The organism is Bradyrhizobium sp. SZCCHNS3002 (assembly GCF_032377435.1).
In the GTDB taxonomy this organism is placed as follows: domain Bacteria; phylum Pseudomonadota; class Alphaproteobacteria; order Rhizobiales; family Xanthobacteraceae; genus Bradyrhizobium.
The window spans coordinates 1-55,905 of the sequence record NZ_JAUHHY010000025.1; the positions used below are offsets into that span (position 1 = coordinate 1).

Annotated in this window: 54 protein-coding genes and 1 tRNA gene (1 of these 55 only partly in view); 24 read left to right on the plus strand and 31 right to left on the minus strand. The window is 66.7% G+C overall.

Annotated elements, in window-relative coordinates:
• Positions 1-204: 204 nt before the first annotated feature.
• The 4 genes from QW845_RS32520 to rsmI form a co-directional block, all read right to left on the minus strand.
• A complete protein-coding gene (locus tag QW845_RS32520; RefSeq protein ID WP_315805600.1) occupies positions 205-1,020 on the minus strand; it encodes an exodeoxyribonuclease III in 816 nt (271 codons plus the stop codon).
• A gap of 115 nt (positions 1,021-1,135) precedes the next feature.
• A complete protein-coding gene (gshB, locus tag QW845_RS32525) occupies positions 1,136-2,077 on the minus strand; it encodes a glutathione synthase (protein WP_315805601.1) in 942 nt (313 codons plus the stop codon).
• Between the two features lie 33 nt (positions 2,078-2,110).
• Complete coding sequence (locus QW845_RS32530; RefSeq protein WP_315805602.1) at positions 2,111-2,521, minus strand: YraN family protein; 411 nt, start codon at positions 2,519-2,521, stop codon at positions 2,111-2,113.
• Complete coding sequence (gene rsmI, locus QW845_RS32535; protein ID WP_315805603.1) at positions 2,508-3,467, minus strand: 16S rRNA (cytidine(1402)-2'-O)-methyltransferase; 960 nt, start codon at positions 3,465-3,467, stop codon at positions 2,508-2,510. The genes QW845_RS32530 and rsmI overlap by 14 nt, the downstream gene beginning before the upstream one ends.
• A gap of 304 nt (positions 3,468-3,771) precedes the next feature.
• Between rsmI and QW845_RS32540 the strand changes: the two genes are divergently transcribed.
• Positions 3,772-4,980 carry a penicillin-binding protein activator gene (locus QW845_RS32540; RefSeq protein WP_315805604.1) on the plus strand — a complete coding sequence of 403 codons (1,209 nt, stop codon included), beginning with the start codon at positions 3,772-3,774 and terminating at the stop codon, positions 4,978-4,980.
• A gap of 13 nt (positions 4,981-4,993) precedes the next feature.
• Here the strand turns inward: QW845_RS32540 and hemW are convergent, their stop codons facing one another.
• Genes hemW through rph form a run of 3 tightly spaced genes read right to left on the minus strand, consistent with a single transcriptional unit; the run spans position 4,994 to position 7,492 of the window.
• Positions 4,994-6,151 carry a radical SAM family heme chaperone HemW gene (gene hemW, locus QW845_RS32545; protein WP_315805605.1) on the minus strand — a complete coding sequence of 386 codons (1,158 nt, stop codon included), beginning with the start codon at positions 6,149-6,151 and terminating at the stop codon, positions 4,994-4,996.
• Positions 6,138-6,782, minus strand: coding sequence for an RdgB/HAM1 family non-canonical purine NTP pyrophosphatase (gene rdgB / locus QW845_RS32550; protein WP_315805606.1), 645 nt, complete (start codon positions 6,780-6,782; stop codon positions 6,138-6,140). The genes hemW and rdgB overlap by 14 nt, the downstream gene beginning before the upstream one ends.
• Positions 6,779-7,492, minus strand: a complete 714-nt coding sequence (gene rph / locus QW845_RS32555) for a ribonuclease PH (RefSeq protein WP_315716822.1) — start codon at positions 7,490-7,492, stop codon at positions 6,779-6,781. The genes rdgB and rph overlap by 4 nt, the downstream gene beginning before the upstream one ends.
• A 174-nt stretch (positions 7,493-7,666) precedes the next feature.
• Between rph and hrcA the strand changes: the two genes are divergently transcribed.
• Together hrcA and grpE are read left to right on the plus strand one after the other, a co-directional pair.
• Positions 7,667-8,755 (plus strand): heat-inducible transcriptional repressor HrcA, encoded by a 1,089-nt coding sequence (hrcA, locus tag QW845_RS32560; RefSeq protein WP_315805607.1) that lies wholly within the window; start codon positions 7,667-7,669, stop codon positions 8,753-8,755.
• Positions 8,756-8,885: 130 nt separating this feature from the next.
• Positions 8,886-9,506: a nucleotide exchange factor GrpE gene (gene grpE / locus QW845_RS32565; RefSeq protein WP_315805608.1), complete on the plus strand. Its 621-nt coding sequence runs from the start codon at positions 8,886-8,888 to the stop codon at positions 9,504-9,506.
• A gap of 155 nt (positions 9,507-9,661) precedes the next feature.
• Here grpE and QW845_RS32570 read toward each other — a convergent pair whose 3' ends face one another.
• Positions 9,662-10,597: a hypothetical protein gene (locus QW845_RS32570; RefSeq protein ID WP_315805609.1), complete on the minus strand. Its 936-nt coding sequence runs from the start codon at positions 10,595-10,597 to the stop codon at positions 9,662-9,664.
• A gap of 210 nt (positions 10,598-10,807) precedes the next feature.
• On the minus strand, positions 10,808-12,316 hold the full coding sequence (locus QW845_RS32575; RefSeq protein WP_315805610.1) for a hypothetical protein: 1,509 nt from the start codon (positions 12,314-12,316) through the stop codon (positions 10,808-10,810).
• Positions 12,317-12,670: 354 nt separating this feature from the next.
• Between QW845_RS32575 and dnaK the strand changes: the two genes are divergently transcribed.
• From dnaK to QW845_RS32620, 9 genes are all read left to right on the plus strand, one after another.
• On the plus strand, positions 12,671-14,566 hold the full coding sequence (dnaK, locus tag QW845_RS32580; RefSeq protein WP_315805611.1) for a molecular chaperone DnaK: 1,896 nt from the start codon (positions 12,671-12,673) through the stop codon (positions 14,564-14,566).
• A gap of 145 nt (positions 14,567-14,711) precedes the next feature.
• On the plus strand, positions 14,712-15,842 hold the full coding sequence (gene dnaJ / locus QW845_RS32585; protein WP_315805612.1) for a molecular chaperone DnaJ: 1,131 nt from the start codon (positions 14,712-14,714) through the stop codon (positions 15,840-15,842).
• 242 nt (positions 15,843-16,084) lie between these two features.
• The gene (locus tag QW845_RS32590; RefSeq protein WP_315805613.1) at positions 16,085-16,687 is read left to right on the plus strand and encodes a class I SAM-dependent methyltransferase; all 603 of its coding nucleotides are present in this window, start codon (positions 16,085-16,087) and stop codon (positions 16,685-16,687) included.
• A gap of 45 nt (positions 16,688-16,732) precedes the next feature.
• A complete protein-coding gene (locus tag QW845_RS32595) occupies positions 16,733-17,311 on the plus strand; it encodes an NAD(P)H-dependent oxidoreductase (RefSeq protein WP_315805614.1) in 579 nt (192 codons plus the stop codon).
• A gap of 6 nt (positions 17,312-17,317) precedes the next feature.
• Complete coding sequence (pyrF, locus tag QW845_RS32600; RefSeq protein ID WP_315805615.1) at positions 17,318-18,049, plus strand: orotidine-5'-phosphate decarboxylase; 732 nt, start codon at positions 17,318-17,320, stop codon at positions 18,047-18,049.
• A gap of 33 nt (positions 18,050-18,082) precedes the next feature.
• Positions 18,083-18,385, plus strand: a complete 303-nt coding sequence (locus QW845_RS32605; RefSeq protein ID WP_172113622.1) for a DUF1330 domain-containing protein — start codon at positions 18,083-18,085, stop codon at positions 18,383-18,385.
• 95 nt (positions 18,386-18,480) lie between these two features.
• Positions 18,481-19,299 carry a 4-hydroxy-tetrahydrodipicolinate reductase gene (gene dapB / locus QW845_RS32610; RefSeq protein WP_315805616.1) on the plus strand — a complete coding sequence of 273 codons (819 nt, stop codon included), beginning with the start codon at positions 18,481-18,483 and terminating at the stop codon, positions 19,297-19,299.
• A gap of 24 nt (positions 19,300-19,323) precedes the next feature.
• Positions 19,324-19,947 (plus strand): 2,3-bisphosphoglycerate-dependent phosphoglycerate mutase, encoded by a 624-nt coding sequence (locus tag QW845_RS32615; protein ID WP_315805617.1) that lies wholly within the window; start codon positions 19,324-19,326, stop codon positions 19,945-19,947.
• A 965-nt stretch (positions 19,948-20,912) separates the two neighbouring features.
• On the plus strand, positions 20,913-21,677 hold the full coding sequence (locus QW845_RS32620; RefSeq protein ID WP_315805618.1) for a hypothetical protein: 765 nt from the start codon (positions 20,913-20,915) through the stop codon (positions 21,675-21,677).
• 244 nt (positions 21,678-21,921) lie between these two features.
• Here QW845_RS32620 and QW845_RS32625 read toward each other — a convergent pair whose 3' ends face one another.
• On the minus strand, positions 21,922-22,821 hold the full coding sequence (locus QW845_RS32625; protein WP_315805663.1) for a bifunctional helix-turn-helix domain-containing protein/methylated-DNA--[protein]-cysteine S-methyltransferase: 900 nt from the start codon (positions 22,819-22,821) through the stop codon (positions 21,922-21,924).
• Positions 22,822-23,305: 484 nt separating this feature from the next.
• Positions 23,306-23,839 carry a DUF2244 domain-containing protein gene (locus QW845_RS32630; protein ID WP_315805619.1) on the minus strand — a complete coding sequence of 178 codons (534 nt, stop codon included), beginning with the start codon at positions 23,837-23,839 and terminating at the stop codon, positions 23,306-23,308.
• A gap of 22 nt (positions 23,840-23,861) precedes the next feature.
• Here QW845_RS32630 and nth point away from each other — a divergent pair, with 22 nt between their 5' ends.
• From nth to QW845_RS32650, 4 genes are all read left to right on the plus strand, one after another.
• Entirely contained in the window at positions 23,862-24,671 is an 810-nt protein-coding gene (nth, locus tag QW845_RS32635) for an endonuclease III (RefSeq protein ID WP_315805620.1), read from the plus strand.
• A gap of 206 nt (positions 24,672-24,877) precedes the next feature.
• The gene (locus tag QW845_RS32640; protein WP_315805621.1) at positions 24,878-25,930 is read left to right on the plus strand and encodes a type III polyketide synthase; all 1,053 of its coding nucleotides are present in this window, start codon (positions 24,878-24,880) and stop codon (positions 25,928-25,930) included.
• Positions 25,927-26,433, plus strand: a complete 507-nt coding sequence (locus QW845_RS32645) for an isoprenylcysteine carboxyl methyltransferase family protein (RefSeq protein WP_315805622.1) — start codon at positions 25,927-25,929, stop codon at positions 26,431-26,433. The genes QW845_RS32640 and QW845_RS32645 overlap by 4 nt, the downstream gene beginning before the upstream one ends.
• Positions 26,430-28,049: a DHA2 family efflux MFS transporter permease subunit gene (locus QW845_RS32650; RefSeq protein ID WP_315805623.1), complete on the plus strand. Its 1,620-nt coding sequence runs from the start codon at positions 26,430-26,432 to the stop codon at positions 28,047-28,049. Before QW845_RS32645 ends, QW845_RS32650 begins: the two co-directional genes overlap by 4 nt.
• Here the strand turns inward: QW845_RS32650 and QW845_RS32655 are convergent.
• Entirely contained in the window at positions 27,987-28,739 is a 753-nt protein-coding gene (locus tag QW845_RS32655; RefSeq protein WP_315805624.1) for a sulfate transporter family protein, read from the minus strand. The two genes, QW845_RS32650 and QW845_RS32655, sit on opposite strands and share 63 nt — an antisense overlap.
• Positions 28,740-28,815: 76 nt before the next feature.
• On the minus strand, positions 28,816-31,512 hold the full coding sequence (locus QW845_RS32660; protein WP_315805625.1) for a heavy metal translocating P-type ATPase: 2,697 nt from the start codon (positions 31,510-31,512) through the stop codon (positions 28,816-28,818).
• A gap of 51 nt (positions 31,513-31,563) precedes the next feature.
• Here QW845_RS32660 and QW845_RS32665 point away from each other — a divergent pair, with 51 nt between their 5' ends.
• Positions 31,564-31,839, plus strand: coding sequence for a metal-sensitive transcriptional regulator (locus tag QW845_RS32665; RefSeq protein ID WP_315805626.1), 276 nt, complete (start codon positions 31,564-31,566; stop codon positions 31,837-31,839).
• Between the two features lie 12 nt (positions 31,840-31,851).
• On the opposite strand, the gene QW845_RS32670 is transcribed toward QW845_RS32665, so the two are convergent.
• Positions 31,852-32,829 (minus strand): YiiX/YebB-like N1pC/P60 family cysteine hydrolase, encoded by a 978-nt coding sequence (locus QW845_RS32670; protein WP_315805627.1) that lies wholly within the window; start codon positions 32,827-32,829, stop codon positions 31,852-31,854.
• A 193-nt stretch (positions 32,830-33,022) separates the two neighbouring features.
• Here QW845_RS32670 and QW845_RS32675 point away from each other — a divergent pair, with 193 nt between their 5' ends.
• Complete coding sequence (locus tag QW845_RS32675) at positions 33,023-34,435, plus strand: flavin monoamine oxidase family protein (protein WP_315805628.1); 1,413 nt, start codon at positions 33,023-33,025, stop codon at positions 34,433-34,435.
• A 139-nt stretch (positions 34,436-34,574) separates the two neighbouring features.
• On the opposite strand, the gene QW845_RS32680 is transcribed toward QW845_RS32675, so the two are convergent.
• The 7 genes from QW845_RS32680 to rpmI all read right to left on the minus strand — a co-directional run bounded on the left by QW845_RS32680 (position 34,575) and on the right by rpmI (position 41,260).
• Entirely contained in the window at positions 34,575-35,519 is a 945-nt protein-coding gene (locus tag QW845_RS32680) for an MBL fold metallo-hydrolase (RefSeq protein WP_315805629.1), read from the minus strand.
• Positions 35,520-35,552: 33 nt separating this feature from the next.
• Positions 35,553-36,329: a sulfite exporter TauE/SafE family protein gene (locus QW845_RS32685; protein ID WP_315805630.1), complete on the minus strand. Its 777-nt coding sequence runs from the start codon at positions 36,327-36,329 to the stop codon at positions 35,553-35,555.
• Positions 36,326-38,734, minus strand: a complete 2,409-nt coding sequence (gene pheT, locus QW845_RS32690; protein ID WP_315805631.1) for a phenylalanine--tRNA ligase subunit beta — start codon at positions 38,732-38,734, stop codon at positions 36,326-36,328. Before pheT ends, QW845_RS32685 begins: the two co-directional genes overlap by 4 nt.
• Positions 38,731-39,228, minus strand: a complete 498-nt coding sequence (locus QW845_RS32695) for an endonuclease domain-containing protein (protein WP_315805632.1) — start codon at positions 39,226-39,228, stop codon at positions 38,731-38,733. The genes pheT and QW845_RS32695 overlap by 4 nt, the downstream gene beginning before the upstream one ends.
• 155 nt (positions 39,229-39,383) lie before the next feature.
• A complete protein-coding gene (pheS, locus tag QW845_RS32700; protein WP_315805633.1) occupies positions 39,384-40,466 on the minus strand; it encodes a phenylalanine--tRNA ligase subunit alpha in 1,083 nt (360 codons plus the stop codon).
• A 156-nt stretch (positions 40,467-40,622) separates the two neighbouring features.
• Positions 40,623-40,982, minus strand: coding sequence for a 50S ribosomal protein L20 (rplT, locus tag QW845_RS32705; RefSeq protein WP_172113603.1), 360 nt, complete (start codon positions 40,980-40,982; stop codon positions 40,623-40,625).
• A gap of 77 nt (positions 40,983-41,059) precedes the next feature.
• A complete protein-coding gene (gene rpmI, locus QW845_RS32710; RefSeq protein WP_008539890.1) occupies positions 41,060-41,260 on the minus strand; it encodes a 50S ribosomal protein L35 in 201 nt (66 codons plus the stop codon).
• A 261-nt stretch (positions 41,261-41,521) separates the two neighbouring features.
• On the opposite strand from rpmI, the gene QW845_RS32715 reads away from it, so the two are divergent.
• Positions 41,522-41,902 carry a hypothetical protein gene (locus QW845_RS32715; protein ID WP_315805634.1) on the plus strand — a complete coding sequence of 127 codons (381 nt, stop codon included), beginning with the start codon at positions 41,522-41,524 and terminating at the stop codon, positions 41,900-41,902.
• 95 nt (positions 41,903-41,997) lie between these two features.
• On the opposite strand, the gene infC is transcribed toward QW845_RS32715, so the two are convergent.
• Positions 41,998-42,537: a translation initiation factor IF-3 gene (gene infC, locus QW845_RS32720; protein ID WP_315805664.1), complete on the minus strand. Its 540-nt coding sequence runs from the start codon at positions 42,535-42,537 to the stop codon at positions 41,998-42,000.
• A 327-nt stretch (positions 42,538-42,864) separates the two neighbouring features.
• On the opposite strand from infC, the gene QW845_RS32725 reads away from it, so the two are divergent.
• Positions 42,865-43,650, plus strand: a complete 786-nt coding sequence (locus QW845_RS32725; RefSeq protein WP_315805635.1) for an alpha/beta hydrolase — start codon at positions 42,865-42,867, stop codon at positions 43,648-43,650.
• An 11-nt stretch (positions 43,651-43,661) separates the two neighbouring features.
• Here the strand turns inward: QW845_RS32725 and queG are convergent, their stop codons facing one another.
• A complete protein-coding gene (gene queG / locus QW845_RS32730; RefSeq protein WP_315805665.1) occupies positions 43,662-44,846 on the minus strand; it encodes a tRNA epoxyqueuosine(34) reductase QueG in 1,185 nt (394 codons plus the stop codon).
• Positions 44,795-45,487, minus strand: coding sequence for a glutathione S-transferase family protein (locus QW845_RS32735; RefSeq protein ID WP_315805636.1), 693 nt, complete (start codon positions 45,485-45,487; stop codon positions 44,795-44,797). The genes queG and QW845_RS32735 overlap by 52 nt, the downstream gene beginning before the upstream one ends.
• A 356-nt stretch (positions 45,488-45,843) precedes the next feature.
• On the opposite strand from QW845_RS32735, the gene QW845_RS32740 reads away from it, so the two are divergent.
• Positions 45,844-46,650: an undecaprenyl-diphosphate phosphatase gene (locus QW845_RS32740; protein ID WP_315805637.1), complete on the plus strand. Its 807-nt coding sequence runs from the start codon at positions 45,844-45,846 to the stop codon at positions 46,648-46,650.
• Between the two features lie 123 nt (positions 46,651-46,773).
• Here the strand turns inward: QW845_RS32740 and QW845_RS32745 are convergent, their stop codons facing one another.
• Positions 46,774-47,742 carry a complex I NDUFA9 subunit family protein gene (locus tag QW845_RS32745; RefSeq protein WP_315805638.1) on the minus strand — a complete coding sequence of 323 codons (969 nt, stop codon included), beginning with the start codon at positions 47,740-47,742 and terminating at the stop codon, positions 46,774-46,776.
• Positions 47,743-47,966: 224 nt separating this feature from the next.
• Here QW845_RS32745 and QW845_RS32750 point away from each other — a divergent pair.
• Positions 47,967-48,053, plus strand: a tRNA-Leu gene (locus tag QW845_RS32750).
• Positions 48,054-49,401: 1,348 nt separating this feature from the next.
• Here QW845_RS32750 and QW845_RS32755 read toward each other — a convergent pair.
• From QW845_RS32755 to QW845_RS32780, 6 genes are all read right to left on the minus strand, one after another.
• On the minus strand, positions 49,402-49,812 hold the full coding sequence (locus QW845_RS32755; protein ID WP_315805639.1) for a hypothetical protein: 411 nt from the start codon (positions 49,810-49,812) through the stop codon (positions 49,402-49,404).
• Positions 49,813-49,942: 130 nt separating this feature from the next.
• Positions 49,943-50,863 (minus strand): NAD(P)-dependent oxidoreductase, encoded by a 921-nt coding sequence (locus QW845_RS32760; protein ID WP_315805666.1) that lies wholly within the window; start codon positions 50,861-50,863, stop codon positions 49,943-49,945.
• Between the two features lie 139 nt (positions 50,864-51,002).
• Positions 51,003-51,431: a hypothetical protein gene (locus QW845_RS32765; RefSeq protein WP_315805640.1), complete on the minus strand. Its 429-nt coding sequence runs from the start codon at positions 51,429-51,431 to the stop codon at positions 51,003-51,005.
• A gap of 127 nt (positions 51,432-51,558) precedes the next feature.
• The gene (locus tag QW845_RS32770; RefSeq protein WP_315805641.1) at positions 51,559-52,851 is read right to left on the minus strand and encodes a TRAP transporter large permease; all 1,293 of its coding nucleotides are present in this window, start codon (positions 52,849-52,851) and stop codon (positions 51,559-51,561) included.
• The gene (locus QW845_RS32775) at positions 52,842-53,387 is read right to left on the minus strand and encodes a TRAP transporter small permease (protein ID WP_315805642.1); all 546 of its coding nucleotides are present in this window, start codon (positions 53,385-53,387) and stop codon (positions 52,842-52,844) included. Before QW845_RS32775 ends, QW845_RS32770 begins: the two co-directional genes overlap by 10 nt.
• Before the next feature lie 73 nt (positions 53,388-53,460).
• Positions 53,461-54,432: a TRAP transporter substrate-binding protein gene (locus QW845_RS32780; RefSeq protein WP_315805643.1), complete on the minus strand. Its 972-nt coding sequence runs from the start codon at positions 54,430-54,432 to the stop codon at positions 53,461-53,463.
• A 461-nt stretch (positions 54,433-54,893) separates the two neighbouring features.
• On the opposite strand from QW845_RS32780, the gene QW845_RS32785 reads away from it, so the two are divergent.
• Complete coding sequence (locus QW845_RS32785) at positions 54,894-55,508, plus strand: ribonuclease D (RefSeq protein WP_315805644.1); 615 nt, start codon at positions 54,894-54,896, stop codon at positions 55,506-55,508.
• 159 nt (positions 55,509-55,667) lie between these two features.
• On the plus strand, positions 55,668-55,905 hold the 5' portion of the coding sequence (gene lptC, locus QW845_RS32790; protein ID WP_315805645.1) for an LPS export ABC transporter periplasmic protein LptC. Its footprint extends 464 nt past the window's final position; only the first 238 of its 702 coding nucleotides appear in the window; the start codon lies at positions 55,668-55,670; its stop codon lies off the right edge, out of view.

A 55,905-nucleotide genomic window follows, 5' to 3' on the forward strand; every position in this document is an offset into this window, starting at 1 on the left:
GGCCACCCCAACTTGCCAAAAACCCACAACAGTTGAGCCTCGCAATATGCGGAAGCTGAACCGGACAGCCGTGGGCTCGTCCCGGCCATCCACGTCGTCCGGCGTGCTAAGAACGGCGTGGATGCCCGGGACAAGCCCGGGCATGACGATGTGGGGACAGGCGAATGACAAACTCGGCACTGACGGGTCTGTCTGGTCGCGCCGTCAAACGTCCAGCGTCACCGTGACCGGCACGTGATCCGACGGCCGCTCCCAGCTGCGGGCGTCGCGCAGGATCCTGAAGTCGCTGACCCGGTCCTTCAAGGCGCGTGACACCCAGATGTGGTCGAGCCTTCGGCCGCGATCACCCACGGTCCAGTCGGCGGCGCGGTAGCTCCACCACGTGTAGACCTTCTCCGACATCGGGATGCGTTCGCGGGCGACGTCGACCCATTCGCCATGGGTCTGCGCCGCCAGCAGCTTCTCGCATTCGATCGGCGTGTGCGACACCACCTTCAGGAGCTGCTTGTGCGACCAGACGTCGTGCTCATGCGGCGCGACGTTGAGGTCGCCGACCAGGATATGCCGGTCGTCGCCGCGCGGATGCAGCGGCTCGCACGCCTTCAGTTCGTCGAGGAATTGCAGCTTGTGCTCGAATTTGGGATTGAGCGCGGGATCGGGAATGTCGCCGCCGGCCGGCACATAGAAATTATGCAGCACCAGCGGCTGCGCGAGCTGCGCCTTCTCGCCGAATGCCACGGTGATGTGGCGCGAGTCCACCTTGTCGCAGAAGGTGCGGACGTTGGTCTCCTCGAACGGCCATTTCGAGATCACGGCGACGCCGTGATAGCCCTTCTGCCCGTTCAGTGCGACGTGCTCATAGCCGAGCCGCTTGAAGCGCTTCAGCGGGAAAGCGTCGTCGATGCACTTGGTCTCCTGCAGGCACAGGACATCGGGCCTGACCTGCTTGATGAGCTTGGCGACAAGGTCGATGCGCAGGCGCACCGAGTTGATGTTCCAGGTGGTCAGGACGAGACGCATGAGAATGGCGTCATAGCATGAATTGCGCCGATGTCAGCGATTCCGCCTCGCCTCTGACGCATCGGACTGATCGCGTTGGTTGGCCTTATCCCCAGCGAAGTGGGACGGCGCTTGATCAGCGCCGTTTGCTCTCGATGACGTCCCATACGCGGGCCGCGATGTCGGGTCCGCCGAGCCGCGAGATCGCGCGGATGCCGGTCGGCGAGGTCACGTTGATCTCGGTGAGGTTGCCGTCGATGACGTCGATGCCGACCAGCAATAGCCCGCGCGCGCGCAACTCCGGACCCAGCGTATCGCAGATCTCGCGCTCGCGGGCGCTGAGATCGGTGGCCTGCGCGGCGCCGCCGCGCACCATGTTGGAGCGCAGATCGTCGGCCGCCGGCACGCGGTTGACGGCGCCGGCGAACTCGCCGTCGACCAGGATGATGCGCTTGTCGCCATGCTTCACCTCGGGGAGAAAGCGCTGGATCACCCAGGGCTCCTTGAACGTCACCGAGAACATGTCGAACAGCGAGCCGAAATTCATGTCCTGCGGCATGACGCGGAACACCGCCGCGCCGCCATGGCCATGCAGCGGCTTCATCACCACGGCGCCGTGCTGATCGCGGAAGGCGTTGATCTCGTCGAGGTCGCGCGAAATCAAAGTCGGCGGCATCAGTTGCGGGAAGTTCATCACGAACAGCTTTTCCGGCGCGTTGCGCACGCTCGCGGGATCATTGACCACCAGCGTCTTCGGATGGATGCGCTCGAGGAAATGCGTCGAGGTGATGTAGGCGAGATCGAACGGCGGATCCTGGCGCAGGAGCACGACGTCGAACGAGGTCAGCGCGGTCGGCTTCGGTTCGCCGAGCGTGAAGTGGTCGCCGACCTGGTCGCGCACCGTCAGCGCCTGCACCGGCGCATACAGCTCCTCGCCGCGCAGCGACAGCTTGTCCGGAGTGTAATAGCACAGGCCATGGCCGCGCCTCTGCGCTTCGAGGAGCATCGCGAAGGTGGAGTCGCCGCGGATGTTGATGCGCGCGATGGGGTCCATCTGGACGGCGACGTTCAGTTTCATGGGCAGGTCCCTGCTCTCTGCAATCAGTTCATGTCAGGTGCTGGCGTCGAACGCCGCTACCAGATGGCGCGGCAGGCTGCGCGGCGCAACCAGAATCGCGTCGAAGCGCAGCTCCAATTCGGCATGGTCGGGATGCGCCATCAGCCACGCCTGCGTGGCATTGATGATGCGCTGCTGCTGGCGCGGCGTCACCGCATAGGCGGCATCGTCGAGCGAGGCGCGCGCCTTGACCTCGACGAACGCCACGAGGCCGCGCTTGCGCGCGATGATGTCGATCTCGCCATGCGGCGTGCGGAAGCGCTTGGCGAGGATGCGATAGCCTTTGGCGATCAGCAGCGCTGCCGCGCGGGCCTCCGCCGATAGTCCGGTGCGAAAGGCGGCGACGCGCTCCGGCGCCGCCGTCTTGGCCGGCTTGTCGGCGGACGCGCGCTCAGTCTTCGCCATCGGCCGACCCTGACCGCGCGTCCTTCGCCAGCTCGAGCGCGCGCGCATAGACTTCGCGGCGCGGCCGGCCGGAGAGCTCGACCGCATGCATGACGGCATCCTTGACGCTCGATCGCTGCAGCAGATCCTTCAGTACGGCATCGAGCGCATCCGGCGTCAGCACCCCGGCGCCGCGCGGCGGCGGACCGATCACCAGCACGAATTCGCCGCGGGTTTCGAGATCGCCAGCCGCTGCAGCGAGATCGCCGATGGCGCCGCGCAGCACCTCCTCATGCAGCTTGGTCAGCTCGCGGCAGATCGCGGCCTGGCGTCCCGCCATGGCCTCGGCGAGATCGGCCAGCGTCTCCTGAACCCGGCTGCCGGCCTCGAACAGCACCAGCGTCGCGTCGATGCGCGCGAGCTCGGCCAGCCGCGCGCGTCGCGCCTGCTGCCTGGCCGGCAGGAATCCCTCGAAGAAGAAGCGGTCGGTCGGCAGCGCCGCGACGCTGAGCGCCGCGAGCACTGCGGACGGGCCCGGCAGCGCGGTGACGTCATGCCCGGCCGCGCACGCCTCGCGCACCAGCTTGTAGCCGGGGTCCGAGATCAGCGGCGTGCCGGCGTCGGATACCAGCGCGATGGCCGTGCCTTCGGCGAGGCGCTGCAGAATCCTGGGCCTGACGGCTTCGGCATTGTGCTCGTGATAGGCTGCGAGTTCCGCGGCCAGGCCATAACGCTCGGTCAGGCGTCGCGTGATTCGGGTATCCTCGCACAAGATGAGATCGGCGCCGGCCAGGGTTTCCAGCGCGCGCAGCGTGATGTCGCCGAGATTGCCGATCGGCGTCGCCACCAGATGCAATCCAGGCCGGGCCTTGGGCGCCGCAACGATCTGCCCCGCCACCAGATAGGTCGACGTGGTGGAAGATTTGCCGTCGTCCGGCGACGTCTTGGGGATTGCCTTCGCGCCCATCGAGGTAATTTAAAGGGCCTGCCGCGGGATTGCCACAGGGGAACAGCCGCGCGGCGATTTGAAGTTCCGGGATCGGCATCGCCGCGTCGCCATTCATCGCCGATTCAAGTCCGAAACGGCACATCGATGGGGGTGTGGACGAGCAGGGGATAGGCCGTGCAAAACGTCGAATTGATCGGCGGTGTGGCGCTGACAGCCTTTTGTTTTGCTTAACTATTCGTCGACAATATGAGTGAATCGGCACGGCCTTGCGGACGTGCGTTTGGGGAACTTCTGGCCGGTCTCGGCCGAACGAAGAGATGCCATGGTGGGCCCGCGTCATCCCAACTCTCTCGGTCCGGGACCCCATGGGGTCGCCCGGCGAACGGCGCTGGGCCTGATCGTCGGCGCGCCGCTGCTGTCGGCGTGCTCCAACGTGCAGCAGGGCTTCAATCCGTTCGAGCAGCCGACGGCGCCGGCCGGACCGCCGCAGCAGCCGGCGGTGGCCGGCAACGGCCAGGTCAAGGTCGGGCTGATTCTGCCGCTGTCGGCGTCGGGCAATGCCGGCGTCGCCGCGCAATCGATGAAGAACGCGGCCGAGATGGCGCTGGCCGAGTTTCAGAACCCCAACATCCAGCTCCTGATCAAGGATGACGCCGGCAGCCCGCAAGGCGCGCAGCAGGGCGCGCAACAGGCCTGCGATGAAGGCGCCGAGATCATCCTCGGCCCGCTGTTCGCCGGCTCGGTGCCGGCGACGGCCCAGGTGGCGCGCACGCGCAACATCTCGGTCATCGCCTTCTCGACGGATTCGAGCGTGGCGGGGCGCGGCGTCTATCTGCTCAGCTTCCTGCCGGAGTCCGATGCGAGCCGCATCGTCGAATATTCCGCCGGCGTCGGCAAACGCTCGTTCGCGGCGCTGCTGCCCGACAATGCCTATGGCACCGTCGTCGAGGGGGCGTTCAAGACTGCCGTCAGCCGCCGCGGCGGACGCATCGTGGCATTCGAGAAATATTCCGGCGACCGCACCGGGCCGGCGCGCACGGTGGCGCAGGCGCTCGGCGGCGCCGATGCGCTGCTGCTGGCCGACGACGGCGAATCGGTCGCGGCGACGGCCGATGCGCTGACCGCTGCCGGCGCCAATCTGCGCAACATCCAGCTGCTCGGCACCGGGCTGTGGGACAATCCGCGCGTCTATGCCAGCGCCAGCCTGCAGGGCGGCCTCTATGCCGCGCCGGATCCGTCCGGCTTCCGCGCTTTCGCCGGACGCTACCGGACGCGATTCGGCGGCGATCCCGTACGCACCGCGACCCTCGCCTATGATGCGGTGGCGCTCGTGGCCGCGCTGGCGCGCACCCAGGGCAACCAGCGTTTCGCGCCCGACGTCCTGACCAATGCGTCCGGCTTCGCGGGCATAGATGGCCTGTTCCGGTTCCGCAGCGACGGCACCAATGAGCGCGGGCTTGCGGTGATGCGCGTCGGTTCGGGGGGCGGACAGACCGTCGCCGGCGCGCCGAAAAGCTTCAGCGCGACGTGAGTCGCAGCACGTCTCAGGCGGCGAGGTCGGCGACGACCGCGTCGAGCACCGGAAAGCCGTCCTGGGTCACGCGCAGCCGCCCGTCCGGCTCGACCGCAATCGCGCCCTCCTCGCGCAGCAGCGCGATGCGGCGCGGATCCAGCGCCCGTCCGGAGATCGCGGCATAGCGGCGGGGATCGATGCCCTCTCGGAGGCGCAGCCCCATCAGCAGGAATTCGTCGGCGCGCTCCTCGCGATTGAGCTCGTCGTCGGTCATCACACCGTGACCGTTGGACTCGACCCGCATCAGCCAGGCCTCGGGCCGCTTGTCGGTTGCGGTCGCGTGCCTGATGCCGCCGATGTCGAGACGGCCATGGGCGCCGGGACCGATGCCGGCATATTCCTGGCCACGCCAATAGAGCAGGTTGTGCCGGCACTCCGCGCCCGGGCGGGCATGATTGGAGATCTCGTAGGCCGGCAGTCCGTGACGGCCACAGATCTCCTGCGTGACGTCGTACAAGGTGCGCGCCAGGCCTTCATCCGGCGTCTTCAGCTTGCCCGCGGCATGCAGGCCGAAGAATGGCGTGCCTTCCTCGATGGTCAGTTGATACAGCGACAAATGCTCGGCTGCCTCGCCGATCGCGCGCGTCAGCTCCTCGGTCCACATCGCCGGCGTCTGGTCGGGCCGGGCATAGATCAGATCGAACGAATAGCGCTCGAAGGCATTGCGCGCGATCGCCACCGCCTTCATCGCCTCCTCGGCCGTGTGCAGTCGGCCCAGCATCTTGAGCGACGCATCGTCCATCGCCTGGACGCCGAGCGAGACGCGGTTGACGCCGGCGGCGCGATAGCCGGCAAAGCGCGTCGCCTCGACGCTGGTCGGATTGGCTTCGAGCGACACCTCGACGTCAGCGGCGACATGCCAGTGCTTTCCGATCGCGTCGAGAATGGCGCCGACGGTCTGCGGCTGCATCAGCGACGGCGTGCCGCCGCCGAGAAAGATCGAGCTGACGGTGCGCGGCCCAATGCGGGCGGCGGTGGTCGCGATCTCCTGGGCGAAGGCGCGGGCGTAGCGCTCCTGGTCGATGGCCGCGTGCCGGACGTGGCTGTTGAAGTCGCAATACGGACATTTCGACAGGCAGAACGGCCAGTGCACATAGACGCCGAACGCTTCGCTGTCAGCGCTGGTCAAGGCAGATCTCCGCGAGCTTCACGAAGGCGCGCGCCCGGTGCGACAGGCCGAGGCCGAGCGGCGGCAGGCCGTGCTTCTCGATGCTGGTCATCTCGCCGAACGTGCGATCGTGCCCTTCTGGCAGGAACATCGGGTCGTAGCCGAAGCCGGCCGTGCCGCGCGGCGGCCAGACCAGCGTGCCGTCGACCCGCGCCTCGACCTCCTCGACATGGCCGTCCGGCCATGCCACGCACAGCGCCGAAACGAAATGAGCGCCGCGCTGGTCGGCACCCGCGGCGCCGCGCTCCTGCAGCAGGCGCTCGATCCGCGTCATCGCGCCGGTGAAATCCTTGTCCGGTCCGGCCCAGCGCGCCGAATAGATCCCCGGCGCACCGTCGAGGGCGTGAACCACGATGCCGGAATCGTCGGCAAAGGCCGGAAGCTGCGCGGCCTTGGCCGCGGCGACCGCCTTGATGCGGGCGTTGGCCTGGAAGGTCTCACCGGTCTCGTCCGGCTCGCCCAGGCCGAGATCGCCGGCCGACACCGCCTCGACGCCATGGGGGGCGAGCAGCTCGCGCATCTCGGCAAGCTTGCCGGGATTGTGGGTCGCGATGACGATGCGACCGGTGAGCCTGCGGTGCGGACCGTTCACGCGACCGCCATCTTCTGCAGGTCGACCAGCCGCGCGACGCCCTTGCGGGCGAGCGCCATCAGCGCCAGGAACTCGGCCTCCGTGAACGGCGTCTTCTCCGCCGTGCCCTGCACCTCGATGATGCGGCCGTCGCCGGTCATGACGAAATTGGCATCGGTCTCCGCCTCGGAATCCTCAGCGTAGTCGAGATCGAGCACCGGCGTGCCGTTGTAGATGCCGCAGGAGATCGCGGCGACGTTGGCGCGCAGCACCTCGGTCTTGATCATGTTGCGCGACTTCATCCACTTGATGCAGTCGGCCAGCGCGACCCAGGCGCCGGTGATCGACGCCGTGCGCGTGCCGCCATCGGCCTGCAGCACGTCGCAGTCCACCGTGATCTGGCGCTCGCCGAGCGCTTCCAGGTCGATCGCGGTGCGCAGCGAGCGGCCGATCAGGCGCTGGATCTCGACGGTGCGGCCGGTCTGCTTGCCGGCGGAGGCCTCGCGCCGGGTTCGCTCCAGCGTGGCGCGTGGCAGCATGCCGTATTCGGCGGTGATCCAGCCGCGTCCCTGGCCCTTGAGCCAGGGCGGCAGCCGGTCCTCGAGCGTGGCGGTGACCAGCACATGGGTGTCGCCGAACTTCACCAGGCAGGAGCCCTCGGCGTATTTGACGACGCCGCGTTCCAGGCTCACGGCCCGCAGTTCATCCGGTGCACGGCGGCTCGGCCGCATGATTCTCTCCGTGAAAGAGGCGAAAGAGGGTGTTTGACGGCCTTGTAGGAGCCGCGACCGGCAGCGGCAAGGGTTTATCAAGGGCCCGTCGCTCCCGGAGCCCCCTCCTCATGACCGGCTTGCCACCGAGCCGCCGCATGGACACATTATAGGCAGCTGGGAGGAGTGCATCTGGTGGCCCACCACGATCCGATCAACCTGATGACACCGCCGGCCGGTCTGGCGCAGCTGAACGAGCGCTCGCGCGAGATCTTCCGGCAGATCGTCGAAAGCTATCTGGCGACCGGCGAGCCGGTCGGCTCGCGCAACATTTCGCGGCTGATCGCGGTTCCGCTGTCGCCGGCCTCGGTGCGCAACGTCATGGCCGATCTCGAGCAGCTCGGCCTGATCTACGCGCCGCACACCTCGGCCGGCCGGCTGCCCACCGAAGCCGGCCTGCGCTTCTTCGTCGACGCCCTGATGCAGGTTGGCGACATGACGGAGGCCGAGCGGCAGTCGATCCAGAGCCAGCTCGCGGCCGTCGGCCGGGCGCAATCGGTCGAGGCGGCGCTGGATGAAGCGCTGACCCGGCTGTCGGGTCTGACCCGTGCCGCCGCCGTGGTTCTGACCGCCAAATCCAACACCCGGCTGAAGCACATCGAGTTCGTCAGGCTCGAGCCCGAGCGCGCGCTCGTCGTTCTGGTCGGCGAGGAAGGACAGGTCGAGAACCGGGTCCTGACCCTGCCGCCGGGCGTGCCGTCCTCGGCATTGACCGAGGCGTCCAATTTCCTCAACGCCCGGATCAGAGGGCGGACGCTGGCGGAAGCGCGGCTCGAGCTCGAGACCGCGCTGGCGCACGACCGTGCCGAGCTCGACCAGCTGACGCAGAAGGTGATCGCCGCCGGCGTCGCGAGCTGGTCCGGCGGCGACAGCGACGAGCGGCAGCTCATCGTGCGCGGCCACGCCAACCTGCTCGAGGACCTGCATGCGCTCGAAGATCTCGAGCGTGTCCGGCGGCTGTTCGACGATCTCGAAACCAAGCGCGGCGTCGTCGATCTGCTCGGGCGCGCGGAGAGCGCGGAAGGTGTCCGCATCTTCATCGGCTCGGAGAACAAGCTGTTCTCGCTGTCGGGCTCGTCGACGATCGTGTCGCCCTATTCCGACGCCACGGGTCGCATCGTCGGCGTGCTCGGCGTCATCGGTCCGACCCGGCTCAACTATGCCCGGGTGATTCCGACGGTCGATTATGCCGCGCGCCTGGTCAGCCGGCTGCTGGGTGGCTGATGCGTGAGATGGTTAATCCGCGGACGGCGTCTCCGGCGGGCCGGTCAGGCTGCGCTTGATTTTCGACGCTCAAAGCACGATATCCCGCCCCATATCCCCAAACCCGTCAGCCGAACTTGCGAGTCTGTCCATGACCGATCCCGACCTGCATAAGAATGATCCGGAAAACCCGGCGCAGGCCAGCGAACCCGTCGTCTCCAAGCCCTACATCATGCCCGATGATCCCGAGGCCGGCTCGGCAGAGGCCCTGGCCAAGGAGGCGGCCGACGCGCGCGACAAGATGCTGCGCACGCTGGCGGAGATGGAGAATCTGCGCAAGCGGACCGCCCGCGAGGTCGCCGATGCGCGCATGTACGGCATCACCGGCTTCGCCCGTGACGTGCTCGACATCGCCGACAATCTGCAGCGCGCGCTCGATGCCGTGCCGGCGGAGACGCGCGACAATGCCGATGCGGGCCTGAAGTCGCTGATCGAGGGCGTCGAGCTCACCGAGCGTTCGCTGCTCAACACGCTGGAGAAAAACGGCGTCAAGAAGTTCGATCCGACCGGGCAAAAGTTCGACCCCAATTTCCAGCAGGCGATGTACGAGGTGCCGGATCCGTCGGTGCCGTCCGGCACGGTGGTGCAGGTCGTGCAGGCCGGCTTTATGATCGGCGAGCGCGTGCTGCGCCCCGCCCTGGTCGGCGTGTCCAAGGGCGGCGCCAAGGCGGCGCCCGCGGCGAGCAACGATCAGTCGAACAGCGCCGCCTGACGGCGAGCACGGGCACGCATTCTGCGGCCGTCCTGTTGTCGAACGAAGAAGCCACGGGCAGCGATGCCCGTGGCTTCTTGTTTGTCGGCGCGACCTTGTAGTTCGTCTCGCGGCGAGCAGCCGGCGTGATCACGCCGTCCGATGCCGGGCTGGTCTCAGCCTCTTGGCTGGATGCCGTCGCGGACGGCACGGAACCGCGGGAAGGCCGCCGACCACTGGTCGCGCGGCGCACTGCCGATGATCCGCAACGTGTTTGGCCCGCCGAAGCGCAGCCACTGCACCACCGTCACCGGCGTATTGTCCTTGCCGCTGGTGGCGTCGATCCGGGTCTCATAGGCCGGCTGGCCGTCGATGCGGATCGGCTCGGACATCGTGATGCGCGCTTCGCGGACGCCCGGAATGGTGGTGGCCGCCTGTTGCGCCACGCGCGCGCGGTCGCCCGCCTCCGGGGCCACGCCGGCCACCAGCCCGATCACCACGAAGGGCGCGGCCTCGAATCCCTTGTCCTCCTCGCCGTCGGCGAGGATCAGGGCGCCCGGCCCGAGCGTGCGGATGGTCTTGAACCCGGAGAGGTCGGTGACCTTGAACGGCATCATCGCGAGCTGCTCGTCGACCGGAACGTCCTTGCGGACGACGGCGGAGGCGAACATCTGGCGCACGGCATCGTCGGTGTAGATCCGGCTCGCGGTCTCCGGGATCTGCACGGCCACGTAGCCGGAGAAGCCGTTGCCGGGCAGGATCATCGAGTAGCGCCGCACCGGCGTGTTGCCATCGCGGCCGTTCTCGACGGTATAGTAGGCGGTGCCGGCGGCGGTCTCGATGCTCTCCGGCTTGACGCTGCCGGTCCCGGCGGGATTGGCGGTAAACGCGTTCTTCACCTCGCCATAGGCGGCGGCGGGCAGTTCGGTCAGCAGCACCTTCACGCTCTGGTCCTCGGTTTCGAAGCCGGAGAACGTCTTGGCCTTGGCGAGCCCGACCAGCGGCGCGAGCCCGATGCGGACGCCGGGCGGAAATACGGCGTCAGTGGCCCATGCGGGGTGCAGCAGCGAGATCAGCAGGGTGGCCGCGGTGAAGAGTCGAACGATCATCATCAAACATTGCCTCGTTGACCGGGGCCGCGCGCCGAGGCGGTCGGGGGTCCTCGCCAGCGTGGTCTTCGGCGGGCACGCTTTTAGCGGCTTTGCGCCCCCCGCAACAGGCCGGGCGCGCGGTTTTGATCGCCTGCGGCGATCGGCGCGCTCCGGCGGGGCGCATTTCGCGGCTCATTTCGCCTCGAAAGGCGGATTCAGGATGGTCCAGCGCTAGCCGCGCTTCAGGATTTCGACGCCGTCGACGGTCTGTACCAGCACATAGGGCGCGAGCAGGGCCCTGAGCTCGGGGTCGGAACGCGCCCAATCGCCCCAGTCGCTGTTCTGATTGTCGATCAGGACGACGTCGGGCGGCTGCTTCCGGAAGTCGGCGATGATCCCGGCGCGTTCGCGTTCCACATAGGGCGCGAGCCGCTGCGCCGTCTGTGAATCGATGGTTCCGTCCTGTTGCGATCGGCGGACGATTTCCCGGACCCAGAACGCCTCCTGGCGCGAGATCCAGGTGCCACCGAGGGTCCGCACCATCGGGTGGCCGATGACCGCGGCCGCGCTCAGCACCAGCATGCTCGGTCGCGGCCCGAGTCGCGCCACCTGGGCTTCAATCTGCCGGACGTCGACGCTGCCATTGAACCAGAAGCAGGTCTGCACGAACAGCACGGCGCCGGCGAGAGCGGTGGCGACCTGCGGCCAGCGCCGCATGTCGCGGCGGGTGTCGATCGCCGACGCGGCGAGGCCGGCGGCGAGCAACGCCAGCGCGACCATGGGATAGGCGTGATAGCCCCAGCCCTTCTGCTGCGCGACGAACGACACCAGGAATCCGAGCGATCCGGCCAGCGTGGTGAAAGACGCCGCGTCGCGCGCGTGCTGCCGGCGTTGGAGGAGGAGAATGGTGATCGCTGCGGCAAGCCACAGGCCCATCGGCAGGGTCACGAGGATGGTCGGCACCGGCGCCTTCAGGAGCAGATAGACGTCGCGGACCAGCGGATAGATGAGCGTGAAATATTCGGGAAAGAACAGGTAGATACAGGCCGCGTTGAGCAGCACCAGCGCCGCGGCGATCCAGTTCTCCAGCGCGAACAGCACGCGCCAGTCGCGCGCCTGAGCGGCGGCGGCGAGAATGCAGAAGCCGGCGCTGAAGGCGAAATAGGGCTTGAAGCTCATCGTGAGGCCGGCGCTGAGCCCGGCGATGAGCACGGCGGCCGGGCCCACCCGCTCGCCCCTGGCGCGCAGGATGTACACCGCGATCGCCGGCAGGATCGTGATCAGGGCCAGGTGTTCCCGCTGGCCGAAATCATACATCGGCGCGATCAGGAGCAGGGCGGCCGTCCACGCCGCCAGCCAACCGTCGGCGAGGCGATGGCGCAGCGCCGATGTCCGCAGCACCAGCCACACCAGCGTCAGGGATGCCGCGGCCAGCGCGAAGATCAGGATGTTCGTCGCCAATTCGGGCCTGAGATGGATCGCACGCGCCAGCGCGACGGCCAGCAGATAGACCGATCCGGCCATCGGCGGATTGGTCTCGAGGATGTCGACGTAGAGCCGCTGGCCATCGAGCATGCGCTCGCTGACGAGGAGCCACCAGCTGACATCGACATTGAGGGGAAGGGTGTATCGCAGCCACGCCGCTGCAACCACGATGGCGCAGATTAGCAGTCCGGGGAACGTGGCCTGGCCGGCTTCGCGCGCACGCTGCGGAAAGCCCCAATCGGTGTCGATGACCATGCCTCATTCCCGTCCCAGGAGTGCGGCAGGCTAGGGCCCGTGGGTTAACAACGCATTTCGGTCATCGGGGCAGATCCGGAGTACCGGATTCGTTGCTCCCTGCCCGCGATCGCACCCTCCCGTTTAGGGCGCTGCCAAGGTCGATTGGCCCTTCTTGATGACTCCGCGAGGTCGTTCGGCGAGGGCCGTGATTTTCGTGGGGTCGAACCCCTGGTCCGGTCCTTGCGGGCCACTCCCCCCCTCCTATATGACGCTCATCGTCGCAATATCGCGAGCATTTGATCTGAGGGGGTTTTGGATGGGGGCGCCGTCAGGGCCCCACCCAACCTGCCGCAAAAAGAAGGATATGAGACCATGGGAAAGGTCATCGGGATCGATCTCGGCACCACGAATTCGTGCGTGGCCGTTATGGACGGCAAAACGTCGAAGGTCATCGAGAACGCCGAGGGCATGCGCACCACGCCGTCGATCGTCGCCTTCAGTGACGACGGCGAACGTCTGGTCGGCCAGCCGGCCAAGCGTCAGGCCGTGACCAACCCCGAGCGCACCTTCTTTGCGGTCAAGCGCCTCATCGGCCGCCGCTATGATGACCCGATGGTCGAGAAGGACAAGAAGCTCGTCCCCTACAAGATCGTCAAGGCCGGCAACGGCGACGCCTGGGTCGAGGCCGACGGCAAGACCTATTCGCCCTCGCAGGTCTCCGCCTTCATCCTGCAGAAGATGAAGGAGACCGCGGAAGCCCATCTCGGCCAGAAGGTCGACCAGGCCGTCATCACCGTCCCCGCTTATTTCAACGACGCCCAGCGTCAGGCCACCAAGGACGCCGGCAAGATCGCGGGCCTCGAGGTTCTGCGCATCATCAACGAGCCGACCGCGGCGGCGCTCGCCTACGGCCTCGACAAGACCAAGGCCGGCACGATCGCCGTGTACGACCTCGGCGGCGGCACCTTCGACGTCTCCATTCTTGAAATCGGCGACGGCGTGTTCGAGGTGAAGTCGACCAACGGCGACACCTTCCTCGGCGGTGAAGACTTCGACATGCGTCTGGTCAGCTACCTCGCCGACGAATTCCAGAAGGAGCAGGGCATCAACCTGCGCAACGACAAGCTCGCTCTGCAGCGCCTCAAGGAAGCGGCCGAGAAGGCCAAGATCGAGCTGTCGTCGACCACGCAGACCGAGATCAACCTGCCCTTCATCACCGCGGACCAGTCCGGTCCGAAGCATCTGACGATGAAGCTGACCCGCGCCAAGTTCGAGGCGCTGGTGGCCGACCTCGTCGAGAAGACCATCGAGCCGTGCCGCAAGGCGCTGAAGGATGCCGGCCTGACCGCCGGCGAGATCGGCGAAGTGGTGCTGGTCGGCGGCATGACCCGCATGCCGAAGATCCAGGAGATGGTGAAGCAGTTCTTCGGCAAGGAGCCGCACAAGGGCGTCAACCCCGACGAGGTGGTGGCGATCGGTGCCGCGATCCAGGCCGGCGTGCTGCAGGGCGACGTCAAGGACGTGCTGCTGCTCGACGTGACCCCGCTCTCGCTGGGCATCGAGACCCTGGGCGGCGTGTTCACCCGCATCATCGACCGCAACACCACGATCCCGACCAAGAAGAGCCAGGTGTTCTCGACCGCCGAGGACAATCAGAACGCGGTCACCATCCGGGTCTTCCAGGGTGAGCGCGAGATGGCGGCCGACAACAAGATGCTCGGCCAGTTCGACCTGATGGGCATTCCGCCGGCCCCGCGCGGCATGCCGCAGATCGAGGTGACGTTCGACATCGACGCCAACGGCATCGTCAACGTGTCGGCCAAGGACAAGGCCACCGGCAAGGAGCAGCAGATCCGCATCCAGGCCTCGGGTGGTCTGTCGGAAGCCGACATCGACAAGATGGTCAAGGACGCCGAGGCGAATGCCGCGGCGGACAAGAAGCGCCGCGAGGCGGTCGACGCCAAGAACCATGCCGACGCGCTGGTGCACTCCACCGAGAAGGCGCTGGCCGAGCATGGCTCGAAGGTCGCCGACACCGAGCGCCGCGCCATCGAGGATGCCGTCAGCGACCTCAAGGAAGCGCTGAAGGGCGACGATGCCGAGGCCATCAAGGCCAAGACCAACACGCTGGCCCAGGCGTCGATGAAGCTCGGCGAGGCGATGTATAAGCAGCAGGCCGAGAGCGATGCGGCCCGCGACGCCGCCAAGGATGACGTGGTCGACGCGGAGTTCACCGAGGTCGACGACGACAAGAAGAAATCTGCTTAACTGAGGCAGAGGTAGTGACCATGGCCCCCATGCCAAAGAGCGCTTTCAGCGGCTCGTTGGATGGGGGTCATTTTCATTGACCCGGAACGCGCGCGGCGATCGCGCCAGCCGTTCCTGTTGGGCGAAGTTCGGGCGGGTTTGATTGATGTCCACCAAGCGCTGCTACTACGAGACCCTGGAAGTCGAACGCGACGCCGACGAGGGCAAGCTCAAGGCCGCCTTCCGCAAGCTGGCCATGAAGTGGCATCCGGACAAGAATCCGGGCGATGCCTCCAGCGAAGTGAAATTCAAGGAAATCAACGAGGCCTATGAGGTGCTGCGCGACGCCGACAAGCGCGCCGCCTACGACCGCTATGGCCACGCCGCGTTCGAACAGGGCGGCATGGGCGGCGCGCACGGCTTCGGCGCCGGCTTTGCCTCGTCGTTCTCCGACATCTTCGAAGACCTGTTCGGCATGGCCGGCCAGCGGCGCGGCGGCACGGGGCGCGAGCGCGGCGCCGACCTGCGCTACAACATGGAAATCACCCTGGAAGAGGCGTTCCAGGGCAAGACCGCCCAGATCGAGATTCCGGTCTCGGTGACCTGCGAGTCCTGCTCCGGCACCGGTGCCAAGGCCGGCACCAAGCCGAAGACCTGCGCGATGTGCGGCGGCGCCGGCCGCGTCCGGCAGGCCCAGGGCTTCTTCACCCTGGAGCGCACCTGTCCCGGCTGTCACGGCCGCGGCCAGATGATCGAGGACCCCTGTCCGTCCTGCTCCGGCTCGGGCCGCGTCACCCGTGACCGCACGCTGTCGGTCAACATTCCCCAGGGCGTCGAGGACGGCACCCGCATCCGTCTCGCCGGCGAGGGCGAAGCCGGCCTGCGCGGCGGACCGCCCGGCGATCTCTACATCTTCCTGTCGCTGACGGCCCACGAGTTCTTCCAGCGCGACGGCGCCGACCTGCACTGCCGCGTGCCAATCTCGATGGTGACGGCGGCGCTCGGCGGCGAGTTCGAGGTGCCGACGATCGACAAGGGCAAGACCAAGGTCAAGATTCCCGCCGGAGCGCAGTCCGGGCGCCGATTCCGGATCGCGGCCAAGGGCATGCCGGTGCTGCGCTCGCGCCAGACCGGCGACATGTATGTCCAGATCGTGGTCGAGACGCCGCAGAACCTGACCAAGAAGCAGCAGGAGCTGCTGGCCGAGTTCGAGAAGTTGTCGTCTGGAGCGACCCAGCCCGAGGCGGCCGGCTTCTTCACCAAGGTCAAGGACTTCTTCGGCAAGGCGGCGAGCTGAGCCGTGAGTTCAAGCAAGCACGGCCTCGTGGTTTCGCCGAATGATTTCGGGATTCAGATTCAGAGGTCGAGCGAATTTGCTGCTCTGCACATGCAAAAAATTATCGAATGCAACTGTAAGAGCGCGGACCCGCCAGCCTTAATCGTACGTTACGGTTCGGCTTGACCGTCCCGCCTGCGCCCTATACGTCTTTGTGACTCTTTTCTGACATCGCCGTGAAAGCGGTCCCGTCTGGTACCGAGATGCCCCTGCAAACGTCCGTGCGTGCGTCGAAAAAGCCTCTCCGTCTGGACGACGAAGTGCGCTTCCTCCGCTCATGGATCGAAAAGCCGCTGCATATGGGCGCCGTCATGCCGTCGGGCCGGCTGCTGGCGCGGACCATGGCGCAGTACGTCGATCCGCACGGCACAGGCCCCGTCATCGAGCTTGGACCGGGCACCGGCGCGATTACCAATGCGCTGGTCGAGCGCGGCGTCGATCAGAAGCGGCTGGTGCTGGTCGAGTACAATCCGGGCTTCTGCGCGTTGCTGCGCGACCGCTACCCGCAGGCCAAGGTGGTCCAGGGCGACGCCTATCGCCTCCGCGACACGCTCTGGAACGTGCTCAGCGCCCCTGCCGCGGCCGTCGTCTCCGGCCTGCCGCTCGTGACCAAGCCGATGCTGACGCGCATGAAGCTGATCCGCGATGCGTTCGCGGCGATGTCGCCGAATGCGCCGTTCGTGCAGTTCACCTATTCCGTCGTGCCGCCGATTCCGAAGTCGCTGCCCGGCGTCACCACGCAGGCCTCCGAGCGCATCTGGATGAACCTTCCGCCGGCGCGCGTCTGGGTGTATCGCAAGCCCTGACCGGCGGCCGCGATCCTTCGTGGCGGGTCGCTGACCGACCTCACGATGTCCGCGCTGAAGATCCTCATCATTCCCGGCTCGACCCGGGCCGGCTCGCACAACGCGAAGCTCGCCGCGGCCGCCGCCTATCAGTTCGTGCAGGCCGGCGCCGACATCACCCGCATCTCGCTCGCCGACTTCCCGCTGCCGATCTACGACGCCGACCTCGAGGCGCAATCGGGCATTCCGCATCACGCCGTGAATCTGACGCGCATGATCGGCGTCCATCATGCCGTGCTGCTGGTGACGCCGGAATACAACGCCTCGGTGCCGCCGCTGCTGACCAACGCCATCACCTGGATCTCGCGGGTCGACGAGCCGCCCGGCAGCCGCGGCGCGGTTTTTCGCAGCCGGCCGTTCGCGATCGCCGCCGCCTCCGAGAACCGCTTCGGCGGCATCCGCGCGCTCGCCGCCTTGCGGCTGGTGCTGACCGCCTGCAATGCGACGGTGATCCCGAGCCAGCTCGCGCTGGCCTTCGCCGACAAGGCCTACAACGACATGGACCGGCTCAAACTGCCCGCTGACGTCACCGCGCTCGACGCGCTGGTGCGGGAGCTGATCGCAACAGCGCAACATACGATGTGAGGTGACATGCCGACCGAGATTGCTCCGCGCGACCGCCTGATCGTGGCGCTCGACCTGCCCGGCGTGGCCGAGGCCGAGGCGATGATCGCCAGGCTGGGCGAAGCCGTGACGTTCTACAAGATCGGCATGGAGCTGACCTATGCCGGCGGCCTCGGCCTCGCCGAGCGCCTCGCGGCCGAGGGTAAGCACGTCTTCATGGACCTCAAGCTGCACGACATCCCGACCACGGTCGAGCGCGCCACGAGGCAGATCGCCCGGCTCGGCGCCCGTTTCCTTACCGTGCATGGCTTCTCGCAGAGCATGCGAGCGGCGCTCGCCGGCGCCGCCGGCTCCAGCCTCGAGCTGCTCGCCGTCACCGTGATGACGTCCTACGATGATGCCGACCTCGCCGCCGCCGGCTACGCCATGGGCGTCAAGGAGCTCGTCGCCAGGCGCGCCGTGCAGGCCAAGGAGATCGGCATCCACGGCCTGATCCTGTCGCCCGAGGAAACGGCGCTGGTGCGTCCGCTGGTCGGGCCTGACATGCAGCTCGTGACCCCCGGGATCCGTCCGGCGGGATCCGACGTTGGCGACCAGAAGCGCATCATGACCCCGGCCCTGGCGATCGCCGGCGGCGCCGACCGCCTCGTCGTCGGGCGTCCCGTCACCGGCGCTGCCGATCCGGCTGCGGCCGCCGAGAGCATCGTCGCCGACATCGCCGGCGCCGTGGCGCTGGCCGGCAAGACCAATCGCACGTAAGCAACAGCGACCGAGAACAGGGAGACGACAGGGATGCCAAAGGCCTATTGGATCGCGCGGATCGACGTGCACAACATGGACGGCTACAAGGAGTACGTCGCGCAGAACGGCGCGGTATTCCACCAGTACGGCGCCAAGTTCCTGGTCCGCGGCGGCCAGTACGAGACCAGGGAAGGCACCTCGCGCTCGCGCAACGTCGTGATCGAGTTCAAGGACTACGCGACCGCGCTGGCGTGCTACAATTCTCCCGAGTACCAGCGCCTGGTCGCGATGCGCGCGCCGCATTCGCAGGGCGATCTGGTGATCATCGAGGGCTATGACGGCCCGCAGCCCTGATCGCCGCCCGCCCCACACCACGCGCGACCTGGCCTCGCTCGGTTGCCGCCGCCATCGGCCCCGGCTATAGCCCTTGAAGGAGCGGAGGAGCTGAGATGTCCAAGATGCGCTTGATCGTTGCCGGAGCCGGCGGCCGCATGGGCCGTGCCCTGGTGCGTGCAATCGCCGAGACCGACGGCGCCGTGCTGGCGGGTGCGCTCGAAGCCCCCGGCTCGGAGCTGATCGGCAAGGACTCCGGCGCCCTCGCCGGGCTGCCCGCCAACGGCATCAAGCTGTCGGGCGACCTCTGGACCATGTCCGCCGAGGCCGACGGCATCCTCGATTTCACCGTCCCGGCCGCGACCATCGCCAACGTCGCCATCGCCGCCGAGCGCGGCATCGTCCACGTCGTCGGCACCACCGGCCTGTCGTCGTCGGACGACGCCGTCATCAAGAGCGTCACCAAGCGCGCCATCGTCGTGCAGTCCGGCAATATGAGCCTCGGCGTCAACCTGCTGGCGGCGCTGGTCAGGCAGGTGGCGAAGTCGCTCGACGCCGGCTTCGACATCGAGATCCTCGAGATGCATCACAAGCACAAGGTCGACGCGCCCTCCGGCACCGCGCTGATGCTGGGACGTGCGGCTGCCGACGGCCGCGGCATCCCGCTCGACCAGCACTCTGCTCGCGGCCGCGACGGCATCACCGGCGAGCGCCGCGCTGGCGACATCGGCTTCGCCTCGTTGCGCGGCGGCACCGCCGCCGGCGATCACAGCGTCATCTTCGCCGGTCCCTCGGAGCGGCTGGTGCTGTCGCACCAGGCCGAGGACCGCATGATCTTCGCCCATGGCGCGCTGAAGGCGGCGCTGTGGGCGCATGGCAAGCCGCCGGGCTACTACACGATGGACGACGTGCTCGGCCTCAAGGATCTGTTCTAGTTCAACGTCGATGGAAGCGAACTGATGAGCGAACGTCTCCTGGTGCTGGTGCGCCACGGCCAGAGCGAGTGGAATCTGAAGAACCTGTTCACCGGCTGGAAGGATCCGGACCTGACCGAGCAGGGCGTGGCCGAGGCCAAGGAGGCCGGGCGCAAGCTGAAGGCGCAGGGGCTCGTCTTCGACGTTGCGTTCACCTCGGTGCTGACGCGCGCCCAGCACACGCTCGACCTGATCCTGACCGAGCTCGGCCAGACCGGCCTGCCGACAAGTAAGAATCTCGCGCTCAACGAGCGCGACTATGGCGACCTCTCGGGCCTCAACAAGGACGACGCCCGCGCCAGATGGGGCGAGGAGCAGGTCCACATCTGGCGCCGCTCCTACGACGTCCCGCCGCCCGGCGGCGAAAGCCTCAAGGACACGCTCGCCCGCGCGCTGCCCTACTACGTCCAGGAGATCCTCCCCGGCGTCCTCCGCGGCCAGCGCACCCTCGTCGCCGCCCACGGCAACTCGCTCCGCGCCCTGATCATGGTGCTGGAGAAGCTCTCGCCCGAAGGCATTTTGAAACGCGAGCTGGCGACGGGCGTGCCGATCATCTACCGGCTGAACGCGGACTCGACGGTGGAGTCCAAGCTGGATCTGGCGGGCTGACTGATCGCTGCAAGCGTTCCGTCCCCGCGCCTCGTGGCGCTTCTTATGAGTTGAGGCCCCACTACCGGCCGCAGCGACGCTGCGCCCCCTCGCCCCGTTCTTACGGGGAGAGGGCTGGGGTGAGGGGCAGCCACACGGGCAGTGCCTGATCTGCGACCTAACCACAAGCCTTCTACTAATGAGTTGCTCGTCATGCCCGGGCTCGTCCCGGGCATCCACGTCCATCATCGTATGCCGGACGACGTGGATGGCCGGGACAAGCCCGGCCATGACGACGCGGAGGCGGCGGACCAGATAGCGGCATGCGATGATGGATGTGGATGCCCTGTGAACGCGAAGCTCGCGCCGTTCGGCAGCAAACGCGCCGCCCTCCTGTCCCGATTCACATCTCAAACAGCCTTGGACACAGCTCCGCGATCTCGCGGCGTCATCGCCCGAGTCCTGCATCGAACCGTGTCCCTCCGAAAATCGAGAGGGCGCAGGGAATGCCGGGTGAAGGCCTCACCCATGGCCCGCCTGCGTAAAAAAATGCAGGCGGCAGGTACCACAGGTGCTGCCGATCATCCGGCATTCCCTGCGCGACGGTCTTAACGCTTATACGCAGTCTCCCTGGTGCGCCGGGCTTGTTGGCCACCATTGTCCACGCAGCGCCTCAAGCGCCGTCGCGAACGTGACACCAGCGTCGGGGTGTCAGGACCCTGCGACTTCACGTCCACGATCCAGCCGTTCGTCGGCGCGCCCGAAGACACGCTGCGGCAGACCGCGGCCATCGCCTCCCCACCTCGCGTGTCGTGACGATCGCGCGCAACGCCCCTCTCGTTGAGGCGGGATGGGGGATAGAAACATGATTTCCGAAAATACGCAAGTAAATTATATTTTTTAGAAGTTGCTCCACCACATAGCAAATGCGATTTTCGGTAGCAAGCCGGCTCCCAAATCCGCCGCCCCACACCTACATCAGTGGAATGTCAGACACCGCCAAACTCCCTTCTGCACCGCCCGCCGTCGCCCGGACCAACACGCCGCCGCCCGGCTGGGCTAACGATGATCTCACGAAATTCCTGCAGGAGACCCATCAGCAACAGAATGCGACCTTCCACAACAAGAAGGCCGCGACCGCTCGGCTCGTGGCAATCGACGAACTGTTCGTCAGGATTTCGAAGCACTGGGTAAACCCACCAAGCGAGGTTGAGGCGATGCTTCTGCTCCGCTGCCATGCCGCCATGCGTGCTGCCGCAGGGGAAGCGATGGCCGGGCAGGCCGTTGAGTGTTACCGCCAGTGCCGGGGTATGCTTGAAAACGCGGCCTATGCCGTTCACATTCGTCGCGACCCGTCACTGGCGACTGTTTGGCTTAACCGGCATCAGGACGAGGCGGGCATGAAGGCGTCGAAGAAGGCGTTCCAGCATGTTGCCGTCGCAGCGTCCGTGACCGCAGCGAATCGGCACGCCGGGCAGCGCTTCGAGGACCTGTACCAACGCTGCATCGACTGGGGCGGCCATCCGAATGAGCGCTCCGTCACTGGCAACATGAAGATCATCGATGAGCCCGACCGCCGGTTGATGCTCGCGATCATGCTGCACGGCGACGGCATTGAACTGGACACGGCATTGCGGACTACCGCCCAGTGCGGAATGGTGTCACTGGAGCTGTTGCAGGTCCTCTACAACGCGAAGTTCGAGTTGCTCGGTATCAACGCCGCAATGCTCGAACTGCGGAAGGGTCTTTAATATCGAACGGACCGCGTCACCGGGCGAAAAAATACTGCGCCAATCGATCGAGTGTGTCCGCTTGAAGCTTCCCCCAACCTTCTAGGGTTGGGTCCGCATGGGTACCGAACTCGACCACGAGTCGACATGGCTTCATACAGGTCGGCGACTGTGACGCTACGCCGAAAAGGGGCCACGCCGAGCTAATCGGAAGGCCCGTCCAATGCAGCCTTACGCTGATCCAGATGGGGCATCATAAATCGTTCTACCCCATCTCCACCTGCCCGGCTTCCCACCCGATCATCGCCTGCTTGCGCGTGAGCCCCCAGTGATAGCCCGTCAACGCGCCGGTCTTGCCGAGCGCGCGATGGCACGGCACGACGAACGAGATCGGGTTCTTCCCCACCGCCGCGCCCACCGCGCGCGAGGCCTTCGGCGACTCCAGCCGTGTCGCGATATCGGAGTAGCAGACCGCCCGCCCCATGGGGATCTTGAGCAGGGTCTCCCAGACGCGGACCTCGAAGTCGGTGCCGATCAGGACGACGCGCAGCGGCTGGTCGGGGCGCCACAGGGTCTTGTCGAAGATGCGTTGGGCGAGGCCGGCGGTGCCGGGGACGTCCTCGACGTATTCGGCGCGGGGCCAGCGGCTCTTCATGTCGGCAAGCGCGGACGCCTCCTCGCCGGGGTCGGCGAAGGCGAGGCCGGCGAGGCCGCGCGGGGTGGCCATGACGAGCGCCATGCCGAACGGGCAGGGGTGGAAGCCGTAGCGCAAGGTGGTGCCGGCGCCGCCGGTCTTCCATTCGCCGGGCGACATCGCCTCGTGGGTGACGAACAGGTCGTGCAGGCGGCCGGGGCCTGATAGCCCCGAGTCGAGCGCGGCGTCGAGCACGCTCGCCGAGCCCTTCAACAGGCCCTTGGCATGGTCGAGCGTCAGCGCCTGCATGAACGCCTTCGGCGTCAGCCCGGCCCAGCGCCGGAACAGATGGTGCAGCTCGTCCGGCGTCAGGCTGGCGGCGTCGGCCATGTCCTCGATGGTCGGCTGCCGGCGCCAGTGCTCGGAGATGAACGCGATCGCGCGGCGCACCGCGTCGTAGTCGCGTAGCGCGGCCGATTGTTGCGGGCCCGGCTTGGCCAGGGCGGAATCGTGAATGGCGAGGGTCATCATGATCCGGATGTAGGGCGGCCGGGGCGGGGACTCCACCCGATTTCTGATTGGAGGGCTAGGGGCGGATTGAGTGGCCTGCGCCTCGACGCGTGCCCTTATTTGGTTTGCGCCGTCATTCCGGGGCATTCGCGCGCAAGCGCGAATGAGCCCGGAATCCATATCCACGGGACGACGTGTGAGGCGAGATGCCCATGACCGGCGTGCCCCACACGACGTCCTGGGGGTATGGGTTCCGGGCTCGCGCTGCGCGCGCCCCGGAACGACAGCGGAGACGCTGGCACCTCTGCCGCCCAAGGCGGCGGTTTACCTCTTCCCGCGCGCGAGAAGAGATCGGATTGCTTCGGCAGATGCGATCCGGGGAAGGGGCTGTCCGCACGGTCGGTGGGTGGGGCTGCTCCTCACCCCAACCCTCGCTCCGTAAGAACGGGGGGAGGGAGCGCGCTGCCGTTCGCGGGCAGCTCGGCTGCGCTGGGGTCTTCGATGACTACAGCGGATTATACACCGGCCCGCGTTTCGCGGCCTGCAGCCCGGCCGTCAGGGCTTTCGCAAAGCTCGCCTTTTCCTCCGGCCCGAGAAAGCTCGCGATAGCCACGCGCTGGCCGCGTGCCACCAGATACAGGCGCTCGATGCCGAACTCCTCGTGGGTCTCCTGGTCGAGCCGCACCCACAGCGGGTTGAAGCGCCATTCCATGACATGGCCCTTGTGGCTGACGCGGCGCAGGCGCAGCTCGGTCAGGGTGATCGAGACGTCCTCATAGGCCTTGGCGCGGCGGAAATTGACCTTGAAGGCCCAGTAGATCGCCAGCGCATCCAGGCCGAAGAAGCCGAGCACCGGCCAGGCGCCCATCAGCAGCGAGGCAAGGCCGCCGATGAAGCTGATGGCGCAGACCACGACCATCAGCACCAGGAAGCCGGTGCGGTTGAGCGAGCGATGCGGCGTCAGCCGGGCCGAGAACAGCTCGGGATCAACGGCGTCGGTGCCGGTCTCCTGATACGCAAAAGCATTGCCTGGCGTCATGGGGCCTCAGTATACCCGGATCATGGCCAAAATCACCCGCCCCCAACGCGCCAAGCCGGCGCCGGTTCGCAAGCTCGCCAAAAAGGCCGTCAAAGCCGCGCCCAAGACTGCCCCGAAAGCCGCCGCCAAGGCCGCGAAGAAGGCCCCAAAGGGCTCCTCGGCCCGGCCGGTCAAGAAGGCCTTGAAGGCGACCAAGCCGTGGACTCCGGCCGAGATCCGCGAGGCCTTCAGCCGGTTCGCACAGGCCAACCCGGAGCCGAAGGGCGAGCTCGAGCACCTCAACCCGTACACGCTGCTGGTCGCCGTGGTGCTGTCGGCGCAGGCGACCGACGCTGGCGTCAACAAGGCGACGCGGCCGCTCTTCAAGGTTGCCGACACGCCGCAGAAGATGGTCGCGCTCGGCGAGGACACCGTGCGTGACACCATCAAGACCGTCGGCCTCTATCGTACCAAGGCCAAGAACGTGATCGCGCTGTCGCACAAGCTGATCGCCGAGTTCGGCGGCGAGGTGCCGCGCACGCGCGCCGAGCTGGAATCGCTGCCGGGCGCCGGGCGCAAGACCGCGAACGTCGTGCTGAACATGGCGTTCGGCGAGCACACGATGGCCGTCGACACCCACGTGTTTCGCGTCGGCAACCGCACGGGGCTCGCCCCCGGCAAGACCCCGCTGGAGGTCGAGCTCGGGCTGGAGAAGGTGATCCCGGCCGAGTTCATGCTGCATGCGCATCACTGGCTGATCCTGCACGGCCGCTACACCTGCCTCGCGCGCAAGCCGCGCTGCGAGCTGTGCCTGATCAAGGACCTCTGCCGCTGGCCGGAGAAGACGGCCTGATACGTTGAGGGCGACGAACGGTTGCACGCGCGCGTGCGATTGACAGTCACCTTTACGTCACGCGCCGACGCGCTCTCACCATCGCCGGGCCACATCGCCGCCCGCATTGGTCATAAGATGGAACAGTAATCCGGGCGATGTGAGTGGCGCGTGAGAATTCCCGCGTTCTCGGACTTTCTGCGCCGGGACGTGGAAGGATCGATCGCATGGACCATACCGCCGCCCTCGTGTCGCTCGCGACCGCTGTGCCACCGCATCAGTTCCGCCAGAACGAGGTGATGGAGGCGGCGCGCGTGGTGCTGTCGCCGCGCTTTCCGCAGTTCGATACGATGGCGAGCCTGTTCGCCAACACCGGCATCCGCCAGCGCTACGGCGTCAAGCCGATCGAATGGTACATGGAGCGGCGCGGCTGGCCGGAGCGCACGCAAGCCTATCTCGAAGGCGCCGAGGCGCTGTTCGTCGACGCGACGAACAAGGCGCTGGCGCAGGCCGATCTCACGGCTGCCGAGATCGACACCATCGTCAGCGTGAGCTCGACCGGCATCGCGACGCCGACCTTGGAGGCGCGCGTCGCCGGCCGCATGGGCTTCCGCTCCGATGTCTCGCGCGTGCCGGTGTTCGGGCTCGGCTGCGCCGGCGGCGTCTCCGGCCTGTCGATCGCCGCGCGGCTGGCGCAGGCGCGGCCCGGCACCAATGTGCTGTTCGTGACCTTCGAATTGTGCACCCTCGCGGTGCGCCACGACGAGCTGAGCAAGGCCAACATCGTCGCGCTCAGCCTGTTCGGCGACGGCGCGGCGGCCGCGATCCTGCGCGCCGGCGATGGCGGCCAGACGCGCGTCGAGGCGACCGGCGAGAAGCTGTGGCCGGATACGCTGGATATCATGGGCTGGAGCGTCGATCCCGAAGGTTTTGGCGTGATCTTCCAGCGCACCATTCCGGACTTCGTCACCGAGAACATGGGCCCCGCGGTCACCGAGATCCTCGGCAACATGAAGCTCGCGCCCGGCGACGTCGACCGCTTCGTCTGCCATCCCGGCGGCGCCAAGGTGATCACGGCGCTGGAGCGCGCGCTGTCGATCGGCCAGGGCACGCTCGACCATGAGCGCGAGATCATCGCCGACTACGGCAACATGTCCGCGCCGACGGTGTTGTTCGTGCTGGAGCGCGCGCGCGCCCGCGGACTGCCGCCGCGCTCGGTGCTGACCGCGCTCGGACCGGGTTTCACCGCAAGCTGCGTTTCACTGAGGCACGCCGCATGACCTTCGCCGCCTTCGTCCTCGCCCTCGTCACCATGCAGCGGCTCGGCGAGCTCGTGCTCGCCCGCCACAACACCAAGCGTCTGCGCGCCATGGGCGCGGTCGAGGTCGGCGCGGATCATTATCCGCTGATGATCTCGATGCATGCGGCCTGGCTGGTGTCGCTGTGGCTGCTCGGCGCCGACCAGGAGGTCGATCCGTGGCTGCTGTCGGGCTTCGTGGCTCTGCAGGGCCTGCGCTGGTGGGTGCTCGCGACGCTCGGTCCGCGCTGGACGACACGCATCATCATCCTGCCCGGTGCGCCCTTGGTGACCGATGGTCCCTATCGCTACATCTCGCATCCGAACTACCTGGTGGTCGCCGCCGAGATCGCGCTGCTGCCGCTGGCGCTGCATCTGCCGCTGATCGCGCTGATCTTCTCCGGCCTGAATGCGGCGGTGCTGTTCATCCGCATCCGCGCCGAATCCGAAGCACTCACCGGCATCGGCGGCGGCCAGACCGCATGAGCGGGTCGGCCGCGCCGCAGGATCGTCCGAGCCTCGCCACCTGGCTCGGCTTCATCCTGATGTGCGTCGGCATGTTCATGGCGATCCTGGACATCCAGGTGGTGGCGACCTCGCTGCCGACCATCCAGGAGGCGCTCGGCATCACGCCGGACGCGATGAGCTGGATCCAGACGGCGTATCTGATCGCCGAGATCATTGCCATTCCGCTCACCGGCCTGCTCACGCGTGTCTTCACCTTGCGCTGGCTGTTCACAGGCGCCGTCGGCATCTTCACCGCCGCCTCGCTCGGCTGCGCGTTCAGCGGCGATTTTCACACGCTGCTGGCGTTCCGCGTGCTGCAGGGCTTCTTCGGCGGTCTGTTGATCCCCGTGGTGTTCTCCGCCGTCTTCCTGCTGTTTCCGCCGCGCCTGCACGCGGTCGCGACCACCATCGGCGGCGTCGTCGCGGTGCTCGCGCCGACCATCGGGCCCGTGGTCGGCGGCTTCATCACCAACACCTGGTCGTGGCCCTGGCTGTTCCTCATCAACATCGTGCCGGGTGTCATTGCCGCGCTGGTGACGCCTGGCCTGCTGCCGAAGCAGCGCATGGATCTCGCGGAGCTCGACAAGCTCGATTTGTTCGCGCTGCTGCTGCTCGCGGTGTCCCTGGCCAGCCTCGAGCTCGGGCTGAAGGAGGCGCCGAAGGGCGGCTGGCTGTCGTCGAACTGCATTGCGTTCCTGGTGCTGAGCGCGTCATGCCTCACCTTGCTGATCCAGCGCCTGCTGGCCGCGCCATATCCGATCCTGCGGCTCGGCAGCTTCCAGCGGCGGTCGTTCACGCTCGGCTGCCTGTCGAGCTTCTGCCTCGGCATCGGGCTGTTCGGCTCGGTCTATCTGATGCCGGTGTTCCTCGCCTTCGTGCGCGGCCACGATGCGTTCGAGATCGGCAAGATCATGCTGGTGACCGGCGTGGCGCAACTGATTGCGGCCCCGCTGGTGACGGCGCTGGACGGCAGGCTCGATGCGCGTCTGCTGACGGCGTTCGGTTTCGTGCTGTTCGGCGCAGGGCTTGCGGCGAGCGCGTTCCAGCCGCCGACGGCGGACTATCAGGAGATGTTCTGGCCGCAGGTGGTGCGCGGCGTCGGCATCATGTTCTGCCTGCTGCCGCCGACGCGGATCGCGCTCGGCGACCTGCCGCAGGCCGAGGTCGCCGATGCCAGCGGGCTGTTCAATTTGATGCGCAATCTCGGCGGGGCCATCGGCATCGCGCTGATCGACACCATCATCTACGGCCGCGTCGCGCTCCATGCGCAGGCGTTCCGCGACCGCCTGATGGCCGGCGACACCGCCGCCGCCAAGGCGATCGGGCTGGCGCCGGAGCTGCTACGCAACCGTCCGCGCGGCGTCTCCGAGGAGCAGGCGATCGCCTATGTCCGGCCGCTGGTGGAGAAGGCCTCGCTCGCGTTGTGCGTCAACGAGGCCTGGTCGCTGCTCGCAGGCATAGCCCTGATCGGCTTCCTGCTGATCCCGTTTGCGCGCAACAAGGCCGTGAGCCTGTCGCCGCGGATGATGGCGCTAGAGGCTGCGCAGCCGGCGCTCCGGCGACGGCTCGATCAGCTCGGGCCGCGGTCCGGATAGGCGCTTGTGCAGGTGGACCATGAAGGCCATTCCGAATAGCGGCGTCGCCAGGTTCACGATCGGGATGGTGACGAACGCCGCGATGATCAGGCCCGCGGTGAACACGGTCACCGCATTGTCGCGCCGCATCGCCTTGGCCTCCGCCGGCGGCCGGAAGCGCATCGCGGCGAGCTCGAAATATTCACGGCCGAGCAGCCACGCCGTGGCGATGAAGAAGATCACGAAGCCGGCACCGGCCAGGAACACGAAGGGCAGGGCGATCAGATAGACCAGGATGGTGAGGCCGGCGGCCTTGAGGCCTTCCGCGATCGCGACGCCGAACGGCAGGGCGACGCCGGGGCGCTCGGCCGGATAGTGCTCGCGCTCGACGAGGTCGGCGACGTCGTCGACGAACAGGCTCGCGATCAGCGAGGTGATCGCGGGCATCAGCATGATGCCGCCGAACACCACGCCGAACCCGGCGGCGATCGAGATGATCCAGGTCAGCACCTCCAGCGTGCCGTGCGAGTTCGGCCCGAGCATGGCTTCCGCCCAGCCCTCGCCGGCGGTCGCCAGCCAGGTCAGGAGCCGCTGCAGCCCAATCGCGAGCACCGTGACCAGCACCAGCGCCAGCCCGATCGAGCGCCACAGGATCGAGCGCATCGGCGGCGACAGAATTTGCGAAATCGCCTTGATGGCGGCGTCGATCATGGCGGGGTCCCTCGCTGCAAAGCCCGCGGCAGAGGTAGACATGCCGGCGGGCTTCGGCAAGTCCGCCGGCATCGTCTCAAAGATCGGTCGCCCGCAGCCGCAGCGCGTTGCCGACCACGCTGACCGACGACAGCGACATCGCGGCAGCGGCGATGATCGGCGACAGCAGGATGCCGAACACGGGGTAGAGGATGCCGGCGGCGATCGGGATGCCCGCGGCGTTGTAGATGAACGCGAAGAACAGGTTCTGGCGGATGTTGCGCATCGTCGCCGCCGACAGTTTTCGCGCCCGCGCGATGCCGCCGAGATCGCCCTGCAGCAGCGTGACGCCGGCGCTCTCCATCGCCACGTCGGTGCCGGTGCCCATGGCGATGCCGACGTCGGCCGCGGCGAGCGCCGGCGCATCGTTGACGCCGTCGCCGGCCATCGCGACGATCTTGCCGCTGGCGCGCAGCCGCGCGACCACGGCGCTCTTCTGGTCCGGCAGCACCTCGGCCTCGACCTCGGTGATGCCGATTTTTCGCGCGACCGCGGTGGCCGTGGTGCGGTTGTCGCCGGTCAGCATGATCACCTTGATGCCGTCGGCCGCGAGTGCCTTCAGCGCCTCCGGCGTCGAGGCCTTGACCGGATCGGCAATCGCGAACAACGCGGCCGGTTTGCCGTCAACGGCCATCGTGATCACGGTCGCGCCCTCTTCGCGCAGCCGCTTGCTCTCGACCCCCAGCGTATCGGTGATGATACCGAGCGAGGCGAGATAGGTGGCATTGCCGAGCACGACCGACTTGCCGTCGATCTCGCCGCGCGCGCCCTTGCCGGTCGGTGCGTCGAAGTTCTTGACGTCGGCGAGCTTGAGGTTGCGCTCGCTGGCGTGCCGGACGATGGCCTCGGCGAGCGGATGCTCGCTGGCGCGCTCGACGCTGGCGGCCAGCCGCAGCGCCTCGGCCTCGTCGAAGCCCTGAGCGGTGACGATGCTGGTCACCTTCGGCTTGCCCTCGGTCAGTGTGCCGGTCTTGTCGACGACCAGCGTGTCGACCTTCTCCATCCGCTCCAGCGCCTCGGCGCTCTTGATCAGCACGCCGGCCTGGGCGCCGCGACCGACCCCGACCATGATCGACATCGGCGTTGCCAGGCCGAGCGCGCAGGGACAGGCGATGATCAGCACGCTCACGGCGGCGACGAGGCCGAAGGCGAAGCGCGGCTCGGGACCGAACGCGTACCACGCGACGAAGGCGGCAATGGCAGCCGCGATCACCGTCGGCACGAACCAGCCCGCGACCTGGTCGGCGAGGCGCTGGATCGGCGCGCGCGAGCGCTGCGCATCGGCGACCATCTGCACGATCTGCGACAGCAGCGTCTCGCGACCGACCTTGTCGGCGCGCATCACGAAGCTGCCGGTCTGGTTCAACGTGCCGGCGATGACGCGCTCGCCCTCGTCCTTGGTGACAGGCATCGATTCGCCGGTGACCAGCGATTCGTCGAGCGACGAGCGGCCTTCGAGGATGACGCCGTCGACCGGCACCTTCTCACCGGGACGCACGCGCAGCCGGTCGCCGACCGCGAGCTCGACGATCTCCACCTCATGATCGGTGCCGTCGGCATCGAGCCGCCGCGCCGTCTTCGGCGCCAGCTGCAGCAGCGCCTTGATCGCGCCCGACGTCGCCTCGCGTGCGCGCAGCTCGAGCACCTGGCCGAGCAGGACGAGAATGGTGATGACCGAGGCCGCCTCGAAATACACCGCCACCGCGCCGCCATGGCCGCGGAACGCCGGCGGAAACGCCTGCGGCGCCAGGGTCGCGATCACGCTGTAGACATAGGCGACGCCCGTACCCATCGCGATCAAGGTGAACATGTTGAGATTGCGGGTCTGGACCGATTGCCAGCCGCGTACGAAGAACGGCCAGCCGGCCCACAGCACCACCGGCGTCGCCAGCGCGAACTGGATCCAGTTCGACAGCACGGGATCGATCAGGCCGTGGCCGCCGACGAGGTGCCCGCCCATCTCCAGCACGACCACGGGAGCTGCCAGCACCGCGCCGATCCAGAATCGTCTGGTCATGTCGGCGAGCTCGGGATTGGGCGCATCGTCGAGGCTGATGACGTCGGGCTCCAGCGCCATGCCGCAGATCGGGCAGGTGCCTGGGCCTTCCTGCCGGATCTCGGGATGCATCGGGCAGGTGTAGATCGTGCCTGCCGGCATCTCCGGCGGCGGCTCGCGCTCGCCGAGATATTTGTCGGGCTCAGCCGCGAATTTGGTGCGGCAGCCGGCCGAGCAGAAATGGAACGTGTGACCCGCGTGCTCGAAGCGATGTTTCGAGGTCGCGGGATCGACGCTCATGCCGCAGACGGGATCGATCACCTTCGCATCGTCATGCTGATGCGCGTGATGGTCATGACCGCCACAGCACGACGCCGCGGCTGCAGGCGCGGCCGTCACGAGATACTTGGCGGGATCGGCGGCGAACTTGGTGCGGCAGCTCGCGGAGCAGAAATGGTACGTCTGCCCCTGATGTTCGAAGCGGTGCTTGGAGGTCGCGGGATCGACGGACATGCCGCAGACGGGATCCTTCACCTTCGCGATCGGCGGCGGCGCCTCGTCGCGGCCGCCGCAGCAGCCGCCATGGTTGTGGGCTGGTGTTGCATCGGCACGATCACTGCAACATCCCTCTGCAGCCGCGGTCTCTTGTCCGGTTTCCACCGCGCTCGCCTGTGGTCCACAGCCGCATCCGCTGGCCTTGACCGCTGCGGCGCCATGTCCGTGTTCGGTTCCCGACATTGCCCAGCCTCGCCTCTTGAAACCTATACCCTGTAGGGGTATATAGGCCGCATGCGCGAGGACATCAAGACATCCTGTCAGAAACGTTTGAGCCGGATCGAAGGGCAGGTCAGGGGCCTGTCGAAAATGGTCGAGGACAACCGCTACTGCATCGACATCGTGACCCAGATCTCCGCTGTCAGGGCGGCGCTGCGACGGGTCGAGGAGGAGATCCTGCGCGACCACGTCGCCCATTGCGTCGAGCACGCCATCGCATCGGGCGACAAGGCCGATCAACGGCAGAAGATCGCGGAGTTGATGGATGTGATCAGCCGGTCGGATCGCTGAGGCCAGCCCGGGTCAGGCTGCCACTTTTTTGCGGCGTCGTGCGGTCGGACGTGGCGCGACGTTTCGTACCGGCTCGGCGACGAGAAAATGCTCGCTGACCACGAGCCGCTCGCCGAGCTTCGCAACTACTTCCTCAGCCGCAGCCTGCTGCGTCGCTTCTTCGTCAGCCGTCTCAGGAACGAGCGGCGGCGCTGTGATGGCTCCTGGAAACACGGCGAACTCGCCCGCTACCTCCGCGAGCGGCTTCTGCTTGTCGGCCCAATGCAGCGTCGTGTAGTCGAATCCATTGACGATGGTCGGCTTGACGATCTCGAAATAGGGCGAGATGTCGAAATCGCGCGGCATGTAGAGCGACGAATCCCGGATGTGCAGGATCTCGCGCTTGGCGCGCCGCGATGGCGCCCGCGTGATCTTCGGCAGGATCGGATAGCGCACCGCATCGAACGCCTGCGCGATCAGCGCCGAGCAGATCATCTTGGTCGGATCGCCCGAGCCCAGCGCGATCATGCGCCGCCGCCAGCGTTGCGGAATCGGCATCGGGATCAGATAGCGCATCAGGTCGATGATGTTCTTGGTGTCGTAGCCGAAGCCGATGCGATTGATGGCGTAGCGGCACACCGTGTGCCGGTCCTCATACGTTAGTCCGACCGGACGGCACACACGGGTGTGGTAGGCGAAATATTTCGACAGCGGCGCCGAGATCACGCCATCGCCGACATAGGCCTCGACCAGCACGTGCGGCTCCCCATCGGGCTCGACGGCGCCGTCGATCGGTCCGACATAGAGCGCGGCATGCGACCAGGTCGACTGCGTGAGGTATTTGATGATGCCGGAAATACGGCTGTTGCCCTCGACGAGCAGCACGTCGCCGGGCTGGACATCCTTGCGCAGATAGTCCGGATCGCTCGGCGTGAACGGCTCATAGCCCGGGATCTCCTTCTGGAGATAGGCGGCAATCAGCTTGCCGATGTGATCGAGCACGATACCCATAACGCTCCCCGGGCGACCTTGGCCGGTCGCCGGCTTTTTCCCTTCTTCCATGATGGTCGATTGCGGTTGCAATTTGGTTCATAGTCGATGCGTTCTGCACGGCATCACGTTTACCATCCCGGTTGCCGCAGCGCGGCAGATGCGGCAAATTCGGCGGGTATTCGTTTGGTTCAAAGCTTTCGGAAACCATGTCATGAATGTCACGCGCCGCGGCTTCCTCTCCGCTTCCGCGGCGCTGGCCGCGCTGCCCATCTCGGGCCGCGCCGCGCAGGCGGCTGTTCCACGCGAGGCTGACATTGTCGTGATCGGGGCCGGGGCGGCGGGAATCGCCGCGGCCCGTCGGATCGTCGCGGCCAACCGCAAGGTCGTGGTGCTGGAGGCCGCGCCGCAGCCCGGCGGACGTTGCAGCACGGATACTGCCACCTTCGGCGTGCCGTTCGATCGCGGCGCCCGCTGGCTGCTCAACGCCGACGGCAATCCCATCAGCAGGCTCGCGCGGGGTCTCGGGCTCGATCTCGTCGCGGCCCCCGTCGGGCAGAAGATCCGGGTCGGTCGGCGCAATGCGCGGCCCGGTGAGACCGAGCAGTTCCTGGCGGGGCTGGTGCGCGCCAATCGCGCCATCGACGAGGCGGCGCGCGGCAAGCTCGACACCTCCTGCGCCGCGGCGCTGCCGAAGGATCTGGGCGACTGGACCAGCACCACCGCCTTCGTGCTCGGCGCCAGCGCGACCGGGAAGGATCTCGCCGATCTCTCCGCGATGGACAAGGCGCGTGCGCAGGATCGCAGCGCGCCGCTGGCCTGCCGCCAGGGGCTGGGCACGTTCATCGCCAGGCTCGGCGAAGCGTTGCCGTTGTCGCTGTCGACTCCAGCAACGCGCGTCGTGTGGGCCAACCGCGACGTCGCGGTGGAAACGCCGGCGGGGCGGATCGCGGCGCGCGCCGTCATCCTCACGGTGTCGACCAACGTGCTGACATCAGGCGCCATCAAGTTCGCCCCCGAGCTGCCCAAGCGGCAGCTCGACGCCGCCGCCAAGCTCAGCCTCGGCAGCTACGATCACATTGCGCTGATGCTGGCGGGCAATCCGCTCGGCCTGTCGCGGGACGAGGTCATCATCGAGCAGAGCAATTCCAACCGCACGGGTCTGTTGCTGGCCAATATCGGCGGATCGTCGCTCTGCGCCGTCGATGTTGCCGGCGCCTTCGGCCGCGAACTCTCAGCGCAGGGCGAGGCGGCGATGGTCGACTTCGCCAGGGAGTGGATCGGCAAGCTGTTTGGAAGTGAGGCCGCCGCAGCGGTGAAGTCGTCCGCAGCCACGCGCTGGAACCAGGCGCCGGGCGTGCTCGGCGCGATGTCGGCGGCCACGCCCGGCAGCCAGGGGGCGCGCAAGATCCTCGGCGAACCCCTCGGTCCGCTGTTCCTGGCGGGCGAGGCGACGCACGAAACGCTGTGGGGCACGGTCGACGGCGCCTGGGACTCCGGCGAACGTGCCGCCGAAGCCGCGCTGCGGCGGATCGGCGCGCTGAAGGATCCCGAGCCGGAGCCGAGCAGTGAGCGGCAACGGCCGCGCCGCCGCGGCAAGGTGCGCTCGGCCTCGCCTGAGGATTGACATTCGATCGTCGCGCTAAGATCGCAACATGGATGCGGTGCCCGTGACTGCGCCCTCTCCCCTTGTGGGACCCACAAGGGGAGAGGGCCTTGAAATGTACAGTCGTTGTGCTCGCTATTTGCAGCTTTGCTGATCTAGCTTACACCGGCAGCTTCAGCTCCATCAAATCCTTCGCCACGATGATCCGGCCCGAGTAGTTCTTCTTCACGTCCCGGGTCCAATCCTCGTCGGTCACTTCGGGATCATCACCGGGCACGAAGTGGCTGAGCACCAGCACCTTCACGCCTGCCGCCGCGGCGATGCGCCCGACGTCCTCGGTCGTCGTGTGGCTGTCGAGCAGGTGCTTCTTCAGCGTCGAGCCGTTCTTCGTTTTCGCGACCAAGCGATCGACCGCCGGCACATACAGGCATTCGTGCACCAGCACGTCGGCGCCCCTGGCGAACTCGGCGAGCTTCGGATTGTAGGCGGTGTCGCTCGAGAACACGATCGTGCCGTTCGGGGTCTCGAACTTGTAGGCGAAGTTGTCGGTGATCGGCGGATGCGGCGTGCGGAACGCGGTCACCGTCACATCCGCCGTCTTCAGCACGACGCCGTCCGCGTCGATGTCCTTCGCGACCAGGAGCGGCCGAGGATCGGGCCTGCCTTCATCTGCGATGCGGGTGTCGACGTCGAACTTGTTGGTTTCCCAGAAACTCCTGGTCATCGCCTCCAGGCCCTTCGGTCCGAACGACTGGATTGGCGTCGACAATCCTGCGGCCCAGGCGTTGTAGAACAGGTTGCCGTATTCGAGATTGTGATCGGAATGGTGATGGCTGATCAGGATGTACTTGACCGACGGGATCGGAACGCCCGCATTGACGAGCTGACGGCTGACGCCCATGCCGCAATCGATCACGAACGGCGTGCCGTTGACGACGACGAGATTGGCCGGATTCGAAGCGCCCACGCCGACGCGTGGGCCGCCCTTGGTGCCGAGGAAGACGATCCGCGTGCCGGTCTTGGCGCCTTGCGCGAACACCGAGCGCGCTGCGACAGCTCCGGCTGTGCCCAGCGCGAGCGACAACATCGTGCGGCGATTGATCATGGTGTCCTCCCGGTCGGTCTCGTTGCGGGGAGGCTAGCCTCGCCCGAGCACGCCGTCGAGGGCCGGCAGGCCGGCGATGACGGCAATTGCGATCAGCACATAGCAGATGGCGCGGAACACCTGCTCGCTGGCGCGGCCGAACAGCGAAGCGCCGAACGCAACGCCAAGCGCGTAGACCGGCCCGATCAGCAGCGAGAGCTTCAGCGAATCCCAGGAGATCAGCCCGCTCATTGCGTAGCTCACCATCGCGAAGAAGTCCGATGCGCCGAAGAACAGCACGATGTTCGCTCGCGCGATCTTCGGCGGGATCGGGCGTCCCAGCCAGTAGCCGACGATCGGCGGGCCCCCGGTCTGCGCCAGTCCGCTGCAAAATCCGGAGATACAGCCGACAGCGACCGACAGTGCGGTGTACTCCCTGCCGCGATAGCGCCAGCCGGACAGCAGCAGCGCAAGCAGCGCGAGCACGAAACCGGTGATGATCCAGCGGACGGTGACCGGGTCCAGCCGGCTGAGGAAATAGGTGCCCACGGGCACGCCGACCAACGCGCCCGCAACGATCACCGCGGTGGCCCTGCGGTCGGCCTCGCGCCAGGCTGGCGCCACCATCGGGGCCATCGAGACGAAATCGATCACCAGCAGCAGCGGCGCGACCAGACGGGGCGTCGCAAAGCTGCTCGCGAGCGGCATGAAGATCAGCGCCGAGCCGAAGCCGGAGAACCCGCGCGCGGTCGCAGCAATAAAAGCTGTGATCGCCAGTGCGACCGTCGCGAACAGGCTGAGGTCGGCAGGGATGAGCCCGGACAGGCTCATCCGCGCAACGTGCCGCCGGTCTTCTTGGCGACGTCAGCGGTGATCTTCGCCGCGACGGCGTCGATCTCCTCGTCGGTCATGGTCTTGTCGCGTGGCTGCAGGGTCACGGCGATCGCGACCGACTTCTTGCCGTCCTCGATGCCCTTGCCCTCGTAGACGTCGAACACGGTAACATCGGTGATCAGCTTCTTGTCGACGCCCTGCGCGGCGCGCACGATGTCGCCGGCCTTGACCTTGCGATCGATGATGAAGGCGAAGTCGCGCGACACCGGCTGGAATGCCGAGAGCTCGAGCACCGGCTTGGCGCGGGTCGGCTTCGCCTTGGCGGCCGGAATGCGATCGAGGATGACCTCGAAAGCGACGAGCGGGCCGTCGACCTTCAGGGCCTCCAGCGTGCGCGGATGCAGCTCGCCGAAATGTCCGAGCACGTTCTGCGGTCCCATCTGGATGGTGCCGGAGCGACCCGGATGCATCCAGGCCGGACCGCCGGCAACGATCTGCAGCGACGCCATCGGCGCGCCGGCCGCCGCCAGCACGGCCAGCGCATCGGCCTTGGCGTCGTAGGCACTGGCCGGCTGCGATCCCGTCCAATGCCGGCCGAGTCCCTTCGCCGAGGCGATGCCACGGCGGATGCCGCTCGCGGCCACGAACTGATCCGTGGGGCCGTCGCCCTTGAAGACCTGCCCGACCTCGAAGATCGCCGCATCGCCGAAGCCGCGATCGGCGTTGGCCTGCACAGTCGCGATCAGGCCCGGCAACAGGCTCGGGCGCATGTCCGATAGATCGGCTGCGATCGGATTGGCGAGTGCGAGTTCGGCCTTGCCGCCGCCGAACAATTCGGCGGCCGGCTTCGAGATGAATGACCACGTCACGGCTTCGACCATGCCGCGTGCCGCCAACGCGCGCTTGGCGCGCCGCGTGCGCAATTGCAGCGGCGTCAGAACCGGCTTGCGCGGCGCATCGCCGCGCTCGAACGGCGTCATCGGCACCTTGTCGACGCCGACGATGCGCACGATTTCCTCGACGATGTCAGCCTTGCCGTGGACGTCGCTGCGCCAGGAGGGCACCGCGACCTTCACGACCGGGCCATTGCCTGCGACCACGAAGCCGAGATGCGTCAGGATCCGCCGCATCTCGGTCAGTGGCACCTCGATGCCCGCCAGCCGCTTCACCTCGGTGAGCGGGAAGTCGACGATGCGGTCATCGCCGAAGGGATTGCCGACGACGAGGGTTTCCGATGGCGTGCCGCCGCACAGGTCGAGCACCAGCCTGGTCGCCATCTCCAGGCCCGGCACCATGAAGGCCGGATCGACGCCGCGCTCGAAGCGGTAGCGCGCATCGGAGTTGATGCCGAGCTTGCGGCCGGTCTGGGCGATGTTGATCTCGTTCCACAGCGCCGATTCGATCAGCACGTCGGTGGTGTCTTCATCGCAGCCCGACGCCTCGCCGCCCATGATGCCGGCGAGCGATTCGACAGCGGCGTCATCGGCGATGACGCACATCGAATCGTCGAGCGTGTAGGTACGGCCGTCCAGCGCCAGCAGCGTCTCACCGTCGCGGGCGCGGCGGACGACCAGGTTGCCCTTGACCTTCTTGGCATCGAACACGTGCAGCGGACGCGCGCGGTCGAATGTCATGTAGTTGGTGATGTCGACGAGCGCGTTGATCGGGCGCAGGCCGATCGAGGTCAGGCGCTGCTGCAGCCATTTCGGCGACGGGCCGTTCTTGACGCCGCGCACCAGCCGCAGCGCGAAGCCGGGACACAGCTTCTCGTCTTCGAGCACGACTTTCACGGGACAGGGGAATTCGCCCTTCATCGGCTTGATGCCGGGGTCTTTCAGCTTACCCATGTCGGCGGCAGCGAGGTCGCGTGCGATGCCGTGCACGCCGGTGCAGTCCTGGCGGTTCGGCGTCAGATTGATCTCGAACTGGGGATCGCCGAGCCCGGCCCATTCGGCGTAGGAGGTGCCGATCGGCGCATCCGCCGGCAGCTCCATGATGCCGTCGTGATCGTCGGAGATCTCGAGCTCGGCCGCCGAGCACAGCATGCCGCGGCTCTCGACACCTCTGATCGTGCCGACCGAGAGCGTGATGTTCTTGCCGGGGATGTAGGTGCCGGGCGGCGAGAACACCGACACCAGCCCCGCGCGCGCATTCGGCGCGCCGCAGACCACCTGCACCGGCGCGCCACCGTCACCGGTGTCGACCATGCAGACGCGCAGCCGGTCGGCGTTCGGGTGCTGCTCGGCGGAGACGACGCGCGCAATCCTATACGGCGCGAGCAGCTTCGCCTTGTCCTCGAGATGCTCGACCTCGAGGCCGATCATCGTGAGCTTGTCGGCGATTGTCTCGACCGACTCATCGGTGTCGAGATGGTCCTTCAGCCAGGACAGCGTGAATTTCATGGCTGCATGCCTCGGATCTTGCTGGTGTTTGTATCGTGAGTGTGGTCGTGTTCGCTGTCTTGGTCGCTTGCGACGCTCTCTCCGCTCCCTCCCCCCTTGTGGGGGAGGGGTGGGGAGGGGGGTAAGCCGCGGGCGCGGTCGGCAATGGCTTGGCGGATTGCCGCAACAACACCTTCCAGATTCGAGGTCACCTGCTCATTAGTGAAGCGGAGGACCTCGAAGCCTTCGGCTGCGAAGAAGGCGTCACGCTCGGCGTCTCTTGCCTGCCGTTCGGTGAAATCGTGCGACTCGCCATCGAGCTCGATCACGAGCTTGGCCGAGAAGCAGGCGAAGTCTGCGATGTAGTTGCGAAATGGCACCTGGCGGCGAAAGCTGGCGCCGTCAATTCGGTCGGCCTTGATGTAGCGCCACAGCAGCGTCTCGGCGCGCGTCATCGCCTGGCGAAGTTGCTTCGCTCGGTTGCGCTGGCGGTTGCTGACAACGGCGTGCGGCATCCTGGGCTACCCCCCTCCCTGACCCTCCCCCACAAGGGGGGAGGGAACGGAGAGACCGATGGTTGTCGAAGTAAGAGCGCGCAGATCCCAGCCCTCCCCCGCAAGCGGGAGAGGGAGTCCTAGCGTTTGCTGGGAAACATTGGGGCCGACAATCGTCACGTGCTCAATCCCCCGGCCAGCGTCGGCACCTCCAGCGGCTTGAAGCCGTAATGCGACAGCCAGCGGACGTCGCCTTCGAACAGCTGGCGCAAATCGCTCATGCCGTATTTCAGCATCGCGATGCGGTCGATGCCCATGCCCCAGGCGAAACCCTGGTACTCGTCGGGATCAATGCCGCAGGCGCGCAGCACGTTCGGATGCACCATGCCGCAGCCGAGAATCTCCAGCCAGTCCTCGCCCTCGCCGAAGCGGATCTCGCCCTTGTCGCGGCGGCACTGGATGTCGACCTCGAGCGACGGCTCGGTGAACGGGAAGAACGACGGCCGGAACTTCATGTTGATGTGGTCGACCTCGAAGAACGCCTTGCAGAATTCGTGCAGAATCCATTTGAGGTGGCCGAGATGCGAGCCCTTGTCGATGACGAGGCCCTCGACCTGGTGGAATTGCGGCGTGTGCGTCGCGTCCGAATCGATGCGGTAGGTGCGGCCCGGACAGATCACGCGGATCGGCGGTTTCTGGCTCAGCATCGTCCGCACCTGCACCGGCGAGGTGTGGGTCCGCAGCAGCATGCGCGAGCCGTCAGGCTTAGGGTTGAAGAAGAAGGTGTCGTGCATCTCCCGCGCCGGATGGCCTTCCGGGAAATTCAGCTTGGTGAAGTTGTAGTCGTCGGTCTCGACGTCGGGACCTTCGGCGATCGAGAAGCCCATGTCGGCGAAGATCGTGGTCAGCTCGTCCATCACCTGGCTGAGCGGATGGATGCGCCCGGTCTCGGCCGGCGAATCCTGCAAGGGCAGGGTGACGTCGATGGTCTCGGCGGCGAGGCGAGCATCGAGCGCCGCGGCCCTGAGCACCTCGCGGCGCGCGGTCAGCGCCTGCGTGACCTTGTCCTTGGCGAGGTTGATGGCCGCGCCCTGCGTCTTGCGCTCGTCCGGCGACATCTTGCCGAGCGTCGCCAGCAGCGCCGAGATCGAGCCCTTCTTGCCGAGCGCTGCGACGCGGACGGTTTCCAGCGCGGCTTCATCGCCGGCGGCGGCGATCTGGTCGAGGATCGAGGTTTCGAGCGAGGCGAGGTCGGACACGGGCAAAATCTCCGCGGGACAAAAGGCGGTTGGGTTGTCGCCGCGCCGGCGACAGCGGTCAAGCGAAAGCAGGCAAGCAAACCGGCATGTCGCCGGATAGCAAAAAGCGGCCGAGAGCATCGGCCGCTTTTGACATCCTCACGATGCGCTGGGCGATCAGGCGGCGAGCGCCGCCTTGGCCTTCACAACGATCGCCTCGAACGCGGCGGGCTCGTTGATCGCGAGATCCGACAGCACCTTGCGGTCGACGGTGATGCCGGACTTGGACAGGCCGTCGATAAATCGGCTGTAGGTGAGCTCGAACGGACGCACGGCGGCGTTCAGGCGCTGGATCCAGAGCGCGCGGAAGGTGCGCTTCTTGCGCTTGCGATCGCGGAACGCATACTGGCCGGCCTTCTCGACGGCCTGCTTGGCGGTGCGGATCGTGTTCTTGCGGCGGCCGTAATAGCCCTTGGCGGCCTTGAAGACTTTCTTGTGCTTGGCGTGGGCGGTCACACCGCGTTTGACGCGAGACATGCCGGAAATCCTTGGATTCAGAGATGACGATCAGCCGCGGCTTTGAGGCGGCCAGGGGTTCGGAAGCGAGAGGCCGGTCAGGCGTTCGGCAAGAAGTACTTCTTGACGTTGTCGCCGTCGGTCTTGAACAGCACGCGGGTGCCGCGCAGCTGCCGGATCTGCTTCTTCGTCCGCTTGATCATGCCGTGGCGCTTGCCGCGCTGGGCGTGCATCACTTTGCCGGTGGCAGTCACCTTGAAGCGCTTTTTGGCGCCGGATTTGGTCTTCAGCTTGGGCATTTGGCTCTCCTTGATGCCAACGGCAAGCCGCCCGCAAAAGCGGCGCCATCCGGCGAAAATGCTCGTTAGAGCGTTGGTTGTGCTCAGGTTTCGGGTCCAAACGAGGATCCACCCGCACAGAAACATCGCCACGGCAGCCCTTGATCAGCCGGGCGACGAAGGCCGCGCTTATGCCAGAGACAAAGCCAGTTGGCAACGTCGAACCACGGAATCGGCTATTCCGACCCATGATCAGCCGACCATGACAGTCGAGGATCGACCATGACCCGCCTCATTCGCCGCGCCATCTCCGCCGCCCTTACGACCGCGCTGCTGACGGGCCTCGCAGGCCTGCCGGCGAGGCCTGCGCACGCTGCCGGCTTCGATGGCGCCTGGACCGTGCTGATCATTACCGAGGCCGGCAGTTGCGACCAGGGCTACAGCTTCCCGATCCGGATCAGCAGGGGCCGGGTCCTCTCGAACAGCACCGCCAACATCACCGGCTCGGTTGGCCGCGGCGGCGCCGTCACCGTGCGGGTATCCCAGGGTGGCGCCTCGGCCAGTGGCACCGGCCGGCTCGGCGCCACCTCAGGTTTCGGTCGCTGGAGCGGCAAAGGCTCGTCCGGAACCTGCCGCGGGCGGTGGCAGGCGACGCGGTCCTGACCCCGGCCCGCAAGAGCGGTCCTGGCGGGCGCCCTTCAAGAGAAAAGCCCGCCAAACGCGTGGCGGGCCCGGCTTCAGGTGTCGGTGTGCTGGACCTAGCGCGGCGCCAGAACCATGACCACCTGACGGCCCTCGAACCTGGCGTCCTGCTCGACCTTGGCGAACGCTGCGACGTCGGATTTCACCTTGTCGAGCAGCTTGGTGCCGATCTCCTGGTGCGCCATTTCGCGGCCGCGATAGCGCAGCGTGATCTTGACCTTGTCGCCCTCTTCGAAGAACCGCTGCATCGCGCGCATCTTCACGTCGTAGTCGTGGTCGTCGATCATCGGGCGGAGCTTGATCTCCTTGATCTCAACGACCTTCTGCTTCTTGCGGGCCTCGGCGGCCTTCTTCTGCGCCGAATATTTGTACTTCCCGTAGTCCATGATCTTACAGACGGGAGGCGTGTTGTTCGGCGAAATCTCGACCAGATCCATGCCGGCGTCAGCGGCCATCTTGATCGCGACAACGGTCTCGACGACACCACGGTTGGTGCCTTCGGCATCGATCAGCTGGATCTGCGCATTGCGAATCTCATCATTGGTGCGCGGCCCGTCTTTGACGGCAGCGGGCGGGGCTCGATTGGGGCGGCGAATGGGTAGTTCTCCAAGGTTGTGGAAGAAGGCGGCTAGTTTGAAGGAAGATGCTTTCGCGGGCAAGGTCGCAACTGTCCGGTGCGTCGAAATTCCGCCCGGCCGTCGCGGCTCCTGCGACGCATGCGCGAGACTCGTGCGTCGATGCATTCCCCCAAGGAAGCCACACGGCCGAGAATTGCGATCAAACTCGCGCTTTTTCGGGCCCTCGTGGTTCCGCCGGGGGACATAGAGTGCGCCGCGCGCTTTCGCAAGCGGCAGCGTCAAGCTTGGCCGATTGACGGAAACGGCCGGTTCGCCCACACAACACCCGACAGCGAGTAACGATCCATGAACCCTGCTGCAGAGAATGCCGATCCGCCTGTCTTCATCACCGTCGGCGCGGGCGAATCGTCGCGCCGGATCGCGGTGCGGGCGCGGCCAGGCCATCCGCCCGGGCTGTTCTGGCTCGGTGGCTTCAATTCCGACATGAAAGGCACCAAGGCACTGGCCCTCGACGCCTGGGCCGCCGGGCGCGGGCGCGCCTGCGTCCGCTTCGACTATTCCGGGCACGGCGAATCCGGCGGACGCTTCGTCGACGGCACGATCAGCCGCTGGCTCGAGGAGAGCGTTGCCGTGTTCCGGCAATTCTGCCGCGGACCGCAGGTCGTGGTCGGCTCCTCGATGGGCGGCTGGATGGCGCTGCTGCTGGCGCGCGCGCTGCTCGAGGAACCGGCCGAAGCGACGCTGGCGGGCCTGGTCCTGATCGCCCCGGCGCCCGATTTCACCGAGGAGCTGATGTGGAAGGGCTTCTCGCCGGCGGTCCGGACCGAGATCGAGACCAACGGCGTCTGGATGCGTCCGTCGGAGTACGGCGAGCCCTATCCCATCACCAGGGCGCTGATCGAGGACGGGCGTCATCATCTCCTGCTCGGCGGTGCCATCAAGATCGGCTGCCCGGTGCGCATCCTGCAAGGCGCGCAGGACCCGGACGTCCCCTGGCAGCATGCGTTCGCGCTCACCCACCGCCTGCCCGCCGAAGACGTGGTGCTGACCATGATCCAGGACGGCGACCACCGGCTGTCGCGTCCGCAGGACATCGCGCGCATGCTGGCCGCCGTTGGCGAGATGGGCTGAGGCGGCCTGCTTCAGCATCGGACTTGCCATTCCGCGCGGACGCTCTCGGCGGCCTCGGTCGCCAGCGCCGCCTTTGCCCGTCGCGCGTAAGCGGCGTCGTCGAGCAGCCAAGCGAGCGCCCAGGCGGCGGCACCGCGCACCAGCGGACTCGGATCGGTGGCCAGCCGCTCGGCGGACGGCGTCAGCGCCACATCGCCGGAGTTGCCGATCGCGATCAGCACGTTGCGCAGGAAGCGGTCGCGGCCGATGCGCTTGATCGGCGATTTCGCGAACAGCGCGCGGAACGCGGCATCGTCGAGCGCGGCCAGCTCCGCCAGTGAAGGCGCGCGCAACGCGTCGCGCGCCGCCAGCTTCGCCTCACGCCCCGCCTGCGCGAACTTGTTCCAGGGACAGGCGGCGAGGCAGTCATCGCAGCCGTAGATGCGATTGCCCATGGCCTTGCGGAACTCGCGCGGGATCGGCCCCTTGTTCTCGATCGTCAGATACGAGATGCAGCGCCGTGCATCGAGGCTGTAGGGGGCCGGGAAGGCCGCGGTCGGGCAACTGTCGAGGCAGGCCCGGCAGGAGCCGCAATGATCGAGCTCCGGCGCATCCGGCGGCAGGTCCAGCGTGGTGTAGATGGCGCCGAGGAACAGCCAGGAGCCGAAGCCTGATGACACCAGGTTGGTGTGCTTGCCCTGCCAGCCGAGCCCGGCCGCTTCGGCCAGCGGCTTCTCCATGACGGCCGCGGTGTCGACGAACACCTTCACGTCACAGCCGGCCTGCGCGACCAGCCAGCGCGCGAGCGTCTTGAGGTTCTTCTTGATGACGTCGTGATAGTCGTCGCCGCGGGCATAGACCGAGATCGCAGCATTGCTGCGCTGGGACAGCACCGCGCGCGGGTCCTCGTCGGGGCCGTAATTGACGCCCAGCATGATGATGCTGCGGACCTCGCTCCACAGCGTTGTGGGATCGGTGCGGCGGGACGGCTCGCGCGCCAGCCAGTCCATGTCGCCGTGCTGGCCGGCGGCGAGGAAGCGTTCGAACGCGGCGGCCCGTTCGGCGCTCACGACCGGGGCGGTGACACCGATGGCATCGAAGCCCAGCCGCTGCGCCTCGGCGGTCAGCGCCGCCTTCAACGTCTCCGGCCTGGGCCTGTCGGCGCTCAGAAGTCCAGATCCACATAGGTCCGCGACGCCGGCACGCCCGCCAGCCAGTCGGACAGCAGCGGCCGGAACGACGGCCGCGACTTCACCCGCGCGTACCAGGCCTTCGCGGCGTCGTCCTCGATCCATGGCACGTCGCCCAGGTAATCGATCGCCGACAGATGCGCGGCGGCGGCGAGGTCGGCATAGGTCAGGCGGTCGCCGGCCAGGAAATTGCGCCGCTGCGCCAGCCAGCCGATATAGGCGAGATGATAGCGCACATTGGTCTTGGCGGCGCGAATCACGTCGGTCGATGGCGGCCCGCCGCCATCCTCCTCGCTCATGAAGCGCTTGTAGATGCGCTCGGTGACGAGCAGGTTGGACGCCTCTTCGAAGAACTTGGTGTTGAACCAGTCCATCAGCCGGCGCACCTCGATGCGCTCGGCCGCAGACCCCGGCATCAGCCGGCGGTCGCCCGCCTCCACACCGCAGGTCTCGTCGATGAACTCGGCGATCACGCCGACACCGGGCACCGGCGGCAGGCCTTCGACCGACAGCACCGGCGTGGTGGCCGCGGGATTGAGCACGAGAAACGCCTCGCGGCGCTCCCAGGCGCGTTCCTCCACCAGGCGCAGGTCGAGCCCGTATTCGCCGAGCACCAGCCGGACGAAGCGTGAATGCGGGCAGAAGGGATGGTGGAAGAGCGTGTACATGGAGCCTTTCGACGATTCCGCGGCTGCGGCGCTTAACGAACAATCAACCATCGGTTCGCACCGATGCCTCGTCCCGATACCGGCGCGCGGTTGCGCTCGCGAATCGGACCATTAGCGCATGGTCGGCGAAAGTGTAAGCAGTAGGGCGACGGGTCAGCATGCGGGAAACGACGTTCGGGGAACACGCATCGGTGAGCCGATCGGCCCTCCGGACCCGTAGCGTTCTGATTCGGAAGCTGCGCTCACGCACCGGTTCATTCATCCGATGGGACCGCCCATGCCGCTTTTTGCAATTGCGGGCGGGGGCCGAATAGGCGAGAAGGGCCGCGTTTTGCCGGCAATCCAGGATCCGATCCATGATGTCAGATACGCTGCGGGCGGTGCTTCTCGGCATCGTCGAGGGCGTCACCGAGTTTCTTCCCGTATCCTCGACCGGCCATCTCTTGCTGGCGGAGCGCTTCTTCGGGCTCGGCGACGAGGGGTTCTGGAAGAGCTTTGCGATCCTGATCCAGCTCGGCGCCATCCTCGCCATCGTCGCGCTGTACTTCTTCAAGCTCACCCGCGTCGCGATCGGCGCGCTGACGAACCCTGACGACCGCCGCTTCATCATCGGCGTGCTGATCGCCTTCCTGCCCGCGGTCGTCGTCGGCCTCATCGCCGGCAAGTACATCAAGGCGCTCCTGTTCGATCCCTGGGTCGTGTGCTTCTCGCTGATCGTCGGCGGCGCCATCCTGCTGTGGGTCGATCAGATCGATCTCAAGCCGCGGGAGCACGACGCCACGCGCTATCCGCTGATGATGTATCTGTGGATCGGCGTCGCGCAGTGCCTGGCGATGATCCCCGGCGTGTCGCGCTCCGGCGCCACCATCGTGGCGGCGATGCTGCTCGGCGGCGACAAGCGCTCGGCCGCGGAGTTCTCCTTCTTCCTGGCGATCCCGACCATGGTCGGCGCCTTCGTCTACGACTTCTACAAGAGCCGTGCCGAGATGACGTCCGATCACCTCGGCCTGATCGCGATCGGCTTCGTCGTCTCCTTCATCACCGCGATGATCGTGGTGAAGGCCTTCCTCGGCTACGTCACCCGCCACGGTTTCGTGCTGTTCGCCTGGTGGCGCGTCATCGTCGGCACCCTCGGCCTGATCGCGCTGGCGCTGGGGAAGTAGTTAAGCCCCGGCTCTCACCACCGTCATTGCGAGCGAAACGCAGCAATCCAGTGTGGCGGGCGGGACTCTGGATGGCTTCGTCGCTTCGCTCCTCGCAATGACGCGGAAAGGCCCGTGCGCTCCTTACGCGTTCTTGCGCTGGAACTGACCCGCGGGGCGGAAGCGCCAGAGATATTGCGGGGCGACCGCCTCGAGCGAATCCGGCGTGATGCCCAGGCCCTGAAAGGTCAGGCCCGCCGCCTTCGCCGCCTCCGATACGACGTTGTCGTGGCGCAGCAGCTCGACCTGGTCGGGCGTCAGCTTCAGCGGCCCGGGCGCGAACTGCAGGAACGCGGCCTTGAGCTTCGCCAGCCCGAACGGCACCGGCAGCAGCGCGCGGTCGCGGTCGGTGATCTCGAGGATGATCTTCAGGATCTCGCGGAAGCTCAGCACCTCCGGTCCGCCGAGCTCGTAGGTCGCGCCGGCCTGCGCCTTGCCGTCAACCGCATCGGCCACCGCTGACGCGACGTCGCCGACATAGACCGGCTGCATCTTGGTCTCGCCGCCGCCGATCAGCGGCAGGAACGGCGAGATCCGCGCCAGCCCCGCAAAGCGGTTGGTGAACTGGTCCTCGGGGCCGAACACGACCGAGGGGCGCATGATCACGGCCTCGGGGACCGCCGCCAGCACGGCGGCCTCGCCGGCCGCCTTGGCGCGGGCATAGCTCGACGCCGACTCCGCATCGGCGCCGATGGCCGAGACATGCACCATGCGGGCGCCGGCAGCGGCGGCTACCTTGGCGACGGTGGCGGCGCCCTCGGCCTGCACGGCCTCGAAGGTCTGCGCGCCGCTCTCGGTCAGGATGCCGACGAGGTTGATCGCGACATGGCTGTCGCGCAGCGCTGATGCCACCGAGTCGGGGTAGCGCAGATTGGCCTGTACGGCGTGGATCTGACCGACCCGGCCGAGCGGCTGCAGGTGGCCGGCGAGCTCCGGCCGCCGCACCGCGACGCGGATGCGGTAGTCGCGCTTGGCCAGCGCCCGGACCACGTTGCGCCCGACGAAGCCGGAGCCGCCGAAGACGGTAACCAATGTGTCCAGATTCGATGCCATGGAATGCTTCCTGGGATTGCATCGGGCGGTCGGGCCGCCTCGACGAGAGGGCTCTGAGCGGCGATTCGCACCCCGCGGGCCGCCATCCTGGCCCGCTGTATAGCCCATCGTCCGCACCGCGGAAAAGTGGCCGTGTTTTTGCGCATGGCTTCAGAAAAATTGTCATCTTGGGCCTTCGGCGGTTTGACAAGCCGCCGTTCGATCCGTACACACCGCCTCCACATGCCCAGGTGGCGGAATTGGTAGACGCGCTGGCTTCAGGTGCCAGTGGCTTAACGGCCGTGAAGGTTCGAGTCCTTTCCTGGGCACCATTTTGGTGGTGACCTCCCCCGCACAGAACTCTGTGACAGACGACGGCGCTGATGCGCCTCGCGATCCGATTGGGTGGCATCGACTTAGCTGATGCCTTCGGGACATCAGCGACGCGCTCGCCCCCGAGCCAGCCGATAAACCTCCTTTCAACGCCCGTGGTGTAGCCGCTGCTGCCGGCTGCGAGCCTCCACGCTCCCCTGGAGGGGGAGGGTCGATCGCCCGCGAAGCGGGCGAGCGGGGTGGGGTGATCTCTCCACGCTCGCCAGCGCCAGAGGAGAGATCACCCCACCCCGCCTCACGTTTCGCTTCGCTCTCCGTGAGGCGACCCTCCCCCTCCAGGGGAGGGTGGGCACCGCCTTCGTGTTGAGTGATCACCATGACGGCCGTGGTCTTTCTCGTTTGGGGCAAGACCTATCAGCCTCGCGGCGCGCTTTGCGCCCGAGCTGTGCTGATCGTCTCGCCCTCCAAATCATGAGGGCGCAGGGAAGGCCGGGTGCCGACCGCACCCATGGCCCGCCAGCGGAAGAAAATGCTGGCGGCAGGAACCACAGGTACGCGCCGGAGCATCCGGCCCTCCCTGCGCAACGGTTTTAACGGCTGCTTCGCGTTCTCCCTGGTGCGCCGGGCTTGTTGGCCACCATCCCCCACGCAATGCGCTAGCATTGCGCCAGGTTGATATCAGCGTCGGGATATCAGGACCGCGCGACTTGACCGTTCGTGCATCGCCGTTCGTCCGCGCAAACTAACCACGCTGCGTCGACACACGCCCATCGCATCCCACTGCCAACGTCTCGTGACGGTCGCGACACGCCCCTCATGCGGCAGCAGGGACGCGCGGAAATGTGCAGGTGATTTGCCCGACGGTGCAAGGGGGAATATTGCGACGAACTAACACGACGGGCAATTTGCGCATGGTAGTCATGCTGATAGCGCCACCGTCGTCGCGAGCGACGTGACGCAATCCAGAGCTCGGTCCGGACTCCCGATGACTTGCGGACCGAGTTCGATGGCCGATGATGACCGCATCAGGGGCCCCGTCACGGAGATGATAGCGGTGCCGCGAATTGAAGAGGCAACTGCCGCAGCCCGGTGGTGTGGCGCGAAGCCGCCGCCCCACAATTGGTGTCGTCCCCGCGAACGCGGGGACCCATACCGCGTGATGTCTGAAAGGGGCATGCGGCCCATCCCGAGCGCCTCACGGCATCCTGTGGTTATGGATCCCGGATCAGCGCCCGCCGACGCGTTGCGTCGGCAGGCTTGTCCGGGACGACAGCGGAGGGTGCCGCGAGGCGTGATTTCCGGAAGAAGCAGACGGCACGTTATGAGTCCCTAGCCGTATCGCCGCTGCTAGCTTCCAATTCCAAGAAAACGATCCATGCCTGGCGGCAACTCGCCTTGCCGATCGACGGCAAAGCAGAGCATCTTCAGGCATTCGGCTGCCCGCTGACCTAGCTCAGCCGAACGCGCGGCGAACTGCATGGTCAAGGCTTGAGCCTCCACCCAGGTCAGAGTCTGGTTGGGCCCAGACAGCTTGCTATATTGAATGCCTGGGCTAACTGCCGGACGGTTATCAGGGGATGCGTCGATCAGTAAGGGTTCATCGAAGCCGAGTCTCTCCATTCGATCTCCGTGATTGATCGAGCGAAACGGCAGGAAAACGATCCATTCCGCGTCACGTTCGTCGCAGAACGACACGGCAAGAGAACCGCCATCGCGGATCATCTCAGCCCCGAGCAAGGTCTTCACATTCGTAAACATGCGCAATTCTAGCCACCGATGTCTCTGTTACAAGAAAAGCTCATCGGCCACGCAGAGAATGCCGTTGTCGGCTGGCTATCAAAGCGCAATCCGCCGGTCCAGGGCTGGCCAACAAAGTCCGACGTCCAGGTCACTCCGTGCGTGACGCCGCGATCACGCGCGCCAGCACGGGCCAATACAGATCGCCATACCCCGCCTCAATCGCCTCTCCGAGACGTCGGTCCGCGAGCTCCGCGCCCGGCAGATCGATCTGCACGGACCTGGCGAGATCGAGGGCGTAGCCGATGTCCTTGCGCGCATATTCGGTCGAGAACGCCCGCTCCGGGTATGTGTCGGACAGCATCGCCTTCATGCCGTGGTTGCGCAGCGCGAAGCTGTCGGCAGAGCCTTTGGCGAGGGTCTCGAACAGCAGCGTGGGATCGAGGCCTGCGCGCTTGGCGGTCTCCAGCGCCTCGCCGAGCGCCACCACGGTCTGCATCAGCACCATGTTGTTGAGGATCTTCACGACCTGGCCGGCGCCGACGCCGCCGCAATGGGTGATGTCGGTGGCAAACATTGCAATCAGCGGCCGCAGCCGTTCGAACGTCGCCGCGTCGGCCCCGACCATCACGCTCAGCGTGCCGTCCTCGGCCGCCTGCCGGGTGCGGGCGATTGGCGCATCGGCGAAGGCGGCGCCCTTGGCGGCGAAACGGGCGGCGAGCTCCCGGCTGGCCTGCACCGGCGAGGTGCCGAGGTCCACGATGGTGTGACGCGCCTCGACGTGGCGGAGCAGGCCGTCATCGCCGTCGCACACGGCCTGGACATGCTTGCCGCTCGGCAACGCCATGAAGATCAATTCGGCCTCCCGCGCCAGCTCCGCGAGCGACGCGGCCCTGATGACGCCGACCTCGGCGAGCCGCTCCAGCGGGGCGTCCGCACGATCGAAGCCGAACACCGTGGCGCCCGACTTCCGCGCCAGATTGCGGCAGATCGGCTCGCCCATGACACCCAGACCGATGAATCCGATCGCCGCCATTGCAAGCTCCCTTTCATTCGGACCTGCCTGTCCGATCGACCATGGTGCCGCTCTGCGGGGCAGCCCAGTCCAGATCCGGATAGTCGTCTGAATATTCGCCGGTGTCGATCGAGCAGACGATCCTGCCGCTCTTGCCGGCAGCACGGACCTCGTTGCCGAGTTTGCGATCTGACCGTCAGGGGAGCGAATCCGGTTGGTCCTTGCCTTCGGGACCGCGGGACTTGCGAAAAGGATACACCGTGATGCCGATGGCTGCGCCGAGCGTTGCGATGCGCAGCAGCAGGTCGGCGGAGATCGTGGTCTCAAGCGCGGGGAATTCGCGGCCGCCCTCGAAGCCGTAGGAAAAGGTGCGCGACGTGCAGCCGTTCCACAGCGCCCTCGCGGGTTGGGGCAGCGATTCGATCAGCGTCAGGAATTGCTCGGTGCATGTGGTCGGATCGGGGGATTCTGTCGTGTTGATCTCCAGGACCAATAGAAACTCCCGCTCATGCTCCGCATGATGCAGAATGTACACGCTCTGATCCAGATGCGCGATCAGCGGCGTGAAGTCGAATGTCGACTTCAACGCCAGATCGAGATTCAGGAAATGCGAGAGTGCGGCCATCCTCGCTCACGCGGATTGCTGTGGCGACAGGTGTCGAGTGTACCGCGAGCAGTCGCGGCAGGTCGAGGCCGAACGCATCGGGATGCGGCGGAGGATCGCCGGCCGAAGCCGGCGATCCTCGGGACGGCTATCCCTTATACCCCATCAACAGCCGCGGCAGCCAGAGCGAGAAGGCCGGCACGTAGGTCACGAACATCAGGGCGGCGATCAGGGCGGCGTAGAACGGCAGGATGGTGCGCATGACGGCGCCGACCGAGATGCCGCCGATGGCGCAGCCGACGAACTGCGTGGTGCCGACCGGCGGGGTGTTGAGGCCGAGCGCGCAGTTGATCAGCATCAGCATGCCGAACTGCACCGGATCCATGCCGGCCTTCATCGCGATCGGCAGGAAGATCGGCGTGCAGATTAGGATGGTGGCCGCCATGTCCATGAAGGTGCCGAGCAGGAACAGGATGACGTTGATCAGCAGGAAGATCATCCAGGGCTGCGTCGACACCTTGCTCATCAGGTCGCCGGCGAAGTCGGCGACCTCGTAGAGTCCCATCAGGTACTGAAACATGGTGGAGACGCCGATCAGCAGCAGCACGACGCCGGTGGTCTTCACCGCCTTGGCAGCGGCCCGCAGGAAGTTGGCCAGGGTCATCGTGCGGTAGATGAAGAACGTCAGCAGGATCGTGTAGGTCACCGCGACGGCCGCGGACTCCGTGGCGGTGAAGACGCCGGACAGGATGCCCGTCAGGATGATGCCGACGATCAGAAGGCCGGGCAGCGCCGCCGCGAACGAGCGGAAAACTTCGGGCCAGCCTGGAAACTTGCCCGCGGGATAGCCGCGCTTCACGGCGACCGCGTAGGCGGCGACCAGCATGCAGACCATCAGCACCAGCGCCGGCAGGAGACCGGCGGCAATCAGGGCGCCGATCGACACCTTGCCGCCGGCGGCGAGCGCATAGATGATCATGTTGTGACTGGTCGGCATCAGCGCGCCGACCAGCGAGGCGTGGGTGGTGACGTTGACGGCGTAGTCGGTGTCGAACCCCTCCTTCTTCATCATCGGGATCATCACCGCGCCCATCGCCGAGACGTCGGCGACGGGAGAGCCGGAGACGCCGCCGAACAAGGTGCAGGCGACGACATTGGACATGCCGAGTCCGCCGCGGATGTGGCCGACAAGATTCTTGGCGAGCTTCACGATCTTGTCGGCGACGCCGCCATGCAGCATCAGCTCGCCGCTGAAGACGAAGAACGGGATGGCGAGGAACGAGAAGATGTTCATCCCCGACATCATCTGCTGGAAGATGACGGCGACCGGCAGGCCTTCATAGAGGATGGTGCAGATCGCCGAGAGGCCGATCGCGAAGGCAACGGGAACGCCGAGGACCAGGAAGCCGAAGAAGGTGACGCCGAGAATGATCAGTTCCATGAGGGGACGACCTCTTCACCGCGCAAGAGAGCGATGATGTGCTCGATTGAAAACATGACGATCAGGATCCCGGAGGCGATCAGCGGCACGTAGCGGACGACTTCGGGCAGGCCGAGATTGGCGATCTTCACCGTGCCCACGGAGGCGCCGAGGATCCAGCCGTTGTAGGCCATCGCGACGCCGAACACGGCGACCAGCACGTGGATGACGAGCTCGATCTTCTCGCGCATGCGATCCGGCAGCATCACCAGCAGGCTGTCCATGCCGATATGGCCGGCGTCGCGAACACCGACGGCGGCGCCGATCAGGGTGACATAGAGGATCAGGACCAGCGCCAGGTTCTCGGTCCAGGTCGGGCTGGAGTTGAGCACGTAACGCCCGAACACCTGGTAGAACACGATGGTGACGATGACGAGCAGGCCGGCGACGGACAGATACATGCCGAGGCGGGCGATGACGGCGTTGATCCGTGACAACAGGCCGGTCGATGGTCGACCCTCCTGATGCTCGTGGTCTCCAACATGAGGATCTGTCAATTCCGCCCTCCCTGGCCTCAAGTCCGACATCGCCTGATGGCGACGCCGGACCCGGTCCCTGCCTTTTTGGTTCTTACTTCGTATCCTGGATGCGCTTGACGAGGCTCGAGAGCTTCTCGTCGCCGGCGAACTTCTGATAGACCGGCTTCATCGCGTCGACGAATTCCTGCTTGTTGGCGATCGTCACGACCTGGACGCCGGCGGCCTCGACGGCCTTGCGGGAGGTCTGCTCGCGCTCGTCCCAGAGCTTGCGCATGACCGGCACCGACTCCTTGGCCGCCTTGCGGATCATCGCCTGATCCTCCTTGCTCAAGGTGTCCCAGACCTTCTTGGACATCACCAGGACTTCGGGCGCCAGCGAGTGCTCGGTGACGTTGTAGAACTTGGCGGCCTCGAAATGGCGCGAGGATTCGTAGGACGGCCAGTTGTTCTCGGCGGCGTCGACGAGGCCGGTCTTCAGCGCGGTGTAGACCTCGCCATAGGGCATCGGGGTCGGGTTGGCGCCGAGGCTCTGGATCATGCCGACCCAGAGGTCGGACTGCTGGACGCGGATCTTCAGGCCCTTGAGGTCGGCGAGCGACTTGACCGGCGCCTTGACCGTGTAGATCGAGCGCGCGCCGCTGTCGTAATAAGCGAGGCCGATCAGGCCCGCGGGCTCCATGGCGGCCAGGATCTCGTCGCCGATCGGACCATCGAGCACGGTGCGCATGTGCTGCGTGTCGCGGAACACGAAGGGCAGGCACAGCGCCACGGTCTCCGGCACGAAATTGTTCAGCGGCGAGGAGTTGATCCGCATCATGTCGAGCGCGCCGATCTTGAGCTGCTCGATCGTGTCCTTCTCGGAGCCGAGGGCGCCGTTCGGAAACACCTTGACGCCGAGCTTGCCGCCGCTCGCGGCAGCGAGCTGCTTGCCCATGAACTTGACGGCTTCGACGGTCGGATAGTCGGCGGGGTGCACGTCGGCGGAGCGGAAATCGCGCGCGGTCGCCAAGGGCGACGAGACCGCCAGCACAGCGGCCGCAATGATACCTGTAAGCGCCTTCATCTTGGCTTCCTCCTCATGTGATTATGTCGTTGTCGGCAGATGCTGCGGCCGCCTTGGGTCGCTGCACTTCAGATGCGAAGTCATGCGACAATATCACGCGTACGGCCAGTGGCATTTTCTGTCCAAGCCAAAGGCGGCATCGATCAATGCAAGAGTTGCATCGATCGACGGGGTGCGATCTGTTGCGATGCAACCGGCGGGTCGACCGCCTCATGAGGAGGGCGTCGCCTCGACCGGCCGCGTGGCACCTGCCGGCGCCAGCTCGGATGCGATCACCTGGCCCCGTCCGGCCCTTGCGCCGGGACGGCGGGGCTGGCATTCCCACGGCTGATCTCCGGACCGGCCCGGCGCGTTTGCCGGTTGGTTACCAGCGCCGGGCTAGAGCCGGTTCCCGAGCGCTTCCCGCGGCGTTGCTCCGGCCCGTCGCGTCCGATTTCGATTCGACCGAGGTTTTGACAGCCATGACCGTACGCCTGCACCGCGGCGACCTGCCCGATCTTTCCCGCTACACCTCGTCGGTCGCGATCGACACCGAGACGATGGGGCTCAATCCGCACCGCGACCGGCTGTGCGTGGTGCAGCTGTCGCCCGGCGACGGCTCGGCCGATGTGGTGCAGATCCCCAAGGGGCACACCGACGCGCCGAACCTGAAGGCGCTGCTCGGCAACCCGGACATCACCAAGATCTTCCACTTCGCGCGCTTCGACGTCGCGGCGCTGTTTCATGCCTTCGGGGTGATGCCGCAGCCGGTGTACTGCACCAAGATCGCCTCGCGGCTGGCGCGCACCTACACCGACCGCCACGGCCTCAAGGATCTCGTGCGCGAGCTGCTCAATGTCGATCTCTCCAAGCAGCAGCAGTCGAGCGATTGGGGCGCAGATACGCTCAGCGAGCCGCAGCTCGCTTATGCCGCCTCCGACGTGCTGCACCTGCATGCGCTGCGCGAGAAGCTCGACGTGATGCTCGCGCGCGAAGGGCGGCTGGCGCTGGCGCAGGCCTGCTTCGCGTTCCTGCCCCACCGGGCCACCCTCGATCTGGGCGGATTCGAGGCCGAGGACATCTTCGCGCATTCCTGACGGGGACGAATCGCAGACGTGTTCACGATCATTAATGTCTCGTAATGATCGCGAGGCCCTTGCGTCGCGATTTCGCGCCAGTTCCAGGCTGCAATGGTGGGGCCCCCCATGGTAGGATGGGCGCTGTTTCGCGCGCATCCCGTGTCCGTCGGAGCCCTGGTGAACTCGGTCCACAACCCCGCCTATGATCCCACCCTGCAGGCGCGCTTTGCGGTCGCGGCGCGCCACAGCCGTTTCGTGCGCGTGCTGCGGGTCGCGGTGCCGGCGGCGGTCGGACTGGCGATGGCGGTCGTGATCGGCATCGCGCTGTTCAATCCGTTCCACATGGAGATCAACACCCCCAATCTCACCGGCAACCTCGTCATTTCCGGCCGCAAGATCACGATGGAGACGCCGC

Coding starts and splice junctions, on each gene's coding strand:
- QW845_RS32520 (WP_315805600.1), bottom strand. CDS start 1,020: ATGCGTCTCGTCCTGACCACCTGGAACATCAACTCGGTGCGCCTGCGC.
- gshB (WP_315805601.1), bottom strand. CDS start 2,077: ATGAAACTGAACGTCGCCGTCCAGATGGACCCCATCGCGCGCATCAAC.
- QW845_RS32530 (WP_315805602.1), bottom strand. CDS start 2,521: ATGGCGAAGACTGAGCGCGCGTCCGCCGACAAGCCGGCCAAGACGGCG.
- rsmI (WP_315805603.1), bottom strand. CDS start 3,467: ATGGGCGCGAAGGCAATCCCCAAGACGTCGCCGGACGACGGCAAATCT.
- QW845_RS32540 (WP_315805604.1), top strand. CDS start 3,772: ATGGTGGGCCCGCGTCATCCCAACTCTCTCGGTCCGGGACCCCATGGG.
- rph (WP_315716822.1), bottom strand. CDS start 7,492: ATGCGGCCGAGCCGCCGTGCACCGGATGAACTGCGGGCCGTGAGCCTG.
- grpE (WP_315805608.1), top strand. CDS start 8,886: ATGACCGATCCCGACCTGCATAAGAATGATCCGGAAAACCCGGCGCAG.
- QW845_RS32570 (WP_315805609.1), bottom strand. CDS start 10,597: ATGATGATCGTTCGACTCTTCACCGCGGCCACCCTGCTGATCTCGCTG.
- QW845_RS32575 (WP_315805610.1), bottom strand. CDS start 12,316: ATGGTCATCGACACCGATTGGGGCTTTCCGCAGCGTGCGCGCGAAGCC.
- dnaK (WP_315805611.1), top strand. CDS start 12,671: ATGGGAAAGGTCATCGGGATCGATCTCGGCACCACGAATTCGTGCGTG.
- dnaJ (WP_315805612.1), top strand. CDS start 14,712: ATGTCCACCAAGCGCTGCTACTACGAGACCCTGGAAGTCGAACGCGAC.
- QW845_RS32590 (WP_315805613.1), top strand. CDS start 16,085: ATGCCCCTGCAAACGTCCGTGCGTGCGTCGAAAAAGCCTCTCCGTCTG.
- QW845_RS32595 (WP_315805614.1), top strand. CDS start 16,733: ATGTCCGCGCTGAAGATCCTCATCATTCCCGGCTCGACCCGGGCCGGC.
- pyrF (WP_315805615.1), top strand. CDS start 17,318: ATGCCGACCGAGATTGCTCCGCGCGACCGCCTGATCGTGGCGCTCGAC.
- QW845_RS32605 (WP_172113622.1), top strand. CDS start 18,083: ATGCCAAAGGCCTATTGGATCGCGCGGATCGACGTGCACAACATGGAC.
- dapB (WP_315805616.1), top strand. CDS start 18,481: ATGTCCAAGATGCGCTTGATCGTTGCCGGAGCCGGCGGCCGCATGGGC.
- QW845_RS32615 (WP_315805617.1), top strand. CDS start 19,324: ATGAGCGAACGTCTCCTGGTGCTGGTGCGCCACGGCCAGAGCGAGTGG.
- QW845_RS32620 (WP_315805618.1), top strand. CDS start 20,913: ATGTCAGACACCGCCAAACTCCCTTCTGCACCGCCCGCCGTCGCCCGG.
- QW845_RS32625 (WP_315805663.1), bottom strand. CDS start 22,821: ATGATGACCCTCGCCATTCACGATTCCGCCCTGGCCAAGCCGGGCCCG.
- QW845_RS32630 (WP_315805619.1), bottom strand. CDS start 23,839: ATGACGCCAGGCAATGCTTTTGCGTATCAGGAGACCGGCACCGACGCC.
- nth (WP_315805620.1), top strand. CDS start 23,862: ATGGCCAAAATCACCCGCCCCCAACGCGCCAAGCCGGCGCCGGTTCGC.
- QW845_RS32640 (WP_315805621.1), top strand. CDS start 24,878: ATGGACCATACCGCCGCCCTCGTGTCGCTCGCGACCGCTGTGCCACCG.
- QW845_RS32645 (WP_315805622.1), top strand. CDS start 25,927: ATGACCTTCGCCGCCTTCGTCCTCGCCCTCGTCACCATGCAGCGGCTC.
- QW845_RS32650 (WP_315805623.1), top strand. CDS start 26,430: ATGAGCGGGTCGGCCGCGCCGCAGGATCGTCCGAGCCTCGCCACCTGG.
- QW845_RS32655 (WP_315805624.1), bottom strand. CDS start 28,739: ATGATCGACGCCGCCATCAAGGCGATTTCGCAAATTCTGTCGCCGCCG.
- QW845_RS32660 (WP_315805625.1), bottom strand. CDS start 31,512: ATGTCGGGAACCGAACACGGACATGGCGCCGCAGCGGTCAAGGCCAGC.
- QW845_RS32665 (WP_315805626.1), top strand. CDS start 31,564: ATGCGCGAGGACATCAAGACATCCTGTCAGAAACGTTTGAGCCGGATC.
- QW845_RS32670 (WP_315805627.1), bottom strand. CDS start 32,829: ATGGGTATCGTGCTCGATCACATCGGCAAGCTGATTGCCGCCTATCTC.
- QW845_RS32675 (WP_315805628.1), top strand. CDS start 33,023: ATGAATGTCACGCGCCGCGGCTTCCTCTCCGCTTCCGCGGCGCTGGCC.
- QW845_RS32680 (WP_315805629.1), bottom strand. CDS start 35,519: ATGATCAATCGCCGCACGATGTTGTCGCTCGCGCTGGGCACAGCCGGA.
- QW845_RS32685 (WP_315805630.1), bottom strand. CDS start 36,329: ATGAGCCTGTCCGGGCTCATCCCTGCCGACCTCAGCCTGTTCGCGACG.
- pheT (WP_315805631.1), bottom strand. CDS start 38,734: ATGAAATTCACGCTGTCCTGGCTGAAGGACCATCTCGACACCGATGAG.
- QW845_RS32695 (WP_315805632.1), bottom strand. CDS start 39,228: ATGCCGCACGCCGTTGTCAGCAACCGCCAGCGCAACCGAGCGAAGCAA.
- rplT (WP_172113603.1), bottom strand. CDS start 40,982: ATGTCTCGCGTCAAACGCGGTGTGACCGCCCACGCCAAGCACAAGAAA.
- rpmI (WP_008539890.1), bottom strand. CDS start 41,260: ATGCCCAAGCTGAAGACCAAATCCGGCGCCAAAAAGCGCTTCAAGGTG.
- QW845_RS32715 (WP_315805634.1), top strand. CDS start 41,522: ATGACCCGCCTCATTCGCCGCGCCATCTCCGCCGCCCTTACGACCGCG.
- QW845_RS32725 (WP_315805635.1), top strand. CDS start 42,865: ATGAACCCTGCTGCAGAGAATGCCGATCCGCCTGTCTTCATCACCGTC.
- QW845_RS32735 (WP_315805636.1), bottom strand. CDS start 45,487: ATGTACACGCTCTTCCACCATCCCTTCTGCCCGCATTCACGCTTCGTC.
- QW845_RS32740 (WP_315805637.1), top strand. CDS start 45,844: ATGATGTCAGATACGCTGCGGGCGGTGCTTCTCGGCATCGTCGAGGGC.
- QW845_RS32745 (WP_315805638.1), bottom strand. CDS start 47,742: ATGGCATCGAATCTGGACACATTGGTTACCGTCTTCGGCGGCTCCGGC.
- QW845_RS32755 (WP_315805639.1), bottom strand. CDS start 49,812: ATGTTTACGAATGTGAAGACCTTGCTCGGGGCTGAGATGATCCGCGAT.
- QW845_RS32765 (WP_315805640.1), bottom strand. CDS start 51,431: ATGGCCGCACTCTCGCATTTCCTGAATCTCGATCTGGCGTTGAAGTCG.
- QW845_RS32770 (WP_315805641.1), bottom strand. CDS start 52,851: ATGGAACTGATCATTCTCGGCGTCACCTTCTTCGGCTTCCTGGTCCTC.
- QW845_RS32780 (WP_315805643.1), bottom strand. CDS start 54,432: ATGAAGGCGCTTACAGGTATCATTGCGGCCGCTGTGCTGGCGGTCTCG.
- QW845_RS32785 (WP_315805644.1), top strand. CDS start 54,894: ATGACCGTACGCCTGCACCGCGGCGACCTGCCCGATCTTTCCCGCTAC.